Annotated in this window: 50 protein-coding genes and 7 tRNA genes (1 of these 57 running past the window's edge); 16 read left to right on the forward strand and 41 right to left on the reverse strand. The window is 48.1% G+C overall.

Going from position 1 to position 57671, the window contains the following annotated elements; translation table 11 throughout:
• The 7 genes from CSD97_RS15090 to CSD97_RS15120 all read right to left on the reverse strand — a co-directional run.
• On the reverse strand, positions 1–139 hold a 139-nt coding region (locus CSD97_RS15090), incomplete at its 3' end, for a helix-turn-helix domain-containing protein (protein WP_143272433.1).
• 215 nt (positions 140–354) lie between these two features.
• The gene (locus tag CSD97_RS15095) at positions 355–1464 is read right to left on the reverse strand and encodes a PspC domain-containing protein (RefSeq protein WP_005825340.1); all 1110 of its coding nucleotides are present in this window, start codon (positions 1462–1464) and stop codon (positions 355–357) included.
• Positions 1465–1546: 82 nt separating this feature from the next.
• The gene (locus CSD97_RS15100) at positions 1547–1873 is read right to left on the reverse strand and encodes a PadR family transcriptional regulator (protein WP_005825341.1); all 327 of its coding nucleotides are present in this window, start codon (positions 1871–1873) and stop codon (positions 1547–1549) included.
• Between the two features lie 222 nt (positions 1874–2095).
• Complete coding sequence (gene hydF, locus CSD97_RS15105) at positions 2096–3286, reverse strand: [FeFe] hydrogenase H-cluster maturation GTPase HydF (protein WP_098032635.1); 1191 nt, start codon at positions 3284–3286, stop codon at positions 2096–2098.
• An 11-nt stretch (positions 3287–3297) separates the two neighbouring features.
• Positions 3298–4716, reverse strand: a complete 1419-nt coding sequence (gene hydG, locus CSD97_RS15110) for a [FeFe] hydrogenase H-cluster radical SAM maturase HydG (protein WP_098032659.1) — start codon at positions 4714–4716, stop codon at positions 3298–3300.
• A 52-nt stretch (positions 4717–4768) separates the two neighbouring features.
• Complete coding sequence (hydE, locus tag CSD97_RS15115) at positions 4769–5827, reverse strand: [FeFe] hydrogenase H-cluster radical SAM maturase HydE (RefSeq protein ID WP_057255988.1); 1059 nt, start codon at positions 5825–5827, stop codon at positions 4769–4771.
• 16 nt (positions 5828–5843) lie between these two features.
• Positions 5844–7304, reverse strand: a complete 1461-nt coding sequence (locus CSD97_RS15120) for a monomeric [FeFe] hydrogenase (RefSeq protein WP_098032636.1) — start codon at positions 7302–7304, stop codon at positions 5844–5846.
• A 107-nt stretch (positions 7305–7411) separates the two neighbouring features.
• On the opposite strand from CSD97_RS15120, the gene CSD97_RS15125 reads away from it, so the two are divergent.
• Positions 7412–7909: a GNAT family N-acetyltransferase gene (locus CSD97_RS15125; RefSeq protein ID WP_057255989.1), complete on the forward strand. Its 498-nt coding sequence runs from the start codon at positions 7412–7414 to the stop codon at positions 7907–7909.
• An 89-nt stretch (positions 7910–7998) separates the two neighbouring features.
• Here CSD97_RS15125 and CSD97_RS15130 read toward each other — a convergent pair whose 3' ends face one another.
• The 3 genes from CSD97_RS15130 to uvrA all read right to left on the reverse strand — a co-directional run bounded on the left by CSD97_RS15130 (position 7999) and on the right by uvrA (position 12968).
• A complete protein-coding gene (locus tag CSD97_RS15130; protein ID WP_061411889.1) occupies positions 7999–9519 on the reverse strand; it encodes a peptide MFS transporter in 1521 nt (506 codons plus the stop codon).
• Between the two features lie 117 nt (positions 9520–9636).
• Positions 9637–10116 carry a Cys-tRNA(Pro) deacylase gene (gene ybaK, locus CSD97_RS15135; RefSeq protein WP_061411918.1) on the reverse strand — a complete coding sequence of 160 codons (480 nt, stop codon included), beginning with the start codon at positions 10114–10116 and terminating at the stop codon, positions 9637–9639.
• Positions 10117–10133: 17 nt separating this feature from the next.
• Positions 10134–12968, reverse strand: a complete 2835-nt coding sequence (gene uvrA, locus CSD97_RS15140; protein WP_098032637.1) for an excinuclease ABC subunit UvrA — start codon at positions 12966–12968, stop codon at positions 10134–10136.
• 189 nt (positions 12969–13157) lie between these two features.
• Between uvrA and CSD97_RS15150 the strand changes: the two genes are divergently transcribed.
• Positions 13158–14951 carry a LysM peptidoglycan-binding domain-containing protein gene (locus CSD97_RS15150; RefSeq protein ID WP_098032638.1) on the forward strand — a complete coding sequence of 598 codons (1794 nt, stop codon included), beginning with the start codon at positions 13158–13160 and terminating at the stop codon, positions 14949–14951.
• An 87-nt stretch (positions 14952–15038) separates the two neighbouring features.
• Positions 15039–15740, forward strand: a complete 702-nt coding sequence (locus CSD97_RS15155) for a porin family protein (protein WP_016273570.1) — start codon at positions 15039–15041, stop codon at positions 15738–15740.
• 169 nt (positions 15741–15909) lie between these two features.
• On the opposite strand, the gene CSD97_RS15160 is transcribed toward CSD97_RS15155, so the two are convergent.
• Together CSD97_RS15160 and CSD97_RS15165 are read right to left on the reverse strand one after the other, a co-directional pair.
• Entirely contained in the window at positions 15910–16371 is a 462-nt protein-coding gene (locus CSD97_RS15160; protein WP_005836580.1) for a DUF4293 domain-containing protein, read from the reverse strand.
• A complete protein-coding gene (locus CSD97_RS15165; RefSeq protein WP_005825356.1) occupies positions 16371–16706 on the reverse strand; it encodes a DNA-directed RNA polymerase subunit omega in 336 nt (111 codons plus the stop codon). Before CSD97_RS15165 ends, CSD97_RS15160 begins: the two co-directional genes overlap by 1 nt.
• Positions 16707–16825: 119 nt before the next feature.
• On the opposite strand from CSD97_RS15165, the gene CSD97_RS15170 reads away from it, so the two are divergent.
• Complete coding sequence (locus tag CSD97_RS15170; protein ID WP_244284041.1) at positions 16826–17617, forward strand: IS5 family transposase; 792 nt, start codon at positions 16826–16828, stop codon at positions 17615–17617.
• 42 nt (positions 17618–17659) lie between these two features.
• On the opposite strand, the gene bamD is transcribed toward CSD97_RS15170, so the two are convergent.
• The 3 genes from bamD to CSD97_RS15185 form a co-directional block, all read right to left on the reverse strand.
• Positions 17660–18481 carry an outer membrane protein assembly factor BamD gene (gene bamD, locus CSD97_RS15175; RefSeq protein ID WP_005836575.1) on the reverse strand — a complete coding sequence of 274 codons (822 nt, stop codon included), beginning with the start codon at positions 18479–18481 and terminating at the stop codon, positions 17660–17662.
• 189 nt (positions 18482–18670) lie between these two features.
• Positions 18671–19096 (reverse strand): amino acid-binding protein, encoded by a 426-nt coding sequence (locus CSD97_RS15180; RefSeq protein ID WP_061411883.1) that lies wholly within the window; start codon positions 19094–19096, stop codon positions 18671–18673.
• A gap of 52 nt (positions 19097–19148) precedes the next feature.
• Positions 19149–20447 (reverse strand): phenylacetate--CoA ligase, encoded by a 1299-nt coding sequence (locus tag CSD97_RS15185; protein WP_005825361.1) that lies wholly within the window; start codon positions 20445–20447, stop codon positions 19149–19151.
• A gap of 116 nt (positions 20448–20563) precedes the next feature.
• Here CSD97_RS15185 and uvrB point away from each other — a divergent pair, with 116 nt between their 5' ends.
• From uvrB to CSD97_RS15210, 4 genes are all read left to right on the forward strand, one after another.
• Positions 20564–22624: an excinuclease ABC subunit UvrB gene (gene uvrB / locus CSD97_RS15195; RefSeq protein ID WP_009038616.1), complete on the forward strand. Its 2061-nt coding sequence runs from the start codon at positions 20564–20566 to the stop codon at positions 22622–22624.
• An 87-nt stretch (positions 22625–22711) separates the two neighbouring features.
• Positions 22712–23767 carry a linear amide C-N hydrolase gene (locus CSD97_RS15200; RefSeq protein WP_044467629.1) on the forward strand — a complete coding sequence of 352 codons (1056 nt, stop codon included), beginning with the start codon at positions 22712–22714 and terminating at the stop codon, positions 23765–23767.
• Between the two features lie 93 nt (positions 23768–23860).
• On the forward strand, positions 23861–27199 hold the full coding sequence (locus CSD97_RS15205) for a UvrD-helicase domain-containing protein (protein WP_334312402.1): 3339 nt from the start codon (positions 23861–23863) through the stop codon (positions 27197–27199).
• A gap of 43 nt (positions 27200–27242) precedes the next feature.
• Positions 27243–30134 carry a PD-(D/E)XK nuclease family protein gene (locus tag CSD97_RS15210; RefSeq protein ID WP_098032640.1) on the forward strand — a complete coding sequence of 964 codons (2892 nt, stop codon included), beginning with the start codon at positions 27243–27245 and terminating at the stop codon, positions 30132–30134.
• Positions 30135–30255: 121 nt separating this feature from the next.
• Here CSD97_RS15210 and CSD97_RS15215 read toward each other — a convergent pair whose 3' ends face one another.
• The 5 genes from CSD97_RS15215 to CSD97_RS15235 all read right to left on the reverse strand — a co-directional run bounded on the left by CSD97_RS15215 (position 30256) and on the right by CSD97_RS15235 (position 34743).
• Positions 30256–31383 carry a response regulator gene (locus CSD97_RS15215; protein ID WP_005836562.1) on the reverse strand — a complete coding sequence of 376 codons (1128 nt, stop codon included), beginning with the start codon at positions 31381–31383 and terminating at the stop codon, positions 30256–30258.
• Positions 31384–31424: 41 nt separating this feature from the next.
• Positions 31425–32360, reverse strand: coding sequence for a UDP-glucuronic acid decarboxylase family protein (locus CSD97_RS15220; RefSeq protein WP_005825375.1), 936 nt, complete (start codon positions 32358–32360; stop codon positions 31425–31427).
• Between the two features lie 165 nt (positions 32361–32525).
• A complete protein-coding gene (locus CSD97_RS15225) occupies positions 32526–33059 on the reverse strand; it encodes a ParB/RepB/Spo0J family partition protein (protein ID WP_005825377.1) in 534 nt (177 codons plus the stop codon).
• Positions 33056–34345, reverse strand: a complete 1290-nt coding sequence (locus tag CSD97_RS15230; RefSeq protein WP_005836560.1) for a DUF3440 domain-containing protein — start codon at positions 34343–34345, stop codon at positions 33056–33058. Before CSD97_RS15230 ends, CSD97_RS15225 begins: the two co-directional genes overlap by 4 nt.
• A 2-nt stretch (positions 34346–34347) precedes the next feature.
• Positions 34348–34743 (reverse strand): hypothetical protein, encoded by a 396-nt coding sequence (locus CSD97_RS15235; RefSeq protein WP_005825381.1) that lies wholly within the window; start codon positions 34741–34743, stop codon positions 34348–34350.
• A 192-nt stretch (positions 34744–34935) separates the two neighbouring features.
• On the opposite strand from CSD97_RS15235, the gene CSD97_RS15240 reads away from it, so the two are divergent.
• Together CSD97_RS15240 and CSD97_RS15245 are read left to right on the forward strand one after the other, a co-directional pair.
• Complete coding sequence (locus CSD97_RS15240; protein WP_005825383.1) at positions 34936–35487, forward strand: chromate transporter; 552 nt, start codon at positions 34936–34938, stop codon at positions 35485–35487.
• The gene (locus CSD97_RS15245; protein ID WP_005825387.1) at positions 35484–36008 is read left to right on the forward strand and encodes a chromate transporter; all 525 of its coding nucleotides are present in this window, start codon (positions 35484–35486) and stop codon (positions 36006–36008) included. The genes CSD97_RS15240 and CSD97_RS15245 overlap by 4 nt, the downstream gene beginning before the upstream one ends.
• On the opposite strand, the gene CSD97_RS15250 is transcribed toward CSD97_RS15245, so the two are convergent.
• On the reverse strand, positions 36000–37217 hold the full coding sequence (locus tag CSD97_RS15250) for a sugar MFS transporter (RefSeq protein ID WP_005825389.1): 1218 nt from the start codon (positions 37215–37217) through the stop codon (positions 36000–36002). The two genes, CSD97_RS15245 and CSD97_RS15250, sit on opposite strands and share 9 nt — an antisense overlap.
• A 153-nt stretch (positions 37218–37370) precedes the next feature.
• Between CSD97_RS15250 and CSD97_RS15255 the strand changes: the two genes are divergently transcribed.
• Positions 37371–38255 (forward strand): AraC family transcriptional regulator, encoded by an 885-nt coding sequence (locus CSD97_RS15255; protein ID WP_005836553.1) that lies wholly within the window; start codon positions 37371–37373, stop codon positions 38253–38255.
• 94 nt (positions 38256–38349) lie between these two features.
• Complete coding sequence (locus CSD97_RS15260; RefSeq protein WP_008663307.1) at positions 38350–38769, forward strand: pyridoxamine 5'-phosphate oxidase family protein; 420 nt, start codon at positions 38350–38352, stop codon at positions 38767–38769.
• Here the strand turns inward: CSD97_RS15260 and CSD97_RS15265 are convergent.
• The 8 genes from CSD97_RS15265 to CSD97_RS15300 form a co-directional block, all read right to left on the reverse strand.
• Positions 38746–39915 carry a MalY/PatB family protein gene (locus CSD97_RS15265; RefSeq protein ID WP_098032641.1) on the reverse strand — a complete coding sequence of 390 codons (1170 nt, stop codon included), beginning with the start codon at positions 39913–39915 and terminating at the stop codon, positions 38746–38748. The genes CSD97_RS15260 and CSD97_RS15265 overlap by 24 nt on opposite strands.
• 3 nt (positions 39916–39918) lie before the next feature.
• Entirely contained in the window at positions 39919–41352 is a 1434-nt protein-coding gene (locus tag CSD97_RS15270; RefSeq protein WP_005825399.1) for an MATE family efflux transporter, read from the reverse strand.
• Between the two features lie 19 nt (positions 41353–41371).
• Positions 41372–42238 (reverse strand): DUF3737 family protein, encoded by an 867-nt coding sequence (locus tag CSD97_RS15275; RefSeq protein ID WP_008663303.1) that lies wholly within the window; start codon positions 42236–42238, stop codon positions 41372–41374.
• A gap of 22 nt (positions 42239–42260) precedes the next feature.
• On the reverse strand, positions 42261–42824 hold the full coding sequence (locus tag CSD97_RS15280; RefSeq protein WP_005825403.1) for a sugar O-acetyltransferase: 564 nt from the start codon (positions 42822–42824) through the stop codon (positions 42261–42263).
• Between the two features lie 21 nt (positions 42825–42845).
• Positions 42846–43436 (reverse strand): cyclophilin-like fold protein, encoded by a 591-nt coding sequence (locus CSD97_RS15285; RefSeq protein WP_008663300.1) that lies wholly within the window; start codon positions 43434–43436, stop codon positions 42846–42848.
• Between the two features lie 129 nt (positions 43437–43565).
• A complete protein-coding gene (locus CSD97_RS15290) occupies positions 43566–44381 on the reverse strand; it encodes a carboxymuconolactone decarboxylase family protein (RefSeq protein ID WP_080707057.1) in 816 nt (271 codons plus the stop codon).
• Between the two features lie 11 nt (positions 44382–44392).
• Entirely contained in the window at positions 44393–45388 is a 996-nt protein-coding gene (locus CSD97_RS15295) for a flavin reductase (protein WP_005825407.1), read from the reverse strand.
• A 283-nt stretch (positions 45389–45671) separates the two neighbouring features.
• Positions 45672–45745 (reverse strand) — tRNA-Asp (locus tag CSD97_RS15300).
• 165 nt (positions 45746–45910) lie between these two features.
• Here CSD97_RS15300 and CSD97_RS15305 point away from each other — a divergent pair.
• Positions 45911–47227 (forward strand): pyridoxal phosphate-dependent aminotransferase, encoded by a 1317-nt coding sequence (locus tag CSD97_RS15305; protein WP_098032642.1) that lies wholly within the window; start codon positions 45911–45913, stop codon positions 47225–47227.
• A gap of 28 nt (positions 47228–47255) precedes the next feature.
• Here CSD97_RS15305 and CSD97_RS15310 read toward each other — a convergent pair whose 3' ends face one another.
• Positions 47256–48836 (reverse strand): SusD/RagB family nutrient-binding outer membrane lipoprotein, encoded by a 1581-nt coding sequence (locus CSD97_RS15310; protein WP_005836538.1) that lies wholly within the window; start codon positions 48834–48836, stop codon positions 47256–47258.
• A 20-nt stretch (positions 48837–48856) separates the two neighbouring features.
• Positions 48857–51964, reverse strand: a complete 3108-nt coding sequence (locus CSD97_RS15315; RefSeq protein ID WP_057098074.1) for a SusC/RagA family TonB-linked outer membrane protein — start codon at positions 51962–51964, stop codon at positions 48857–48859.
• Between the two features lie 140 nt (positions 51965–52104).
• On the opposite strand from CSD97_RS15315, the gene CSD97_RS15320 reads away from it, so the two are divergent.
• Positions 52105–52698: a YqgE/AlgH family protein gene (locus CSD97_RS15320; protein WP_057098102.1), complete on the forward strand. Its 594-nt coding sequence runs from the start codon at positions 52105–52107 to the stop codon at positions 52696–52698.
• Here CSD97_RS15320 and CSD97_RS15325 read toward each other — a convergent pair.
• The 3 genes from CSD97_RS15325 to recR are packed head-to-tail and all read right to left on the reverse strand — an operon-like array spanning position 52691 to position 54366.
• Positions 52691–53227, reverse strand: a complete 537-nt coding sequence (locus tag CSD97_RS15325) for a GNAT family N-acetyltransferase (RefSeq protein WP_057098075.1) — start codon at positions 53225–53227, stop codon at positions 52691–52693. The genes CSD97_RS15320 and CSD97_RS15325 overlap by 8 nt on opposite strands.
• Before the next feature lie 13 nt (positions 53228–53240).
• The gene (locus CSD97_RS15330; RefSeq protein WP_057098076.1) at positions 53241–53699 is read right to left on the reverse strand and encodes a hypothetical protein; all 459 of its coding nucleotides are present in this window, start codon (positions 53697–53699) and stop codon (positions 53241–53243) included.
• 49 nt (positions 53700–53748) lie between these two features.
• Complete coding sequence (gene recR / locus CSD97_RS15335; RefSeq protein WP_005824669.1) at positions 53749–54366, reverse strand: recombination mediator RecR; 618 nt, start codon at positions 54364–54366, stop codon at positions 53749–53751.
• 175 nt (positions 54367–54541) lie between these two features.
• Between recR and yihA the strand changes: the two genes are divergently transcribed.
• Positions 54542–55150, forward strand: a complete 609-nt coding sequence (gene yihA / locus CSD97_RS15340; protein WP_005836522.1) for a ribosome biogenesis GTP-binding protein YihA/YsxC — start codon at positions 54542–54544, stop codon at positions 55148–55150.
• Positions 55151–55161: 11 nt separating this feature from the next.
• Positions 55162–55758 carry a DUF4923 family protein gene (locus CSD97_RS15345; protein ID WP_057098077.1) on the forward strand — a complete coding sequence of 199 codons (597 nt, stop codon included), beginning with the start codon at positions 55162–55164 and terminating at the stop codon, positions 55756–55758.
• Positions 55759–55830: 72 nt separating this feature from the next.
• On the opposite strand, the gene CSD97_RS15350 is transcribed toward CSD97_RS15345, so the two are convergent.
• From CSD97_RS15350 to nspC, 7 genes are all read right to left on the reverse strand, one after another.
• Positions 55831–55903 (reverse strand) — tRNA-Gly (locus CSD97_RS15350).
• 32 nt (positions 55904–55935) lie between these two features.
• Positions 55936–56017 (reverse strand) — tRNA-Leu (locus CSD97_RS15355).
• A 27-nt stretch (positions 56018–56044) separates the two neighbouring features.
• A tRNA-Gly gene (locus tag CSD97_RS15360) sits at positions 56045–56117 on the reverse strand.
• 14 nt (positions 56118–56131) lie between these two features.
• A tRNA-Leu gene (locus CSD97_RS15365) sits at positions 56132–56215 on the reverse strand.
• A 40-nt stretch (positions 56216–56255) separates the two neighbouring features.
• Positions 56256–56340 (reverse strand) — tRNA-Leu (locus tag CSD97_RS15370).
• Positions 56341–56368: 28 nt separating this feature from the next.
• Positions 56369–56441, reverse strand: a tRNA-Gly gene (locus CSD97_RS15375).
• 111 nt (positions 56442–56552) lie between these two features.
• Positions 56553–57671 carry the 3' portion of a carboxynorspermidine decarboxylase gene (gene nspC, locus CSD97_RS15380; RefSeq protein ID WP_005836519.1) on the reverse strand. 27 nt of this gene lie beyond the right edge of the window, so 1119 of the gene's 1146 nt are visible here — the last part of the coding sequence; its start codon lies beyond the right edge, outside the window; its stop codon occupies positions 56553–56555.

Below are 57671 nucleotides of genomic sequence, written 5' to 3' on the forward strand. Positions count from 1 at the left end.
TTATCGGTATACCACACTCTTGAAACAGGCGCACATATCTGCGCACCGTGTTGCGGGAAAGCTCAAAGCTCCTGCTTATCTGCTTTATCCCCATCCCCAATGCGTAACATTGGAGGATGTTTGCTATCTTTGTTGTCATAGTAGAAATGATTTTATCCCACCGGTCAAGACGGGAATCAAATCTACGAAAAATCCCCTGCCGGGCATTGCCAAGCAGGGGTATTTTTATATTGGAATCAAGGGGGTAGGATTATTTTAGCACAAGGGGGCAGAATCGCTTGGTTTTAGGGGGCAGCTTACACTGGATTTTCCATCCTACAAACACGATATCAATTAAAAAAGAAATTACTATTCTCAGAAGTTAAAGATACCCAATTCCGGGAAAGTAGCCCCTTGCACTGCAAAACAGATTCCGAAGCAAGCCGCACTTACAATCCAAAGAATAACCAGCGTCCACTTCAAACCGGAATTCATCGGCTGCCATTTGAATATCTGACTGAAGATGGCCCATACAAGACTGACCAAAGGAATTCCTACCAGCAAGATTCCTGCAATGTACATCACAATGGCAGACAACGGAGAAGTAGGCAGTACCACATCAGCCATCGGGAAAAAGGAAATGAGAGCCGCACCGCCACCAACAGCCACCGCTATCGCAGCAAACAACAACGCCACAAATACCACTCCAAATACAAACAGTACCGGACTGCAGATAATGGCAAATATCACCAGACAGATTTTCAAGAACCAGCCGACAATCATCACCAATGCATCTCCCAACTTCTGCAAGAAAGTACGGGGTTTGTCCGACCTCATATAATCATTCACCCCATTGGCAACCTTCTCAAAACCGTCCGTCACCGTCTTTCCGATATTCTCTACCGTAACGGCCTCGCCACGCATACTCAACTTCTCGGCTGCTGTGCGGGCTTCCGGTATAACCAGCCAACACACGATATAGACCGGTATCAATGTCCCTACCCCACAAATCAAGATGACAAGCAGTAACAGTCGAAGTAAAGTTACATCCCATCCCAGGTAGGCAGCCATTCCACTGATGACACCACCCAGCATTTTGTCATCCGGATTGCGGTATAGACGACGGCGTGTAGTGCCATAAGCGGTATTGCTGTTCCAAGCACCGGCACCATAGCCGCCCCCGGCACTCGTGCTGCCGGAATCGGCACTAGCACTCTCTCCTTCTGCCTCCATATCTTCCGGCTTTCCCATGCGAGCAATCACCTCTTCCACGTCGGCTATCGTGATTACTTGTGAACCGGCCGACAATTTCTCGGCAAAGAGTTCGGAAATACGACGTTCAATATCATCTACAATCTCGTCGGCACCGGCCTCCTTGCGGAAGTGCATCTTGAGATTACTCAGATAATTATCCAAAAGACGGTATGCGTCATCATCAATATTGAAAACGGTTCCACCTAAATTTACAGTTAATGTCTTTTTCATAACACACTCTTTATTTACAATTTGACTATTTACGATTTACTATTTACCATTCGGCGAATGCGGCATATTCTCTGTGGTCATTTCAAGAATTGCTGATGTGATTCACCGTCTCGTTCAACTCTTTCCAGGATGTTTCCAGTTCACCGAGAAAGACTTCTCCTTTTTCCGTCAACCGGTAATATTTACGGGGAGGACCTTGCGTAGACTCAATCCATTCATACCCCAAAAGGTCGTCGTTCTTCAAGCGGGTGAGCAACGGATAAAGTGTACCTTCCACCACAATCAGTCTGGCTTCTTTCAACTTCTGAATGATATCCGAAGCATAAGCCGGCTCTTTGTGAAGCAGCAGCATGATGCAATATTCAAGCATGCCCTTGCGCATTTGCGACTTTACATTGTTTACATCCATAATGGTATTTACTATTTGACAATTTACGATTTACTATTTGGCTGCGCAATAGAGTAATGAGTGTCCTCATTCATTCTATTATTGTTCCTTGTATGGCACAAATATATGTATTATATTAGTACCTTGTATTACAAGGTACATTATATTAAGCATTGTTAACAAGAAAAGTAGTTCACACTACTCTATAACATCAGTAACGTGAACAGAGAGGGAAAGGGATATTTACCGATAGATAACAATTTTATCCAATATACCGGTCAGACTCGCAATTGCTACTCCGTAGTTGGTTATGGGGATGTGCTGTGCGCGGGCATGGGCTATACGATTGAGAACGTACTTCCGGTTGAACATGCAAGCGCCGCAATGGATAATTAAATCATATCGGGACAAGTCTTTGGGAAAGTCATTTCCAGAGACAAAGTCTATCTGCAATTCCTCGCCGATGCGCTTTCGTAACAGGCGGGGAATTTTGACGGTGCCGATGTCCTCGGTCAGCGGGGCGTGGGTGCAGGCTTCGGCTATCAGTACACGCGATTGGGGTGTCAGACTATGAATAGCGGCAGCTCCCTCTACAAAGGCATTGATGTCTCCTTTGTAACCGGCAAAAAGAACCGAGAAGGAAGTAAGACTACTTTCGGCAGGCTTTTGTTGATAGACGATGGGGAATACTTGTGAATCGGTGATTATCAGCTTAGGCGGACGGACAAGGGCTTGCAGGGAGGCTTGCAGCTTGTCGGTGGTGCAGCTCATCACTAAGCACTTTTTATCCAACAGTTCGCGGATGGTCTGCACTTGCGGAAGAATGAGACGACCTTTGGGGGCTTGTATATCCTGGGGCATCACCAGCAGGACGACATCTCCTTCACTTACCAAGTTTCCCGTGATGGTCTGCTCACCAAAATTCTCGGGAAGCTTTTCGAGAATAGCATCGAAAATGCCTTGAATGCCGGTACCCTCTTTGGCACTGACCACAACGGGAGCCTGCCCGCACTCCTTTTCAATCCGAAGAACCACGGAAGCGGTGTCTTGACGGGAATCGGCTTTATTCAGTATCAGTATCACGGGGATTTCGCGCGCAGCCAGCAGCTTTAGCCATTGCTGTTCCAGCGTTCCGTCAGCTTCATAAAGCAAGAGGGCGATGTCCGCTTTCTCCACCGTCTTTAAGGTACGCTCCACGCGCATACCGCCCAGTTCGCCTTCGTCATCATCAAAACCGGGGGTATCGATAAAGAGGCACGGGCCCAAAGGATATACTTCCATGGCTTTGGTCACGGGATCGGTAGTAGTGCCGGGCGTTGCGGATACCAATGCCGTGTCTTGCCCGGTCAAGGCATTGACAAGGCTGGACTTTCCGCTGTTCCGTCGTCCAAAGACGGCAATGTGCAGGCGGTTGGAACGAGGTGTATTATTCATAAATCCGAAATCTAAAATCTAAAGTCTCTTTTCCCCTCCCCTATCTCCTGAAGATTACGTTCGGCTATCGCCCGTATCTTGGGGTTCGGGATATGCTCCATCTCCTCACGAATCAGCCGCATGCCCTTCTCCTTGGTTTCGGAGGAGGCATAGTCCTCCAGATATTCTTTTAATGTCATCAGTGCATTGGGCTGGCAGCAGTTTGCTATCTGTCCGCGCTTGACGAGCGACATGAAGCGGTCTCCGGTACGTCCCTCGCGATAGCAGGCGGTGCAGAAGCTGGGGATATGCCCCAGATCGAGCAGCCAGCTCACCACTTCATCCAGCGTGCGCCGGTCGCTCACATCGAATTGGGAGGAATCTTCCTCTTTGGCTTCCGGCACGGCATAGCCTCCCACGCTGGTGCGTGAACCGCCGCTTATCTGCGAAACACCCAGTTCGAGCACCCGACGGCGTACGGCTTCCGACTCACGGGTGGAAATAATCATTCCCGTATAAGGCACCGCAATGCGGGTAACCGCCACAATACGGCAGAACATCTCATCCGAGATGGCATCAGGAAAATCCTCGGTCGAAATATCATCTGCCGGACAGATACGCGGCACGCTGATGGTATGCGGACCCACGCCAAAGGTAGCTTCCAGATGTTCGGCATGCATCAGCAATCCTACGAAGTCGTAGCGATAGGTATTCAGACCGAACAATACACCGATACCTACATCGTCGATGCCACCCTCCATAGCGCGGTCCATCGCTTCGGTGTGGTAGGCATAATTACTTTTCGGTCCCGTGGGATGCAAGGCTTCGTAATGCTCTTTGCTGTAAGTCTCCTGAAAAAGGATATAAGTGCCGATGCCTGCCTCTTTCAGCAACCGATAGTTTTCCACTGTAGTGGCGGCTATGTTGACATTCACCCGGCGGATGGCCCCGTTCTTGTGGTGGATGCTGTAGATGGTGCGGATAGACTCTAAGATATAGTCGATAGGGTTGTTTCGAGGGTCTTCTCCGGCTTCCAGCGCCAGGCGTTTATGTCCCATGTCCTGCAAGGCGATAACCTCGCGGCGTATCTCCTCTTGCGAGAGTTTCTTGCGGGGGATGGTACGGTTCTTGGCATGATACGGGCAATAGACGCAACCGTTCACGCAATAGTTGGAAAGGTAAAGCGGGGCAAACATCACAATGCGGTTGCCATAGAATTTCCGTTTGATTTCACGTGCCAGACGATAGATGCGCTGCACCAGTTCCGGCTCGTCACATTCCAGCAGCAGGGCCGCCTCCCGATGGGAAAGCCCCTGGCACAAAGCAGCCTTGTCAATCAAACTTTCAATGAGCGGACGGTTGTTGCGGTTTGCCTGCGCATACTCCAATGTATCCAATATCTCCTGGTGATTGATGAATTCTTCTGCTTGTCTTGACTTTATGTTATACACTTCGTAAATTGATAATTGGTAATTAAAATAAAGAATGAAGATTTGAAAATTATCAATTATCAACGGTCAATTCTCCATTCTCATAATCTCCTCTCTCTCTTGATACCTCGTAGCCTATCCCTTTCAGTTGTTCCTCCAATTTTAGCAAACCTTCTGCCGCTTCGGCACCCGCAGAAGCTTTGTTATCATAGAGGGAGTACTTCGCCCGCTGATGAGAAGGCGAAAGATTAGGCATCACGACATTGGCGCCAGCCAATATTCCCCGTTCCCGTCCGTCCGGAGCAAGTGTGGCCAGGGCAGTGGTAGCAGGTATCAGTGCCGCGGGATGCATCAACCGGAAGATAGAAAGCAACTTCAACGTCAACTCCATATCTCCCGGCGGAAAAGAGGAAAACGGAGTATCGTGATGCGGAAGAAAAGGTCCCATGCCTATCATCTCCGGCTGAAACCGTTCGATGAAGAGAATGTCTTCTACCAAATGGTCCACCGTCTGGTAAGGACTGCCCACCATGATTCCGGTTCCCACTTGATAGCCTATCTCTTTCAGCCAGTCCAAGCATTGCAACCGATGGGAAAGGGACATCTCCGCAGGATGAAGCCGGTGATAATGCCCTTCGTTGCAGGTTTCGTGCCGCAACAGATAGCGGTTGGCACCTGCCAGGAAGAAACGTTCGTAGGCTTCCCGCGATTTCTCGCCCAAGGATAAGGTAATGGCACAATCCGGGAAGGATTGCCGGATGGCGGCAACTGTCTCCACCATCCCCTCATCCTTCACCGCCGGCGCTTCGCCCCCTTGCAGCACAAAGGTACGGAAACCCAACCGATAGCCTTCATGGCAACACGAAAGAATCTCCTCCTGCGCCAGCTCATAACGGACTATGTTCCGGTTCTCCTTCCGTATGCCGCAATAGTAGCAGTTATTGCGGCAACGGTTGGTTATCTCAATCAGTCCGCGAATGAAGATTTTATTGCCAAAGCAGGCAAGCGCTTCTTCCCGGGCAAGCTCCTGCAGGTAGGCTGCAAGTTCTGTGTCCCGACAAAGAAGCAAGGCTTTATACTCTTCGGCATCCAGCCTGCGATTGCTCCGCAATTTGTCAATCAAATGCTTCATATAAACGGACAAAGGGCTAATACGTCTCTTTTCTCTTTGCCAACTCCTGCGTCAGCTGGCGCTTTCCGGCAGTTATTTCATTATGCGAACATGGCCCGGTAATACAACCACCCTCGCAAGCCATCACTTCAATAAATTGCCCCGGAGCCTTGCCCGACTTGGCGTAAGCACGCAACGCACCGATAGCCTTCTTATCCAGATTAGCCACTTGTACGGCATTGATTTTATCTGCCTCTTCCTTCAGATAGGCTTTCACGGCACCCATCACGCCTCCTGCCTGCGCAAAACCATGCGCCTCGCGCACGGAAGTGAAACTCATGGAATAGGGCTTTGCCTGCTCCATCTGAATATCCAGCCCGGCAAGCACGGAAGCCACCTCCTCGAAAGTCATGATAAAGTCCACCGCCTCGTCGCGCTGCGCCTCTTTGCGCTTGGCAACGCAAGGACCTATGAAGACCACCTTCGCATCCGGATACTTCTCTTTAGCAATGCGGGCAGCATAATACATCGGCGAACCGGTGCCCGACACGTAAGGCTTCATGGCAGGAATATGCTTGTTCACCAACTCTATATAAGACGGACAGCAGGAAGTCGTCATAAACTTCTGACCCTCCTCCAGCTTCTCAATCAGCTCGTGCGCCTCGTTGCTGACGGTATCCATCGCTCCCTGAGCCACCTCGATGACATCCGTAAAACCGACCTGTTTCAATGCGCTATATACTTGTTCAATAGTCGTCTTGAACTGCCCCAGGATGGACGGAGCCACGATAGCCACCACCTGCTCACCCTTGCGGATTCTGTGCAACACGTCGAACACCTGCGATATTTCGAAAATTGCTCCGAATGGACATGCATTGAGACACTTTCCGCAATAGATACATTTGCTTTCGTCAATATGCTCTATCCCCTTCTCATCCTTACTGATGGCTTTCACGGGACAAGCTTCCTCACAAGGTACGGGAATATAAACAATGGCATGGTAGGGACAACTCTTATGGCAGATGCCGCAACTGATACACGCATCATGGTCAATCCATGCCTGCCCGCTCTCCTTGACGTGCACTGCCTTCTTGGGACAATTTACCTGGCAACTGCGTGCCGTACATCCGCGGCAGAGGTTCGTAATCTCGTAGTTAATCTGCACACATGCCGAACAAGCTTCGTCAATCACACACATGATATTGTCTTTCGGCCTGCCATTTTCCGCTCTGTCCAGTGCACGGGCAGCGTACTCCGACAAGGGGGTCAGCTCATCCGTCTCGTCCTCCATATCGAGTCCCAGAAGCGGCAATGACTTGTACTTCCACACCGCGCGCTCTTTGTGCACACAGCAGCGTCCCGCGTGCTTGGACCTCTTCGGACTCAGCTCGATGGGCAGCCGGTCTATTTTATCCACAAGTTCGTTGTTATTCCACAGCTTTACCAGTTCCTTCAGTAATCTGTGGCGGACAATCATAATGTTGCTCGTAAATGCCATAATTTTTAAAATCAAAATTAGTTAGTTCGGTAACGGTCTGCAAAGATAACGATTGTTTCACAAAAAAGGCTTAACTTTACACCCCAAACAGTATAAATACAACCGATATGTTTACCATAAGAAAAGCAACGACAGCAGACTGCGCACTGATTCAGAAACTTGCGCAGCAGATATTCCCTGTCACGTATAAGGATATCCTTACTCCCGAACAGACCGACTACATGATGGAATGGATGTATTCATTGGACAATATCCGCAAGCAAATGGAAGAGGAAGGTCACGTCTACTTCCTGGCCTACGAAGAATGTGAAGCGGCGGGCTATGTGTCCGTACAGCAGCAAGGAGAAAATTTATTCCACCTGCAAAAGATTTATGTGCTCCCCTATTACCAGGGTGCACATTGCGGCAGTTTCCTCTTTCGCGAAGCCATCAAGTACATCAAGGAAGTGCATCCCGGCCCTTGTCTGATGGAATTGAATGTGAACCGTAACAACAAGGCACTGCAGTTTTACGAACATATGGGAATGCGGAAACTCCGTGAAGGGGATTTCCCGATAGGAAACGGATATTACATGAATGACTACATCATGGGACTGGAAATCTGAGCCCCGGCATTAAAAGCCCTCCAAAAACTAAAGGCTGCGCAGTTCATTACGAACATTGCGCAGCCTTTAGTTTTATCTTTCGTTTCCGATTACTTCGCCACCTTTTCAAGCCATTTCAGCATGAACAGCATGGTGAACATCGAAATGCAGCACGCTACTACAAATACCGTCCACGTCATCCAGATAGGAATACTTTCGTAAAGGATAGCACCGATAACGAGCAACTGATTACCAATGGCAGTAGCGCCGAGCCAACCGCCCTGCATGATACCCTGATATTTGGGAGGAGCCACCTTGGACACGAATGAAATGCCCAACGGAGAAATGTACAATTCGGCAACAGTCAATATCAGATAGGTAACCATCAGCAACAGCGGAGTCACCTTCACCGGAGAGGTACCCAAAGCGATTATATCCTTGTGCATCGGCAAGTTGCTTACATAAGAACCGATAGCCATTATAAGGAAGCCGGTGGCAGCAATACCCATACCGATGGCAATCTTCCGCGGAGTGGAAGGCTCTTTACCCTTGGCACGCTGTGCTGCAAAGACAGCCATGATGACCGGTGTCAGAGATACAACGAAAATCGGGTTCAAAGACTGGAACAGCTCAGCTGAAATAGCCATGCCGAATAAATTCAAATCTGTATATTCCTTGGCAAAATACGTCAGTGTCAACCCATTCTGATGGAACGAGAACCAGAAGAAAATTACCACACCGAATACGGCAAACAATGCATACATGCGCTGTCTTACCTCTTGTGCGCTCATCTCCACTGCAGTGGCATCGCCCGCTTTTGCAGCCACCTTCTTGCTGGGATCGGGGAATTTCTTTCTGTTAATGACGAAAATTACCAAAGAAAGAACCATAGCCAAGATAGCTACACCGAATGCATAATGGAAACCGGTGGTAAACACGTTCAGATATTCATTGGCAAATACCGTCATATCCGTTACGGGTGTTCCGGAAATAGTGGCTTTCGTTGCCAGTGCACTATAAGTGTCCACAGCTTCGGGAGTCAGCGTTCCTGCCAGATGTCCGTGGCAAAGGGCAGGCAGGTCGGCATCATAATTGTAGCCGAATGTGGACAGCCACCAGTTACGTACGCCTACTGCGGCAAACGGAGCAAAGATGGCACCTACATTGATGAACATATAGAATAAGGAGAAACCAGAATCACGCATGCTGGAATATTGGGGATTGTCGTACATCTGCCCTACCAGCGCTTGAAGATTTCCCTTGAAAAGACCATTTCCGAAAGCAATGACAAACAAGGCTGCACAAGTAATCACCAGAAACAAGGTCTTATTGGCAACCGGTGTAGGAGACGGGATGGCCAGCATCAAGTAACCTACCGCCATCAAAACAATACCGGCAAAGATGGTACCTTTGTAATTACGGGTTCTGTCGGCAATAATACCACCTATCAATGCTAGAATGTAAATAGAAAAATAAAATGTTGAGTAGATCAAACCTGCCTCTTTTCCATCCAGTCCGAACTTGGCTTGCAGAAAAAGTACAAGAATGGCCATCATGGTATAAAAGCCGAAACGCTCGCCCAAATTAGCAAAGGATGCGGCAATCAGACCTTTAGGGTGTTTGTTGAACATAAAAATTAGTTTTTAGAATTAGTAATTGGATTGATTTCTTGAATAATTCCTGCAAATATATAAATTCTATTGAAGATTTCCTTATAAAATTAAAATATCTCGGCAGAAATAGAAGATTTATTCATTAAAAAGAACACAAACCTCTGCATGCACTTCCCTTACCAAATCCTTCGGATCCAACTTAAGCTGCAAACCGCGTTGTCCGGCACTGATATAGATATACGGAAACCGCAGGCACGTTTCATGGATATAGGTAGGGAAAGGTTTCTTCATGCCGATGGGCGAACAGCCTCCGCGGATGTAGCCAGTCAGAGGTAAAAGTTCCTTAACCGGAATGAGGTCACACTTCTTGTTGCCCGATGCCTTTGCCGCCAGTTTCAAATCCACTTCGTGCTCACCCGGGATGACGCAGACAAAGTAGCCGGATTTATCGCCGTGAAGAATAAGTGTCTTGAACACGCAGTTGATGTCCTCGCCCAAACTGGCGGCTACATGTACGGCGCTCAAATCGTTCTCATCCACCTCGTAGGGAATGAGTTCATAGGCTATCTTGGCTTTGTCGAGCAACCGCGCTGCATTCGTCTTATTAATTTTCACCATAACAAGTTACAAAATTAGTAATTATCCCCCAGCTCTTCACGCAGGAATTTCGGAGTATAGCCTTTCTCGCTCTTCGCCACCTCTTCGGGTGTTCCGCAGGAGAGGAGTTCCCCTCCCCCCTTGCCACCTTCGGGACCCATATCAATGATGTAGTCCGCCATCTTGATGACATCGAGATTATGCTCTATGACGATGACGGTGTTTCCTTTGTCAACAAGTTTGTTCAGTACATTCATCAGTACACGGATATCTTCAAAATGAAGTCCGGTGGTAGGTTCGTCGAGGATATAGAGTGTCTTGCCCGTATCACGCTTGGAGAGTTCCGTAGCCAACTTTACGCGCTGGCTCTCACCTCCGGAGAGCGTGGTGGAGGACTGTCCCAGCTTGATATAGCCCAATCCCACTTCCTGGATAACCTTAATCTTATTCAATATCTGGGGCACATTCTCGAAGAACTCCACCGCACGGTTGATGGTCATATCCAGCACATCGGCAATGGACTTGCCTTTAAAGCGCACTTCCAGCGTCTCGCGGTTATAGCGTTTGCCGTGGCACACCTCGCAAGGCACATACACATCCGGCAGGAAATTCATCTCAATGCATTTGTAGCCGTTGCCCTGGCAAGCCTCGCAGCGTCCGCCACTGACGTTGAAGGAGAAGCGTCCCGCCTTATATCCACGTATCTTCGCTTCGGGCAAGCCGACAAACAGATTGCGGATATCGGAAAACACACCGGTATAAGTGGCAGGATTGGAACGCGGCGTTCGTCCCAAAGGAGACTGGTCCACATTCACCACCTTGTCTATATATTCCAGCCCTTCAATACTGTCATAGTCCAAAGGATCCTGCAGTGAACGATAGAACTTCTGCGAAAGAATAGGCTGCAACGTCTCGTTGATAAGCGTGGACTTGCCACTGCCGGAAACACCGGTAACGCAAATCAGCTTGCCCAGCGGGAACTCTACATCCACATTCTTCAGATTATTACCCTTGGCGCCACGCAGCCACAGACTGTGTCCATTGCCCTCGCGACGCTTGGCAGGCACCTCAATGGCACACTCACCATTCAAGTATTGGGAAGTCAGCGTATGCGTCCGTAGCATTTCACGGGGAGTACCGGCAAAGACAACATCCCCTCCCAGCCTACCGGCTTTCGGCCCCATATCAATGACATAATCGGCGGCGAGCATCATATCCTTGTCATGCTCCACCACAATGACGGAGTTGCCAATGTCACGCAGTTCCTTCAAAGAGTGTATCAAGCGCTGGTTGTCGCGTTGGTGCAGGCCGATACTCGGCTCATCCAATATATACAGCACATTCACCAGCTGTGAACCTATCTGCGTAGCCAGGCGGATACGCTGGCTTTCACCACCGGAAAGGCTGACGGAACTACGGTTCAGCGAAAGATAATCCAGACCGACATCGAGCAAAAACTTGAGCCGCGTACGGATTTCCTTCAGGATTTCACCGGCAATCTGCTGTTGCTTGCTACTGAGATACGGGTCTACGTTTACCAGCCAGTCATACAGCTCATTGATGTCCATCGTAGACAATTCGTAGATGTTCTTGTCGTGAATGCGGAATGAAAGCGCTTCCTTATTCAACTTGGCGCCATGACATTCCGGGCAAACGGCAGTCTTGGCAAACTGGTCCGCCCACTTCTGTGCCGTGGCAGAAGCATCCTTCTCCTGCAGCATCTGGATATACTTTACAACCCCCTCAAACGTCACAAAATAATCGGAAGAGGTGCCTATCAGTGAACTCTTTATCTTGATACGCTCGTCCGAGCCGTAGAGAATCTCGTCGATGGCATCCTCCGGCAAGTCTTTGACCGGTGTTTTCAGCGTCGCTTCATATTTCTCCAGCAAGGCGGTAATCTGCCAGAAAATCATGCTGTTCTTGGCTTTCCCCAACGGTGCGATGGCACCTCCGGCAATGGAGAGCTCACGGTCGGGAATCACCTTGTCAATATCAATCTGGCTGACCACCCCCAACCCTTTGCACTTAGGACATGCCCCTTGCGGCGAATTGAAGGAAAAGTTGTGCGGCGCCGGTTCCCGATAGGACAACCCCGTCACGGGACACATCAGCCGTTTGCTGTAATGGCGCACGCTATCCGTCTGCGCATCGAGTATCATCAGCAATCCGTCACCTTGACGCATGGCAGTGGCCACGCTGTTCTTCAGGCGTGTGTCATCCTTGTCCATCACCACCAGCTTGTCTATCACCACCTCCACATCGTGGTTCTTATAGCGGTCCAGCTTCATGCCGGGCAAGACTTCGCGTACCTCACCGTCCACACGTACGTAGAGATAGCCTTTCTTGCGCACCTGCTCGAAGAGCTCCTTGTAATGCCCCTTACGGCTGCGCACCAGCGGAGCAAGGATATAAATGCGTTTTCCTTTGTAATCCTTCAGGATAAGGTCGAGTATCTGTTCCTCGGTATACTTCACCATCTTCTCGCCGGAGAGATAAGAATAAGCTTCTCCTGCACGGGCATACAACAAACGAAGGTAATCATAAACCTCTGTCGTTGTACCCACCGTGGAACGTGGATTCTTATTCGTGGTTTTCTGCTCGATGGAGATAACCGGGCTCAGTCCCGTTATCTTATCCACGTCCGGACGTTCCAGATTTCCCAGGAAATTACGGGCATAGGCTGAAAAGGTCTCGATATAGCGGCGCTGCCCTTCGGCAAAAATAGTATCGAATGCCAAAGAGGACTTGCCGCTTCCGCTCAGGCCTGTAATCACAGTCAGGCTGTTACGGGGAATCTCGGCATCGATATTCTTGAGGTTGTGCACGCGCGCACCATATACATTGATATATTCTGTTTCTTCTTGCATGTTGATTTATCCTATCGTTTTAACTGCAAAAATAACTGTTTCCCCCCGAATATCAGCCGAAAAGCGCTATTTTTCAGTTTTGAAATGCACAATATTATTTCTTAACGCAATCCTTTGGTTTGAATGCCACAATATTCGTACCTTTGCAGCTACTTTGGGAAATTGTAAACATAAACCAACGATTACTGAATGAAAACGATTAACCGCATTATCTGTTCCCTGCTGCTTGCCGGCGCATGCACGCTGGGTGCAGTGGCACAAGAGAACCAATCTTATTTCCTGCATACCATCGAAAAAGGACAAAGTCTCTACTCCATCGCCAGCATGTACGGCGTCAGCCAGGCAGACATCATCAAACTGAATCCCGGCAGTGACGAGAGAATATTCATCGGACGCACGCTGCGTATCCCCCGCAGTGCCGCCAACGCACAAAAAGAAACATACCACACCATCGCATCCGGCGAGACCCTCTACCGGCTGACTGTGAAATACAACGTATCTGCCAAAGCCATCTGTGACGCCAACCCTGGACTGAGCGCCGAGAATTTCCGTATCGGACAAGTCATCCTCATTCCTTCCACAACCGAGGCCGAAACCATGGCCCCGACCGAGACACTGAGCAACAACACAGTGGTTGCCAACAACAATATTCCCGGTCCCATAGAGTCGCGCTGCCGCGACATGCACAAGGTGAAACGAAAAGAAACCGTATTCAGCATCAGCCGCGAATACGGCATCAGCGAAGCCGAGCTGATTGCCGCCAATCCGGAGCTGAAAGGCGAGAACAAAATAAAGAAGGGAACCTTCCTCTGCATCCCCTACCCCAAGGCACAGACGGAGCAGAGCGCGCAGTTGCAGGCCACGCCTACCAACAGCGAGCTGTTCCGCGAAAACAGAAAAGAGACAGAGCGTTTCAGCACCATCAAGGCTGCCGTCATCCTCCCCTTTTTGGACGGGGTATCGAAGAGTGAGTCCTCCCGTATGGTGGAATACTACGAAGGCCTGCTGATGGCCGTAGACAGCCTGAAACGTACCGGCACTTCCATTGACTTGTACACTTACAATTCGGGCCCCGAAAGTGCCTCGCTGAACTCCATTCTGGGCAAAAGCGAGATGAAGGACATGGACATCATATTCGGGCCTCTGTACCAACAGCACATCGAGCCGCTGGCCGAATTTGCCAAGAAACAAGACACACGTCTGGTGATACCATTCACATCGAAAGACAACACGGTATTCCAGAATCCGGCGGTCTATCAGATAAATACTCCCCAATCCTATCTGTACTCCGAGGTGTACGACCACTTTGTGCGCCAGTTCCCCAACGCCAACGTCATCTTCATTGAAGCCAGCCAGGGCGCCAAGGACAAGGCAGAATTCATCAAGGGACTGAAAGACGAACTGCGCAACCGTTCCATCCCGATGAAGAGCCTGAAAGAGGATGTCACTGTAGAATCCCTGAAAACAGTATTACGCACGGACCGTGAGAATATCTTCATCCCCACATCCGGCAGCAACCTGACATTGATTAAGATACTTCCCCAACTGACGCTGTTGGTACGCGAGCAACCTGAAAGCCGTGTCCATCTGTTCGGCTATCCGGAGTGGCAGACCTACACCAAAGACCACCTGGAAGCCTTCTTCGAACTGGACACCTATTTCTATTCCTCTTTCTATACCAACAACCTGCTTCCTGCCGCCATCAACTTCACCAAGAGCTACCGCAGATGGTATGGCAAGGAGATGGACGAACGCTATCCCAAATTCGGCATGTTGGGCTTCGATACCGGTTATTTCTTCCTGAAAGGACTTGCACGCTATGGCTCTTCCTTCGAGAAGAACATGCAGGGGCTGGACCTGGTGCCCATCCAGACCGGCTTCAAGTTCCAACGGGTAAACAACTGGGGGGGCTTCATCAACAAGAAAGTGTTTTTTGTGCACTTCACCAAGAATTTTGAGCTGGTGAAGCTGGACTTTGATTAATGATTAGGGATTAATGATTAATCATCTGATAATCCACTATATAACTATTAACTTGTAGCTTGTAGCTTGTAACTTATAACTTATAGCATGAACCTGAGAACAATCATCATATTCGCCCTGCTGATGTGTGCATGTATATTGCCCCTGCATGCGCAGGTGGGCGAGCAACGCCACAACTTCGCTGTGGGCGTCAATGGAGGCATCAATCTGAATAGCGTAAGCTTCTCTCCCTCTATCAAGCAGAAGAATCTGATGGGCATCAACGGTGGTGTGACAGCCCGATATATCTCCGAGAAATATTTCAGCATGATTTGCGGTGCACAAATCGAGCTGAACTTCTCGCAGCACGGTTGGGACGAGTACTATGAGGACTATCCCACACTGAGCTACACACGCACCATGAACTATGTGGAAATACCCTTCCTGGCACATCTGGCCTTCGGCAAGGACCGCGGTCTGCAATTCTTCATCCATGCCGGTCCGCAGATAGGCTTCCTGCTTGGCGACAGCGAAAAGATAGACGGCGACTGGGACGGCACTGTAGCAGACTCCTACACCAACATCACCGTGGAACAGCACGGCAAAGCCATAGACAACAAATTCGACTACGGCATTGCAGGTGGAGCAGGCATAGAACTACGCACCAAGGCAGGCAATTTCATTGTAGAAGGAAGATACTACTATGCTTTGTCCGATTTCTATGGCAGCACCAAGAAGGACTTTTTCTCGCGCTCCGCACACGGAGTCATTACGGCCAAGGTAACTTATCTCTTTGACTTGAAGAAGTAATGCTTGTAGGGAAACACCCGTTTCACTCGTAGGAACGACTATCTCCTCTAATGGGAACAGTATAATGGGAACGGCTGAACCCCAAGCAGAAACGATAAAAAAGGCAGACCACGTATCCCGAATGAAATACGTGGTCTGCCTTTTGTTATTATCAAGTAGATAAACCTTCTTATCTTCTTAAACGGTCTGCAGCCTTCACCATCACCTCATCTTTGTAGATGGCACGGAAGGCCAGATAGTTGAGGATGATGGCTACCACCGGAAGGCAAAGCGCCCATCCAAGCTGGAAAGCCGTGGCATCCAAATCGCCCTTCAAAATAAACATAAATACGCAGAAGGCTATGTAGTAACCTATCAGCAGGATGCTGCTGAAAATCGTCATGCGTATTTGTAACATACGGTTACGGAAAAGGAATATCGTACAGAAGGCAACCAGTGCACTGAGCAGCAATATTCCGAACAAGCCCCAAGTAGACTGAAATCCTCCGTCGGCCAAAGCCACTCCCAGAGGCTTGAAAACATGCGCCGTCACTCCGTCCGCTCCGATGAACTGTCCTACGGGCATGCAGATGGCCACAACCAGCAGGACGGTTACCAACAACAAATAAACAGATTGAATACGCTGTATCATTACTGCAATTTTTCTTTTTCCTTAGCCGGATTGCGATAATAAATCTTACCTTCCACATACTCTTGTGTTGCAATCAATGTCGGCTTCGGCAGTTTTTCGTAATAGCGGGAAATCTCAATCTGTTCCCGGTTTTCGAACACTTCTTCCAGATTGTCATTGTAAGAGGCAAACTCAGCAAGCTTTTTGGAAAGGTCGTTCTTGATTTCCACACTAATCTGGTTGGCACGTTTTCCGATAATCGCTACGCTTTCGTATACATTACCGGTATCCTCACACAACTCCATCATATCACGGGTCACCGTAGTAGTAGGAGCATTTGTCTTTCTGTAATCCATAAATTTATCTATAGTATTAATTACAAATTATTAATTATTAAGAAGCTGTTTTGAAATGATTAAATTATTTATATTTATCTGTTAATCAGTTGGTTAATTGAAATAATTTTCGTAACTTTATGGTTGCAAAACAAATAGTTATGAGCAATTATTCAACTAACCTAACTGAAAAACAGTGGCAAGTTATCAAAAATATTGTAGAACCACAAGAAAGAACTAGAAAAAAGTGTCTCAGAGAAATTCTGAACGCCATATTCTATATCAGCAAAAGTGGCTGTCAATGGCGAATGTTGCCTTCCGACTTCGCCCCTTGGCAAACTGTTTACTACTATTTCCGCAAGTGGAAACTCGAAGGGGTTTGGGAGGAACTTATGGACGTTCTTCACAGTATGGCTAGAAAATCCGTCGGTAAACAGGAGAGTCCCAGCCTCGGGATTATTGATTCCAGAAGTGTCAAGACTTCCCATCATGTTGATACGGACAGGGGGATAGATGGAAACAAAAAAATCAAAGGACGAAAGGAACATATTGTAGTTGACACCTTGGGACTTCCGATGGCAATCAATATACATGAAGCAAACATTCATGATAGTAAAGGGGCTGTGCCCACAATGGAAAAGCTTGCCTTCAAATTCCCAAGACTCTGCAAGATACTTGCTGACGGAGGTTATCAAGGGGATTTGGCTATGTGGACAAAACAAAAGTTCGGATGGGACTTGGAGGTTGTACTCAGACCCAAAGAAAACCCCAGAAAATTCAATGTAGTACCTAAACGATGGATTGTTGAAAGGACTTTCTCATGGTTGGAAAACTATAGAAGGCTCACTATTGATTACGAATTCCTGACGGAAACGGCAGAAGCAATGGTAACGGTGGCATTTATACAAATACTCCTTAAGAGATTTTTCTAAGCATTTCAAAACAAATTCTAATTACAAATTATTAATTACTAATTACTCTTGTTCTTCGCCTCCCTCGCCCAGCATTTTCTGTGACTCCTTGAAGATTCGGTCGGCTTCCTTCGTATACTTGCTTTCAGGGAATTCGTTTTTAAAGGCATAACATTCATCCACCGCTTCACGGTAACGTTCGGCTCTTCTATCTTCCACACTATACACAGCCAACTCATACTTGGCACGCAAGATAAGAATGGATAAATCTTCACGTAGGTTGGTATAGGGATAATCCTTCAAAGCATTCTGCGCAGTGATAACGCAAGCCTGATAGTTGTTGCCCAGATAATTACCCATATTATAATAAAGTTTTGCAGACAGATACTCCTTCATCACCAGCTTGTCCTGCAAGGCAAATATCATGTTCTGCGCTTCTTCTTTCTTGGAGCTTTGCGGGAAGTATTCCATAAACATCTGCAACTGCTGGATGGCGCTATACGTACCGGATTGGTCTAAACGCGGCTCCGGAGTATCCAAATATAGAGCTTTACCGGCATGGAAACGTGCCAATTCAGTGAATGTGCCGCGGGGATAAACGTTGTAGTATTGAATGAAAGTCTGCGCAGCAGTCTGATAATCCTTTTGGTTATAGTAACTCATGCCCAGCATATAGAGGGATTCCTCCGCCTTATCAGTACCTTTGAGAATGGCAATCAATTCATTGAGCAAAGTAGCAGCACGGTTGTACTGGCCTTTTGCGAAGTAATTTTTTGCCGCTTCGTACTTGTATTCGTAATCTGTGCTTTTCAGCAATTTGTTGTATTCTCCACACGAGGAGAGCAGCAATGCTGCAAGCAGAGTTATTAGGATGTTCTTCTTCATTACTTTTGTTCAAATAATGCGCAAAGATAGAGGTTCGCATCGAATAAAGCAACGATACGAGCCTTAATTTTTCAAAAACCAGACGAACGGGCAGGAATTAGGGATGAATGGTGAAGGATTAGGGATTAGTGACTGTGCTATCAACTGCATAGTCCTCATCCCTAATCCTTCCTCCCTAATCCTTCGTTTTCACAGTTTATAGAGTTCGCTTGCCGCCAGCAAATCGACCTTTTTTTCTGTCAATACACGGATACAGTTATCCATGTCGTTGGGACGGATGATGACATTGGCCGTTTCACCATTGGCAAAGGAATACATGTACTCGATGAACACGCCTTCATCGGAGAGGAAACGGAGCACTTTCGCCAATGAGCCGGGGATATTGGGACAACTGATGCCTACTACATCCGTTACGTTCACTGCGAAGTGATTATTTTTCAAAGCCTTATATGCTTTATCCGGTTCGGAAACAATGCCACGAAGGATACCGAAATCGGCATTCTCTGCAATACATAGAGCAGAAAGGTTGACACCTTCTTTTGCAAGAACTTCAGTCACCTCTGTGAGGCGACCGGACTTGTTCTCCAGAAAAATGGAAAGTTGTTTTGCTACCATAGGTTTATTTACTATTTGACGATTTACGATTTACCATGTACAATTTGGCGATTTACAATTTGCGGTTGTCGATGACGCGCTTGGCTTTGCCTACGCTGCGCTCAATACTGCGCGGTTCTACCAAACGGACATCTACGCCGAGACCGAGTACGCTCTGCAGGCGGGCCACAAGCTTCTTCTTCAGAGCCAGCATCTTGTTGATTTCATCGGAATAGTATTCGGGACGAACCTCAACCTGCAACTCCATGGTGTCGGTATTGTTCTTGCGGTCTACCAGCAAGAGGTAGTGAGGCTCGAACTCCGGCATTTCGAGGATAACGGACTCTATCTGCGTGGGGAACACGTTGACACCACGGATAATCAGCATGTCATCACTACGTCCCAAGATGCGGTCCATACGAACCAGTGTACGTCCGCAGGAGCACTTATCGTAGTGCAGGGCGGTGAGGTCCTTGGTACGGTAGCGCAACAGCGGCATCCCCTCTTTGGTAAGGTGAGTGAACACCAATTCGCCGGTTTCTCCAGGGGCAACCGGTTCGAGGGTCTTCGGGTCTACAATCTCGGGGAAGTAATGGTCTTCATTGAGGTGGGTACCGTGCTGGCACTCGCATTCGTAACCTACACCGGGACCGGCAATCTCACTAAGCCCATAAATATCAAATGCCTTGATACCCAGCTTGGTTTCAATATCCCGACGCATACTTTCGGTCCACGGCTCGGCGCCGAAGGCTCCCACTTTCAACTTAAACTCTTCACGGGGAAGACCGGAGTCTTTGATGGCATCTGCCAGATAGAGGGCGTATGAGGGCGTGCAGCAAAGTACGGTAGAACCGAAATCATGCATCAGTGTAATCTGCTTCTCCGTATTGCCGCTGGACATCGGGATGACGGAAGCGCCGATATTCTCGGCACCGGCATGCGCACCCAGTCCGCCGGTAAAAAGTCCGTAACCGTAGGACACCTGGAAAATATCCGAGCTACCGGCACCATAGGCGGTAAAGGCCCGTGAAAGGCATTCGGACCATGCTGAAAGGTCTTTTCGGGTATAGCCTACCACAGTGGGTTTTCCGGTTGTGCCGGAAGAGGCATGAATACGCACAATCTGGCTCATAGGTACGGCACAGAGGCCGAAGGGATAATTGTCCCGCAAGTCGTACTTGGTAGTAAAAGGCAGTTTTACAATATCATCTATACTGTTTATGTCATCGGGAGTAACTCCCAGTTCCTGCATTTTCTTACGATAAAAAGGAGTGTCATGATACACACGCTCCACAGTCTTTTTGAGACGAATGCTCTGGATTTTACGAAGGCTTTCGCGATCCATGCATTCGATGCTTTCATTCCAAATCATGTTCTTCGTTGTATTACAATTATTAATGGTTGTTATCAATATAGCTGCAAAGTAAACAAAAAAATTTTGTTTATCTCAAAGATTTTACCGAATATTGCCGCTTCTAAGAAGAGAAAATGAACAAATTCGAACTGACATCCGCCTACCAACCTACCGGTGACCAGCCGGAAGCCATCGCACAGCTGACCGAGGGCGTGCATGAGGGACTTCCTGCACAAACATTACTCGGTGTCACCGGGTCCGGAAAGACATTCACCATAGCCAACGTCATTGCCAACATCAACAAGCCAACGCTGATATTGAGCCACAACAAGACGCTGGCTGCCCAGTTGTACAGCGAGTTCAAGGGATTCTTCCCGAACAATGCCGTAGAATACTATGTGTCCTACTACGACTACTATCAGCCCGAAGCCTACCTGCCATCATCGGACACCTATATAGAAAAAGACCTCGCCATCAACGACGAGATAGACAAGTTGCGCCTTGCCGCCACCTCTGCCCTGCTTTCGGGCAGGAAAGATGTAGTGGTGGTATCCTCCGTTTCGTGCATATACGGCATGGGGAATCCGGCAGACTTCTACAACAACGTCATCGAAGTACAGCAAGGCAAGAATTTCAGTCGCAATGTCTTCCTGCGACGCTTGGTGGACAGTCTTTATGTACGCAACGACATTGACCTGAACCGCGGCAATTTCCGCGTGAAAGGCGATACGGTGGACATTTATCTGGCTTACGCCGACAACTTGCTGCGCGTCACCTTTTGGGGAGACGAGGTAGACAGTATTGAGGAAGTGGACCCTATGAGCGGCGTTACCGTCGCCAAGTTCGATGCCTACAAGATTTATCCCGCCAACCTCTTCATGACCACCAAGGAAGCCACGTTGCGTGCCATACACGAAATAGAGGATGACCTTCACAAGCAGGTGCAATGGTTTGAAAACGAAGGCCGCCCATTCGAGGCCAAACGCTTGCAGGAACGGGTGACCTATGATATGGAAATGATACGCGAATTGGGACATTGCTCCGGCATTGAGAATTATTCTCGCTACTTTGACGGGCGTGCTGCCGGTACCCGCCCCTACTGCCTGCTGGACTTCTTCCCCGAAGATTTCCTGATAGTCATTGACGAAAGCCACGTCAGCGTCCCGCAGATACGTGCCATGTACGGAGGTGACCGCGCCCGCAAGATAAACCTGGTGGAGTACGGATTCCGCCTACCGGCTGCCATGGACAACCGCCCGCTGAAATTCGATGAATTCGAAGAGATGGCCAAACAAGTGATTTACGTCAGCGCCACACCGGCAGACTATGAGCTGATGAAATCCGAAGGCATCGTAGTAGAACAAGTCATCCGCCCGACGGGACTGTTAGACCCCATTATTGAGGTGCGTCCCAGCCACAACCAAATAGACGACCTGATGGAAGAAATCCAAGTACGCATCGAGAAGAACGAGCGTACCCTCGTCACCACCCTCACCAAACGAATGGCTGAAGAACTGACGGAATATCTGCTGAACAACAACGTGAAGTGTAATTATATCCACAGCGACGTAGACACTTTGGAACGTGTGAAGATTATGGGTGACTTGCGCGAGGGCGTTTACGATGTACTTGTTGGTGTCAACCTGCTGCGTGAAGGACTCGACCTGCCTGAAGTCTCTCTCGTTGCCATTCTCGATGCAGACAAGGAAGGTTTCCTTCGTTCCCACCGCTCACTGACACAGACTGCCGGACGTGCCGCTCGTAACGTGAACGGTATGGTCATCATGTATGCCGACAAAATAACGGACAGCATGCAACTGACCATCGACGAGACCAACCGCCGTCGCGAGAAGCAGTTGAAGTACAACGAAGAGCACGGCATCACACCACAGCAAATCAAGAAAGCCAAGAACCTCAATGTGTTTGCCACCAACGAGGCTTCCGGCGAAGCCGTCCTCAGCAGCGAGAAGTTCACTTCCAGCACTCCCCGCCCCTATGTGGAACAAGAAAGTACATCTACGATGGCTGCCGACCCTATAGTACAGTACATGAGCCGCAAGCAACTGGAAAAGAGTATCGAACGTACCAAGAAGCTTATGCAGGAGGCTGCCAAGAAACTCGATTTTATCGAAGCCGCACAGTATCGGGACGAGGTGCTGAAGATGGAGGAATTGCTGAAAGAAAAAGACGAGTAAGGGATTTCACCTCTTTTTCTCAAACTATACTCCCCTCCTTTTGTTATTCTATGAAACAGAGTATTAATTCATAAAGACAAAAGCGAGATGAATAAACCAATAAAGACAATAGCTGTTGCACTGGCTGCCATAGCCTCCATGAGTGTGCAACAAACAGAAGCGTGTACCCGAGCCACCTACATCGGTCCTGACAATACAGTCATTACAGGACGTACGATGGACTGGAAAGAAGACCTTATGAGTAACATCTATGTATTCCCACGAGGCATGCAAAGGGCAGGCTACAACAAAGGGAATACAGTGAACTGGACTTCCAAGTACGGTAGCGTCATTGCCGCCGGTTATGACATAGGTACCTGCGACGGTATGAACGAGAAAGGTCTGGTTGCCAGCCTGCTCTTCCTTCCGGAGTCCGTTTACCACCGCCCGGGAGACAACCGCCCGATTATGGGCATCAGTATCTGGACGCAATACGTACTCGACAATTTTGCAACCGTACGCGAAGCTGTGGATGAACTGAAAAAAGAATCCTTCCGCATTGATGCACCAGACCTGCCCAACGGAGCCGCTTCCACCCTGCATCTGGCCATCACAGATGAAACCGGAAACACGGCTATCCTGGAATACATAGACGGAAACCTTGAGATACATGAAGGCAAGCAGTATCAAGTAATGACCAACTCTCCCAAATATGAACTCCAGCTGGCTATCAACGACTATTGGAAAGAGGTAGGCGGACTGAATATGTTGCCGGGAACCAACCGCTCCAGTGACCGCTTTGTACGCGCATCGTTCTACATCAATGCCATTCCGCAAACAGCGGATGCAAAGATTGCTGTACCCAGTGTATTGAGCGTAATGCGCAATGTTTCTGTACCGTTCGGTATCACCACACCGGACAAGCCCCATATCTCCTCCACCCGTTGGCGTTCTGTATCCGACCAGAAGAACAAAGTATATTATTTTGAGTCCACACTGACCCCTAACTTGTTCTGGCTCGACCTGAAGAAAATCGATTTTAGCCCGAATGCAGGAATCAAGAAACTCTCACTGACAAACGGAGAAATCTATGCCGGAGATGCCATAAAGGATTTGAAAGACAGCAAAGGATTTGTATTTCTTTTCCAGACGCCGGTAATGTAGCACAGCCCCTACACATAGCCCCTCAATAATGGATGCTTCCCACTTCTTTCTATAAGAGAAAGCAGGGAAGCATTTATTTTTCTCATTATTTTTGTGTACGTTTGCAGATACATACTCAATGCAGCAATTTACATGGAATTATTAGTATACAAAGCCTCTGCCGGCTCAGGCAAGACCTTTACGCTGGCTGTGGAATACATCAAGCATTTGATAATCAATCCACGCGCCTACCGGCAGATACTTGCCGTAACCTTCACCAACAAGGCTACGGCAGAGATGAAGGAGCGCATACTGACACAGCTTTACGGTATCTGGAAGGGAGCACCTTCTTCCGAAGCATACTTGGAGAGAATTAAAAATTATAAATTAAAAATTAAAGAAGAAGGCGGGGACGGATTGACGGACGGGGAGATTCGTCAACGGGCCGGCATGGCACTGCAATACATGCTGCATGACTACAGCCGTTTCCGCGTGGAAACCATCGACTCCTTTTTTCAATCTGTGATGCGCAACCTTGCCCGCGAACTGGAACTGAGTCCTAACCTGAACATAGAGCTGAACAACAGTGAAGTGCTGAGTGATGCCGTAGACAGCCTCATCGAGAAGCTTACCCCCACTTCTCCCGTGCTGGCATGGCTGCTGGACTACATCGACGAGCGCATCCGCGACGACAAACGCTGGAACGTATCGAATGAGGTGAAAAGTTTCGGACGAAACATCTTCGATGAAAGCTACATAGAACGCGGCGAAAAACTACGGCAATGCCTTCGTACTCCGAACACGTTGAAACTCTACCGGGATGTGCTGCGCGATATGGAAACCGAGGCTCTGGAACAGATGAAAAGTTTCTACGACCAGTTTGAAGGCGAACTGGAAGGGCATGCCCTCACTCCCGAAGACTTGAAAGGAGGTGCCCGAGGCATCGGCAGTTACTTCCGCAAACTGCGCGACGGCAGACTGTCTGACAAAGATGTGCTGAACGCCACCCTGCAAAACAGCCTGGCAGATGCAAAAAACTGGGCAACGAAAACATCCTCACGAAAGGACGACATCATCTGTCTGGCAAAAACCAGCCTGATACCTCTACTGCAGGAAGCCGAAAGAATGCGTCCGCAACGCAACCGCACCCTGAACAGTTGCCGTCTCTCGCTCCAGCATCTCAACAAACTACAACTCCTCAACCATATTGACGAAGAGGTACGTACACTGAACCGAGAACATAACCGCTTTCTACTTTCGGACACCAACGCCCTGCTGCACAAATTGGTGCGCGAGGGTGACTCTTCGTTCGTCTTCGAGAAAATCGGCGCCAACATACGCAACGTCATGATTGACGAATTCCAGGACACCAGCCGCATGCAATGGGACAACTTCCGTCTGCTGTTGCTCGAAGGACTTTCGCAAGGAGCCGACAGTCTGATTGTGGGAGATGTGAAGCAGTCCATCTACCGCTGGCGGAACGGGGACTGGGGAATACTGAACAGCTTGGGAAATAAAGAATTAAACTTAAACTCCTTCCCCGTCCGTGTGGAAACCCTAAAAACAAACCGGCGTAGCGAAACCAACATTATCCGTTTCAACAACCAGGTATTTACCGCTGCCATAGACTACCTCAATGCATTACACCTAAACGAACTGAAAGAGGATTGCCTACCCCTGAAACGCGCTTATGCCGACGTAGTGCAGGAATCGCCCAAGAGCACGGAGTACGGCTACGTAAAAGCCACCTTCCTGGAACCGGACGATGAACACAACTATACAGAGCAGACCCTTCTCGCTTTAGGAGAAGAGGTGCAACGGCTGCTGGAAGAGGGCGTAACACTGAATGATATCACCATCCTTGTCCGCAAGAACAAGAATATCCCGCCGATAGCCGACTATTTTGACAAAGAACTGCATCTTTCTGTCGTGTCCGACGAAGCTTTCCGTCTGGATGCCTCCCTTGCCATCTGCATGCTGATGGATGCCCTGCGCTGCCTATCGAATCCGGAGAACAAGATTGCGGAGGCTGCGCTGATGGAGAATTACAAATTACAAATGACAAATGACGAGCAGTCGGGATTCATCATAGCCACTCCCCTGCCCGAAACCTTTACCTCCCGACGGGAAACGCTGCGCTTGATGCCTTTGTATGAGTTACTGGAAGAACTGTTCAGCATCTTCGGCATGAGCCGCATTGAAAAGCAGGATGCCTACCTCTTCTCCTTCTTCGATGCTGTGACGGAGTATCTGCAAAGCAATTCTTCCGAACTGGCCAGCTTCATCCGCTACTGGGACGAAACCCTTTGCAGCAAAACCATCCCCAGCGGTGAGATGGACGGCATACGCATCCTCTCCATCCACAAGTCCAAAGGACTGGAATTCCATACCGTACTGATTCCCTTCTGCGACTGGAAGCTGGAGAACGAAACCAACAACCAGCTGGTGTGGTGCGCCCCACCGGAAGAGCCTTATAATGCCATCAGCTTAGTACCGGTGAACTATTCCACCACCATGGCGGAATCCATATACCGGCAGGACTATCTGCACGAACGTCTTCAGCTGTGGGTAGACAATTTGAATCTGCTGTACGTGGCCTTTACCCGTGCCGGCAAGAACCTCATCCTCTGGAGCCGGAAGGAACAGAAAGGAACCATATCCGAACTCCTTGCCAACACCCTGCCCCACATAGCCAAAGACGGAGCAGGCAGTTGGGACGAAGAGGCTTCCATATATGAGAACGGCAAGATTTGCCCTTCCCCCGTCCCCGTCTCACAGCATGACGCAGACAACCCTGCTAACGACGAAGCTAAACCTCTATACTACGAACAGAAACCTCTATACTGCGAACGTAAACCTGAGGTTTACGAACAGCAACCAGTCAACAGACTTTCGCAAAAGCCGGTCAAACTGCCCGTCCACATGGAGAGCATGCTCCACGACATCGAGTTCCGGCAATCCAACCGTTCGGCAGACTTCATAGCAGGAGTGGACGAAGCAGAGTCCAGCCAGCGCTTCATCAACCGGGGACGTTTGCTGCATACCCTATTCTCTGCCATCGAAACGGAAAAAGACATTGACAATGCCATCAGCCAGCTCGTCTTTGAAGGTGTGATTGGACGGAGTGAGACGGAAGAAGAAATACGCAATCTCACCCAACGCGCTTTCTCCCTGCCTCAAGTCAAGGACTGGTATTCAGGAACGTGGCAGCTATTCAATGAATGCGACATCATCTGGCAGGAAAACGGTGAACTGCGGACACGCCGCCCGGACCGCGTGATGATGCGTGGCGAAGAAATCGTAGTGGTGGACTTCAAGTTCGGAAAGCCAAACAAGAAGTACAACAAGCAGGTGCAGGGATACATGCAACTGCTGGTCCGCATGGGGTATGTCGCAGAAAATATACGGGGTTACTTGTGGTATGTAGAGGAGAACAACATAGAACCGGTATAACTCACTCCCCATCCACTATTAATTATCAATTATCAACTAAATCATGGAAACATTCCTCCAACTGGTCGCCCGCGACCTTTACGCCAAAATAGGAAACGACCTCTCGCGCACCGCCATCGTTTTCCCCAACAAACGTGCCAGTCTGTTCTTCAACGAATATCTGGCAACTGAAACGGACCGCCCTTTGTGGTCGCCTGCCTACGTCAGCATCAGCGAACTGTTCCGGCAACTCTCTCCATTGAAGTCCGGCGACCCTATCCGCCTGGTATGCGAACTGTATAAGGTGTTCTGCGAAGAGACCCGCAGCGAAGAAACTCTGGATGACTTCTACTTCTGGGGAGAACTGCTCATCAGCGATTTCGATGACGTAGACAAAAACCTTGTAGATGCCGACAAACTCTTCAGCAACCTGCAAGAACTGAAGAACATTATGGACGATTACGACTTCCTCGACCAAGAACAAGAAGAAGCCATCCGCCAGTTCTTCCAGAACTTTTCCATAGAAAAGCGCACGGAGCTGAAAGCCAAATTCATCTCCCTCTGGGATAAACTGGGCGACATCTACCGCCACTACCGCCGCAATCTTACAGAACTGGGCATCGCCTACGAAGGCATGATGTACCGCAATGTCATGGAGCAACTCGACACCGACCGACTGCGCTACGACCGCTATGTATTTGTCGGCTTCAACGTGCTGAATAGAGTAGAAACCCGTTTCTTCCAGCTCTTGCAGGATGCCGGGAAAGCAATGTTCTATTGGGATTACGACGTGTTCTACACCCGTCTTCCCCTTGAGCAAAAGCCGCCCTATACCCACGAAGCAGGCGAATTCATCCTCCGCAACCTAAAGCTGTTTCCCAACCAACTGCCCGAAACTTCTTTTGATGTACTGCGGAAACCCAAGAACGTACGCTTTATCTCCGCTTCTACCGAAAATGCACAAGCCCGCTACTTGCCGCAATGGATTAGGGGGAATGAAGAATTAAGAACCCCTTCTTCATTCAAAGACACTGCCGTTGTCCTTTGCAACGAATCCCTACTGCTTCCCGTCCTCCACTCCATTCCGGCAGAGGTAAAGAACGTCAACATCACAATGGGATTTCCCCTTGCCCAAACTCCGGTGTACAGTTTTATCAACGCCCTTGTAGAGCTACAGACTACCGGCTACCATGCAGGTACCGGACGATACATCTACGAAACCGTAATCACGCTGCTGAAACACCCTTACACCCGGCAACTTTCCCCCAATGCCGAAACACTGGAAAAACAGCTTACCCGGGACAACCGCTTCTATCCCCTTCCCTCGGAGCTGAAGCAGGACGCATTCCTTGAACAAGTCTTTACACCACAGAACGGCATCGCCGCCCTATGCAGCTACCTCACCGAACTGCTTCGCGAAGTGGCCGTCCTCTACCGCCAGGAAAAAGACGTGGAAGACATCTTCAACCAGCTGTACCGCGAGTCTCTGTTCAAAAGCTACACCCTCGTCAACCGCCTGCTCAGCCTGATAGAGACCGGCGAATTGAGTAGTGTGCGCACAGACACGCTGAAGCGACTGCTGAACCGCTTGCTTACCTCTGCCAACATTCCCTTCCACGGAGAACCCGCCATCGGCATGCAAGTAATGGGGGTGCTGGAAACGCGTAACCTCGATTTCCGCAACCTCATCATGCTCTCCCTCAACGAAGGGCAATTGCCCAAAGCCGGAGGCGACTCCTCCTTCATTCCCTACAACCTGAGGAAGGCCTTCGGCATGACCACCATAGAACACAAGAATGCCGTCTATGCCTACTACTTCTACCGCCTCATCCAACGGGCAGAAAACGTCACCTTATTATATAACATCTCTTCGGACGGACTGAACCGCGGGGAGATGTCCCGCTTCATGCTGCAATTCCTGGTAGAGTCGCCGCACAACATCTCCCTTGAGTACCTTGAAGCCGGACAATCTCCACAACAAGCCCTGGAAATTGAGATTCACAAGACACCGGAGATGTTGCAACAGATGTTCGACGCCTACAACATCCACCGACGTCCCAAAGCGTTCTTCTCCCCCTCCGCCCTCAATGCCTATCTGGACTGCCGGCTGAAATTCTACTACCGATACGTAGCCGGCCTGAAGGCTCTCGATGAAGTAAGCGCCGAAATAGACTCCGCCCTCTTCGGCACCATCTTCCACCGTTCTGCCGAACTGGTGTACAACGAACTGACAACCAACGGACGGGAAATACGTAAAGAAGACCTGGAACAGTTACTGAAAGACGATGTCCGCCTGCAAGCCTATGTGGACAATGCTTTTAAAGAAAAGTTCTTCCATGTGCCCCTTACGGAGCAACCGGAATATAACGGTACGCAGCTTATCCATTCCAAAGTCATTGCCTCTTACCTGCGCCAGCTTCTGCGCAATGACCTGCAATATGCCCCGTTCCGTATGGAGGGTATGGAACAGGACGTCAGAGAAATGATGGAAATAGATACTCCGCAAGGAAAGCTTGCCTTACAGATAGGCGGTACCATCGACCGCCTGGACAGCAAAGGAGACACGCTACGTATCGTGGACTACAAGACAGGCGGTACTCCCAAGACTCCTGAAAATATAGAACAACTGTTTACTCCCGCCGACAACCGTCCCAACTATATTTTCCAGACGTTTCTGTACGCCGCCATCCTCTGCCGCAAGCAATCGCTGAAGGTAGCCCCTTCCCTGCTCTACATCCACCGGGCAGCTTCCGAAAGCTACTCCCCGGTCATCGAAATGGGAGCGCCGCGACAACCCAAGGTACCGGTCAACAACTTCGCTTTCTTCGAAGACGAGTTTCGCGAACGGCTGCACGGACTCCTGCAGGAGATATTCAGCCAAGAAGAAACATTCAGCCAAACAGAGGATACCCGGAAATGTGAATATTGCGATTTCCGCAGTCTGTGTAAGAGATAAAAAAACAGACCATCCGTTCATAAGAAACAGATGGTCTGCACGACCGTAACAGACGGTCTATTTGAGTCTGACGGATGGTCTGTTTTACTTCAACGGACCATCCGTTCTATTTTCTTCGTTATCACTTCTTCACCGGAATAGAGAAGCTGAATATGGAGCCTTCGCCTTCCTTGGAAGTAAACCACAGTTTACCGCCATTCTTCACGACAAAATCCTTGCATAGCAACAAGCCCAGTCCCGAGCCTTCTTCGTTGTTCGTGCCGAACGTGCTGAAATGCGTATCAGTATGCAACAACTTCTTCTGCCCCTCCTCGCTGATGCCACAGCCATAATCCTGGACGCTGACAACTGCCATACCATCTACTTCCTCCATCTTCACCAGTACCTCTGAGTTCTCCTTACTGAACTTAATGGCATTACTCAACAAGTTACGGACCACTGTCTTCAGCATGTCAATATCAGCGTTGACCATCATTTTTTCCGGTTTCATCTCGCGGATTCTTATCTTCTTCAGGCTTGCCACCATACTGAAAATCTCAATGACACCGTCTGTCACTTCGACGAGGTCCACATCCTGATAAACCACGTTCAACTTACCGATTTGACTCTTTGTCCATTTCAGCAGGTTATCCAGCAATGAAAACACATCCTCCGTAGTCTGATTAGCCATCGTCAGAAGCTCGTACATTTCGGCGCCAATTTTCTCAGATGGCAAGTTCAATATCAGCATATTCAGCACCATTTTGATGGATCCCATCGGAGAACGTAAGTCATGGGCAATCACCGAATAAAGCTTGTCACGCCCGGCAATAGTACGTTGCAGTTCTTCCGTCTTACTCAAAATCAACCGTTTGGCAGCTACCAAAGATATTTGGTGGGTAACACGGATAATCAATTCCTCCTTATTGAAAGGCTTAGAGATGAAGTCATTCGCGCCAACCTGAAACCCCTTCACAATATCTGCCGTACTATTCAGTGCGGTCAGAAAGATGATTGGAATATCAGCTGTATTCGGATTTGACTTTAAATGTTGAGCTACTTCAAAACCACTCATGTCCGGCATCATTACGTCAAGCAAAACCAAATCAGGATTTTCCTTTTCCACCTGTTCCAACGCTTGCCGCCCGTTACTTGCAGTAGCAATCGCGAATTTCTCATTTGTCAAAAGCACTTTCAACAATAAAACGTTTGACATCACATCGTCAACGATGAGAATCTTGTATTCGGAAGGATTTATTTCCATGTTCATCTTTCTATATTGTTTTTCCCGTTATCAAAATTACTATTTAGTTAGGAACGATATTCCTTAAAATACTCTATTATATACTGTAAACCCTCTTCCAGCTCTATAGTCGGTTCCCAGCCCAACTTTTCCTTTGCCAGAGTGATGTCCGGCTGACGCTGTTTGGGATCATCATGAGGCAGTGGCTTGAAAATCAGTTTCGACTTGGAATTCGTCAGCCTAATGACCTTTTCCGCCAGTTCCAATATGGAGAATTCATTCGGATTTCCCAAGTTTACCGGACCGATAAAATCGTCCTCCGTGTTCATCATCCGCACCATACCTTCTATACAGTCATCTACATATTGGAAACTTCGCGTCTGATTACCCGAACCGTATATTGTAATATCCTGGTTCTGCAATGCTTGAACCACGAAATTGGAAACCACCCGTCCGTCATTCGGCAACATCCGAGGACCGTACGTATTGAATATACGGATAATCTTGATCCGCACTCCATTCTGGCGGTGATAGTCCATAAACAATGTCTCGGCACAACGCTTCCCTTCATCATAACAAGAACGGAGGCCAATTGGATTTACATTTCCCCAATAACTTTCCACTTGGGGATGAATAACGGGGTCACCGTACACTTCGCTGGTAGAAGCCTGCAATATCTTGGCATTCGTCTTTTTGGCCAGTCCCAGCATATTGATGGCGCCCAATACAGAAGTCTTGATGGTTTTAATGGCATCATATTGGTAGTGGATGGGAGAAGCAGGACAAGCCAGATTATAGATTTCGTCCACATCTGCCTCATAAGGGGTTTCCACATCATGCAGTACAAATTCAAAGCGGGGATTGCTCTTCAGATGAGTGATATTTCCTTCCGAACCGGTGAAAAGATTATCCAGACAAATCACCTGATGCCCGTCGTTTATCAATCGGGTACAAAGATGAGAACCTATAAAACCAGCACCGCCACTAACCAAAATTTTCTTCATGTAATGTTTTTTATAGTGCCTTAAAGCACATAGGACCTATTCTGTTTGTTTTGATGCTGACAAATGTAGGCGATTTGACTAAATTATGCAAGTTTGCAACGAAATATTTCACTTGTTAATGAATATAAAGAGGCAGATTAAAAAATCCACCCCTGAAATATTCATTTATTTATCCGCCACATACTCTTCTTTCTTATCCGGAATGCTGAAGTTCTTGTTCGCAAACAAGTCTGCCAGACCCGAAATTTGCTTTAAACGCAACACTTCGTCGCGATCCATTCCGATATTCTTCATTATCCATTCATCAGACATACCGGCTCTGTCCAATTCCGCAACAATATGGCACATCAACTCGATATTATGCGTACCACGGGCACGATTATGACGGATAGTGGACGCCATACGGTTGGAAAGTTCCTTGTCAATCACGACCACGGGAAGCAACCCGTTTTCGCGCTGATAAATTCTTTTGGATGTCTTCAACACCTGATAACGGTGGTAACCGTCCACCAGGATGTAGTTATCCTCTTCCTCATCATAGTAACAGACACAAGGCATGGTGAAACCATCTTCCCAGATGGAAAGCTCCAGAAGCTTCATTTCGGGCGGTGCCACTACATTCGGATTGTAATCGTTTGCTTGTATTTTCTCTATTGGAATTGCCCTTACGTTATATACCGGACTTTTATCTACGCTCATAACATCATATTTTTGAATTGTTCCATTATCTTGTCTCTTTTGTATGCCTCTTCCTTGTTCAAGGCAAAACCCATGTACTTGCAGGCATGGTCATTCTTCAGGATGCATATGCACATCCGCTTATAAGTGGGAATTTCCCGGAATTCCGCGATGTCAATATCATCCAGATAATCCATGCGCACCGGCTTCTTGTTTGTCTTGTAATTCGTGATATTTATCACTTCAATGGACACTCCTGCATCCCTCAGCTTCTGGATGGTCTCGTCAGCCAGACACCCCCCTTTTGTACGCCAGAATTCAATGCTGACGGTAAGCTTTTTCAAGTAGTTCCTCCGGGTCTCTTCCGGCAAGGTGGAAAGCAGGAACTGCATAAAGCCTTTCCACGTATACCCTTCGGGCAGTCGGACCGTCTGCCACCCCATAGCACGCGTCCCTCCGTAAATACCGGTAAAGTTCACCCCGTTGACCCGCCCTATCATTCTTCCCCAAGTATTCGGGTCGATGACACGATACAGCTTCAGGCTCTCTTGTGCCTCACAAAGAAAAGGGCTTGCCACACGCTGGCGTTCGATATTGACTCCGGCTTTATAATATAGGTCATACAAATGGTTATAGTCAAAGCCGAATTTGCCATTGGCTGTCCAGATATCCGTCGTCTTCCAATCATAAATGGGATAAGCATTGAAAATGTCATTGCCTATCTTCGAGGTCCAGCGGTAATTGTGGTACATCTGATACTTCCGGTTCAGATGGATGCTGCGCCAGCGGTTAAAACTCTCTTGCGTACGGATGCCTATGAGAAAGCAGGCACGCACTCCATCCTTCTTCTCATGCAGCCATTTGGCAAAGTGCATCTGGAACTCATAATCCCACATTTCGGGAGTGTAGAAAGGAAACGTCTCTTTAGTGAGGCAGCCTTTCGGCATCTTCCTTACCCAAATGTCCTCCAAATCCTCCTGCCACGGACGCCAGTAACTCTGGTACATCGACGTACAAGTCGTTACACGGAAAGGCACACAAACACGATACACCTCCAATATATCCTTATTCGCCTCCAATACCCGGTCCACATAATCAATGGTCATGCTGTACTGTATCTCATAGTCCATATGGAATACACACAGTTTACGGTTCAGCCGGTTCCGGCGGATATAGTCTATGCACAAATTCAGCAACACTCCACTATCTTTTCCTCCCGAAAAAGAGACGCATATCGTGTCAAATTCCCTAAAAATCACATCAAGACGTTCTTGCGCCAGTTCATACACATTTTTGGGTGTAGCCATAATTATCTGTTTTTCTTCATTTTCACATAACGGGTCCATACCTTGTCTTCCAAAAAGCCCAGCTCGCTGAAGACATCCCTATCTTCAACAAAGCTAACAGCCGTCAGACTACTCTCCTCGCCCTGCTTCTCAAGTACCTTTTCCAGAAGCAATTTTAGCGTGTCAACATTCCTTTCCTTAATATAATAGTTGTTGATGACACATTCATACTTCTTGTGCTCCACCGGCACAAAACCTACAACATGTTTATTATCCAGAGCAACAAACCACTCGTACTCTTCCGATGTCCGGAAAGGGTAATTGTAGTTCTGTTTCAGCACTTCCGGGCTCATAACCAAAGGGGCTACAAGCTCGTACAGCTTTTTATCCGTACCATGTAATTGCACTATCTGTATCATATCTACATTTATATTATTTGTAATTACGTGTTAAAGATAAAGCTTATTTACGACGGAATATTCTCCTTTTAAATAGATTTAAGAATATAGCCCTGTAATATAAAATATTAATAAATAAATATTATCCCCCTAATTTGTATATGTTGATTAATTTGGGTTTCTTTGCAAAAGAAAGTCACCCGAAGAGAAATAATGAAATATTTACTGCTTTTTATGACCTTTGCCAAGATAGGAATGTTCACTATCGGTGGCGGATACGCTATGATACCTCTCATTGAACGGGAAATCGTAAAAAAGAGATGGATGAGTAAAGAAGATTTCATGGAAATGTTTGCGTTGACCCAGTCACTTCCCGGTGTTTTTGCTGTCAATATATCCATATTCGTCGGCTACAAGCTGCATAAAGTAAAAGGTAGCCTGGTGTGTGCACTTGCCACAATCCTCCCCTCTTTTGTCATCATGATGCTGATAGCCATGTTCTTCGCTCATTTTCAGGACAACCAGGTGATGATACGCATCTTTAACGGTATCCGTCCGGCAGTAGTCGCACTGATTGTGATACCCTGCATTTCGGCTGCACGGGCACTGAAGCTGAAGTATTGGCAACTGGTGCTTCCAGCCATCGCCACCATACTCATCTGGCAATTCGGGCTATCCCCCGTATACATTGTCCTTGCAGGAATTGCAGGAGGAATGCTCTATACATTATGGTTAAAAGATAAACTGAGAAAATTACAGATATGATTTATTGGCAGCTGATATTGGTATATCTAAAAATCGGAATGTTCGGTTTCGGAGGCGGTTACGCCATGTTGTCCCTCATCCAATATGAGGTGGTGGACCACCATCACTGGCTCACCCTGCAACAATTCACGGACGTAGTGGCCATCTCGCAGATGACGCCTGGTCCGATAGGCATCAACAGTGCCACCTATGTGGGCTATGCAGTTACTCAAAGCGTGTGGGGAGCTGTCGTGACCACCATTGCAGTATGTCTTCCCTCGTTCATCCTGGTATTGCTCATCTCTTACTTCTTCGTGAAATGCAAGGACAACAAATACATCAAGGCGGCAATGTCGGGACTGCTGCCCATGTCCGTATCATTGATAGCTGCTGCTGCCCTATTGCTGATGAACAAGGAAAATTTCATAGATTACAAAAGCATACTTATCTTTGCAGCCGCTTTCGGCGTGACGTGGAAGTGGAACCTCCACCCTATCTTACTGATAATCCTTGCCGGAGTCGCAGGCTTCCTTCTATATTGAAGAAGCGGTAGAGACGGACACCATCTTGCGGGCATATGCCCACACCACGCAATAGGCAACCAGCGGTACGATGAACGCCCACACCATCGTCGTATGGTCTGCCACCAGTCCCATCAACAGCGGACCTACCACGCCTCCCACGGGAGACATCATCAGGAAAGAGGAAGCCCTCTTGGTATGGTTGCCCAGCCCGCGCAAGGAAAGTGCAAAAATCGTGGGAAACATAATAGCCTCAAATGCATATCCGCACAACAGAGCTGCAAGCGACACCATTCCTACATCCAGCAACACCAACAAGGTAGTCATCACAGTGCCCGTAGCACAAACCAGCAACATCTTCTCGGCACGCACACGTCCCATAATCCAGCTACCGGCAAAACGTCCTAACATAAATAATCCCAGTCCACCGAAAGAAAGCACTACGGAAGCTTCGCGGGCATTCATCCAATTCTGCTCCACCACGTAGTTGATGAAGAAGCTGTTGATGGAAATCTCGCCGACCTCATAGGCAAACAAGGCTATCAGCCCGAAAATGAAAAGCCGGTGTGACCACAATCCGACCTTATTACCAGCTTCGTCCACCTCCACACTATGTTCAATCTCGGGCAACTTGATTCTTGAAAAGACCAACGCTACCAGCAACACAATTACCCCCATGCAGATATAGGGCAATGCGACATTACCCGAGCCCGTCTGCCCATCCTTCGAGAAGAGCAGCAGTCCAGCCAGTACCGGTGCACAGATACATCCCAGACCGTTGAAGGATTGCGCGAAATTCAGCCGGCTGGCAGCAGTTTCCTTTGCGCCCAATTCTGTGGCATAAGGATTGGCGGCAGTTTCAAGAAACGTCAGTCCACAGCCTATCACGAACAATGCAAACAAGAAAAGATTAAAAGACAGATAATGCTGCCCGGGGATAAAGAGCAGCGAACCGACGCCGTAAAGCAACAGACCGAATACCACACCCCGGCGGTATCCGAAGCGACTGATGAAAAATCCTGCAGGAATGGCCATAATGAAGTATCCCATATACATCGTCATCTGTATAAAGGCCGAATGTGTCTTCGTGATATCCAGTATCTCTTGAAAGTGCTTGTTCAGTACATTCAGAATGGCATGGGCAAATCCCCACAAAAAGAAAAGAGAGGTAATCAAAATGAAGGGCACAAGGTATTGTCTGCCCACCAATGGTATTCGTTTCTGTTTCATAATATGATAATTCCAGACAATCGTTGCAAGGCGATTGATAATTGCGGGTGCAAAGATAAACAAAACTCCCGGTCTTTACCCAACATTTTCCTATTCGCTATTGTACGGAGCAGCTTTTTCTCTAACTTTACTGCCATCATACAATGTTAAGCCATGAAAAATGCCATCCCACGATACAATTTCTACAAAACTAAGTACGGAAGCGAACTTCTGATAGATGTCGTTGATTTGCAGTATACCCGGAAATTCTTGACCCAGGGAAAAGTACATATTCTGACCTACTATGACATCACCTTCATCACAGAAGGAGAAGGAGAATTCACTATCGGTAACCGGACACACTTGGCAGCTCCCGGTGATGTATTCTTCTCCAAACCAGGTGAGGTGCGCAGTTGGGACACAGACCGTATCGGCAACGGTCATGCTCTAATTTTTGAGGATACCTTTTTGACCTCTTTCTTCAAAGACCCACTATTCGTGCAGCACCTCCCGTTCTTCCGAATGGGAAAAATGGTAGACAAACTCCAACTGCCGAACGGGCTCTATGCACGAATACTCCAACTTCTGCACGACATAAAGGTCGAAATCGACTCTTTCCACCCACACGATACGGGCATATTACGCGCCTTACTTTACGAAGTCCTCATGCTACTCAACCGTGCCTACCGCACCTCTATCCCTCCGGAGACGGGTAAGGAGCCACATAAAGATATCAGCAGCTTCCACCTCAGCCGATTCTTCGAATTGGTTGGGGAGCACTTCCGGGAGCAGCATTCTGTACAATTCTATGCCGATAAACTATGCATCACTCCCAACTATCTGAACGAAATCCTCTCTTCGGCCATAAACATCAACGCCAAGCAGTACATACTCAACAAGGTTACAGACGAAGCCCAGCGTCTGCTCACCTACACCGACCTCCCCATTTCAGAAATAGCCTCCGAACTCCATTTCTCAACCGTCTCCTACTTTGTACGTAGTTTCCGACAATGTATAGGGTATACTCCCCTCGCCTACCGGAAAATGGAGAAACCGTGAAAAGTGACATATCCTCCTTCTTTTTTATTGTACAAAAGTTCCACTTACCGGCTATCTTTGCCCTTGAAACAATAACCCATAAAAAAAACAAACAATGAGAGATGCAGAAAAAACAGTAGGAAACATGATTGACAAGGAAAAAACCATCTTTGTCGGTTCGGTGGATGCCGAAGGCTTTCCCAACATCAAGGCCATGTTGCAAACCCGCAAAAGGGAAGGGCTCAAACACATTTACCTATCAACGAACACCTCGTCGATGCGCGTTTCGCAATTTCTCAAAAATAACCGGGCATGCCTTTACGTCTGCAACACACGCTTCTTCAAGGGCGTAATGCTGCGCGGCACGATGGAGATACTGACGGACAGCACCAGTAAGGAAATGATATGGCAGGAAGGCGACACTATGTACTATCCCGAAGGAGTGACTGATCCCGATTATTGTGTCCTGAAGTTCACCGCCTTCTCCGGTAGGTATTACAGCGGATTTAAATCAGAAGACTTCACGATAGAATAAACGGGCCATCCGTTCCAGTCCATCAGCAAGCAGAGCCCGGGGACAAGCGATATTCAGCCGGATAAAGCCCTCTCCACCGGGACCGTACATCGTACCGGAATTGACCATCAGATGCTGTTGTTCTTGCAAACGCAAGGCGACAACATCTGAGCTGATACCGGAAGCACGGCAGTCTATCCAAACCAAATAAGTTCCTTCGAGTGGCAGCACGGGATATTGTGGTAACCGTTCCTTGAAAAAGCAGCAGAGGTATTCGTAATTCCCCCGCAGATATTTCCGCAAGGCATCGAGCCATTCCCCACCTTCGTTGTAAGCTGCCATTGTGGCGATTACGCCGAACGGATTGACGTCGCATACCTCGTTGATGTTAATGGTTCTGTCAATACGGCGGCGCACCTCTTCATCGGCTGCGATGATATTGGCGATTTGCAACCCGGCAAGGTTGAACGCCTTACTCGGCGAAACGCAAGTGACGGAATTTTGCAAAAAGCGTTCGGACAAGGAGGCAAAGGGTGTGTAGTCATATCCTTCGTAAGTCAGTTCACAATGAATCTCATCCGCCACGACAAACACCTCATTCCGTAAACAAATATCACCTATATGCTGCAGTTCTTCCGGAGTCCAGACCCGTCCGACCGGATTGTGAGGATTGCACAGCAGCAGGATTTTTGCTTTCGGATCGGAAGCTTTCCTTTCAAGATCGGCAAAGTCGATTACGTAGCGGCCATCCTGATAAACGAGATTATTGGCAAACAACTCGCATCCGTCATTACGGATAGATGAGTAGAAACAATTATAGGCAGGAGTCTGAACGATGACTTTATCACCCGGCATGGCCAAGGCTTTGATAATGGCTGACAGAGCCGGCACGACACCACTCGTATAGATAATCCACCGGGAATCAACCTGCCAGCGATGCCGGTCATCGAACCACCGGACGACCGCATCATAATAGGCTTCGGGTACTTTTGTATAACCGAAAATACCGTGCGCCACCCGCTTTTGTAAGGCATCGATAATAGCGGGTGCTGTACGGAAATCCATATCTGCCACCCACATGGGCAGTACATTCTCCTCTTCGGGAGTATCCCATTTATAAGAATTCGTCCCGCGACGCGGGATGATTGTATCGAAATCGTATTTCATAATTTATCTTTTTATTCGCAACTTATAAATCCAGTTACCACTCCAAAGCCTGACAAGAAAAATCGCTCCCCGGAAACAAAGCTCAATACACATGGCAAGCCATACGCCCCGTAGCCCCATCGTAGGGGCAAGCCATGCTGCCAGTGTCAGCCGGACACCCCAGATACTGCCAAAATTCATCAGACTGGGAACAAATGTATTGCCCGCACCCACAAATACACCGTAGGCGACGATAGATGCCGCAAACATCGGCTCCGCAAAAGCTTCTATCCGCAGAATCCCGATTCCCAACATGCGGATTTCCTCCACAGGCGTCATCACTCCGATGATCTGAGGGGCCGCCACATACATCAGCACTCCCATGACTCCCATAATCAGCATCCCTGACCAAACGGTAATGTTGGCAAAACGCTTGAGTAACCGGATACGGTTTGCTCCAAGACTCTGGCCTACCAACGTCGTGGCAGCCTCCGATATACCGTAGCCGGGCATATAACAAAGGCTTTCAGCGATGATGGCAAATGAGTTGGCGGCAATGGCGACGATGCCGAGCGGTGCGACGATAACCGTCGTCATAATCTGCGCTCCGCAAATGGCAATATGCTCGAATCCCATTGGCAGGGAGATGCGGACAGCCTGGCGCAGCGTCTCTTTCCGGGGAAGAAAACTGCCCTGCCCCCCGGATAGTCTCAACATGGACGAGCGACGGCAAAGATACCACATCATCCCACCGGCAGTGATAAGTTCGGCCAACACGGTTCCCAATACCGCACCTTCCACACCTAAACCTACGCCGGGAACGATGAACTCCCATCCCCACCAGTCTACCTGCCGTGTCGGGAAAATAAGGAAGAAGTTGAACACGACATCCCAAAAACACATCAGTACATTTAGCATACTGGGTACACGCATATTCCCACTACACCGCAACATGCCGCCCGCAAGGAAATTCAACTGCAAGGCGGGTAAGAAAAGTGAAAATATCCGGAAATAGAAGGATGAATCGCTCCGTATCATTTCATCACCACCCAGCCAGCCGGGAAGCACACCACTGATAGAAATGCCGACAACCGCCAACAAAGAACTGAAAACAAGTGTAGCCGTAACCGATTGGCGGAGTATTTTTTTCGCTCCTGCAAAATCTCCGGCCCCAATCCGGTGTGCCACTTGGACAGAAAATCCCGTTGCAGCGGCGGCACACAATCCCCAGAACAGCCATGTCGTGGTTGAAACCAATCCGATGGAAGCCGCTGCATTCGCACCCAGGCTACCAACCATCGAAGCATCGATATACTGCATGGCGATGGAGGACACCTGCGCCATAATAGCAGGGACACTGAGGTATGCAGTCAGGCGTAACTGCTGCCCCAGCGTCATACTCTTCCCTTCGCGGATAAGCGACAACAAGTAATCGGTCTTTCCCTTTTTTATTCCCATCAGGCTATTTGCAAAGGCATCAGTCGGTGAAACAAGTTTTCTCGTCCCAAAGCTTCAACTCACAGTCGGCAGGTGCCTTTATATTTTCATCGAGAATGATTTCCCCATAGCTTTCGGCAGTGATACTGCCTGTCCGTGGATTCTTCACCCCACCTATCGCCCCCTTGATGGTTGCCTGCACCGAACTGTATTCGAAAGCCCGGTCGCAGTCGGGACCAAAGGTACAATTCTCCAATACGAGGTCGTGGGCATAGCAGAGCGGTTGCTCACCGGTTATATGGCAGTTCACCAACCGGAGATTGTGCGAATGCCAGCCGAGATATTCGCCATTGAGTTCGGAATCGTAGATTGTCACATTCTCCACCTCCCAGAAAGCATCCTTTGTAGTGACTTTGGCATTGCGCAACTCTACATTCTTCACATACTGGAAAACGTATTTGCTGTCGCTCTCCAATCCGTCTATGCGGATGTCGCTACTGAACATGAACGGATAAGTTCCTCCATGCAACTTCAGATTTCTGATGTTCAGATTCTGGCAACGCCAGAATACTTCATCGGCATCGTTCATCTCTACATTCTCAATTTCGATGTCGTGCATCTCGCGGAACATTTTGGGTGCGTCGATACGCGTATCGGTCATTTTCAGATGGTCGGAATACCACAGTGCCGAACGCCCGCCGACATCGAAAAAACAACGGTCGATTACAAACCCGTGAACATGCCAGAAGGGGTAATTCCCTTCGAATCGACAATTGACAGCTTCGATGTTGCTGCATTCCTTGATGGCTGATTCTCCGGCATGGATAATTACATTCTCCAAACGTAAGTCATGTGATTCAAACAAAGGTCTTTCTCCACCGAATGCTGTATTTGATATTATTCTCATCTTGTTTTCAATGTTATAATTATTACTCTATTCTCTTTATCAATTTCGCGGGGACACCGCCTACTATTGTATTCGCTTCCACATCTTTCGTCACAACCGCTCCAGCTCCCACCACAGCATTGTCACCGATTGTCATTCCTGGAAGAATCGTCGCATTAGAACCTACCCAGACATTCCTACCCAATACAATCGGTGCCGGATAGGTAGTTTGGCGTTCTTCCGGAGGCAAACCATGATTGAGCGTTGCAAAGACTACATTATGCCCGATTTGGCATCCGTCACCGATTATCACACCACCATGGTCCTGAAAATGACAGCAGGCATTAATAAATACGCCTTCGCCCACTGTAATATTCTTCCCGAAATCGGTATAGAACGGTGGGAATACCCGGAACGATGACGGGACTTGATAACCGAACAATTCGGAGAGTAACCCACGTACCTCGTCCGGTGTATGATATGCCGTGTTCAGCCGGAAAGTGATGCGTCTGGCTTCATTGCTCATTTTGTCCATAAAGCGATGTATCTCCTCCGTATCAAGCGCTTGACGCGTCTTTACATATTCCTTGAATTCGTTCGTAGTCATAGTGCCCTTATTAATCCATTCTTATCTTCTTTCAAATCTCACAAGTATATCTCCGGGCACACTCAACATTTCAATGCCATTGCCATCAACACGACCGATTTTAATCAAAGTATCACTATAAGACCCATTCTTACAAAAAATTGCCACATTTCCCCATGGGGCATAGATGGTTATATCACCGGCAATAGGAGCACAGCCACGCGTAACACCTTCAATTGCCAGAGCCGGAGAGGGATAGAAGATTTTTTCTGTAGTATTATTGTAATCATTCAACGTAACCTCCAATGGCAGACGAGCAAGAAAATCCTGTGTGGCGGCATTGTCCTCCATAGTGGCAGTAATGGTACGATTGCTAACCATGATATTTACCTGCAATGAAGATACATCCGGAACTTCGGATTCATTCTCATCTTCCCCACCCGATGGTCCGGAAAGTTCAGGATGTTCGGGTGTAAACGGTTCATCACCTGAATCTTCGCAGGCTGCCATTGCCAGAACGGTCATCAGCATCATAGAAATTAATAGTAATTTTTTCATATTCATCTTTCTGTTGATTTTATAATTATCTTTAGGATTATTAATGATGATGCAAAAATAGGCAGTATCCGTCATATGCCGTGTAGACAAATCCCCGGTATCTATACCCAAATTACGGATTATGCTTTTCCTCCGGCTACTAAATCATGGTCCTATAAAGCAAAAACTCCCGCAATCGTTTAAATTACAGGAGTTTGGATGGTATTACTTAAGTTTATCGTATTCTTCATCCGTCACCGGTTCCAGCCACTCATTAGAAGTATCCTCACCGGGAACTTCGAAAGCAAGATGGGCAAACCAACCATCAGAAGCGGCACCGTGCCAATGCTTCACATTTGCAGGGATATGGATAACCGTACCGGGTAGAATCTCTACTGCCTGCTTGCCTTCTTCTTGATACCATCCACGACCGGCAACACCGATAAGCATCTGCCCACCGCCTTTAGTAGCGCGGTGTATGTGCCAGTTATTGCGACAACGAGGCTCGAAAGTGACGTTAGAGATGGAAACCTGCTCGCGTGAAACGGGAGCAAGATAACTGTTGCCTATGAAGTACTGTGCATATGCAGTGTTCGGTTCCCCAATGGGGAAAATCATTTCACGCTGGAATGCGGCTTTGGCATCTTCACCGGCAGTGTCCTCTGCCCATACACCTTTGGCCAGATTAAACGCTGCCCACGCTTTGGGCCAACCGGCATAAAAACCGATATGGGTGATGATTTCGGCAATCTCCGTACGGGTAATACCGTTCTTCTTTGCCGACTGAAGGTGGAACACGAGCGAATTATCCGTGATACCCTGACTGATAAGAGAGGTAATGGTTACTAAACTACGGTCACGCAGACCGAGTTTGTCGGTGCGGCTCCAGACCTCGCCAAAGAGGACATCGTCGTTTAGTTCCGCAAATTTAGGAGCAAACTCACCCAACTGGGTGCGTCCTGCTGTCTGTACTATCTTTTCTTGTGCCATAACATTGAGTGTTAAAATGCTGAATACTGAAATTAAAAAAATCTTGTTCATAGTCGTTCTATTTATTGCATGAAGTTATTGAGCTTGTTAGCCGGATTAAGTGGCGTCTGGTCAGACAAGACCAATGATTTGACCATGCGCAACGTTCCTTGCTTGTATTTCTGAAAGTGTTCTGATGCAATATGTTTTACATAAGCCGCATGGCTCGCATAGGTTTCGAGAATAGTCACCTTGCAGGGATTCTCCTTCTCGCCGACCGCATACATAGTCAGCACGCCCGATTCGGTACGCAGAGAGATTTCGCCTACTTCGGTTGCGTATTTCATATACTCGTCGAGATACTGCGGATAAACCTCGATTTTCGACAACCGCACGATACCGTCAGCACTCATCGGCTCTTTGGCGCACATACCCGGCCGCTTATCCAGATTCAGGCATTTGCCGATAATCTCTCCCGTGGCAAGGTAGGAATAGGTCGGAAATTCAAACAATACGGGTTTCAGCTTCGTATAGTCAAGTTTCCCGTTATTATCAAGCACTTCAGGAGCAGCGTATGTATTGACTATCGCACAAATGAAATTGTCGAAACCTTCAGTTTCATAGATGTCTACCACCTCACACTCCATGGTGAGGGGTGATGCGTCTATAACGGGGGTACCGTTTTCGCCAATATGGTAGGCAAACACCTCCGACTTATCGACCGTCGCACCGCTTACACTTCCCACATAGTCAGCTTTCGGCAATATTTCACGACTCACTAGATTGACGGAAAGTCGTTTTGAGTCCTTTATCCCTTGATTAGTGTAATGGCTTTTACTCATGCTGATGAGTATCCGGTCATGTCCAATAACACCCGTATGCCCTACCACTAGCCAGTTTACTTTCCCTTCAACCTCTGCCCCGACAACCGTCATCGGCTTGGGATAGAGCGCCAACAGATTTCCGAGATTTTTCTTGTTCGTTTCCATTATATTGGGTTGAACGGTGTTCTCCTTTACGGGAATACTGCACGACATTATGACAAGCAGTGACAGAACTCCTAAAATTGTTTTTGTCATACGTTATATTACTCTATTTTTCTTGCTAAACTTCTGATGACAAAGGTACCGCGATAGCACAAGCGAAGGTGTATATGATTTACGGATATTTGTACCCGAATTCCCGATTATACCGCAAGAAAGTTCAAGTTCATCAGATGAGTATAGTAAGACTGGCAGAAATCCCACGAATAATCCCACGCATGATTTGTTTTTAATCGTTATTCTTGCCGATACAGAAAACAAAAAAAGCTCTGAAATCCTTGAATTTCAGAGCTTTGCTTTAATTTTCTATTTGCTTTCGCGGTGCGTACGGGACTCGAACCCGTGACCCCATGCGTGACAGGCATGTATTCTAACCAACTGAACTAACGCACCATTATTTCATTCTTTCGTTGCTATCTCTCTCGATTGCGGTTGCAAAGGTAGACAAAATTCTTATATCTGCAATAGCTTGAAAGAAAAAAAATCATCTTTTTTTTAACATAGCTTGATTATAAGAGATTTATGTTACCTTTGCAAAACTAAATTAATATTGAAATCATGAGAAATACTCCTATTGAACGTAAGTTGATAGATGAAACTATCGCAGATTTTCATATCACAGACTTTGCCAAAGCAACCATCCGTGAAGTAAAAGCCATTGCAGCCAATGCCGAAGCGGCATCGGGTGTGGAATTCATAAAAATGGAAATGGGTGTACCCGGACTCCCCCCCTCAGCCGTCGGCGTAAAGGCCGAGGTGGAGGCATTGCAGAATGGTATTGCCAGCCTCTACCCGGACATTAACGGACTTCCCGCCTTGAAAGAGGAAGCATCACGTTTTATCAAAGCCTTTATCAATGTAGATGTAGCCCCCGAAGGTTGTGTACCAGTTACCGGCTCCATGCAAGGAACTTTCGCTTCATTCCTCACATGTAGCCAGTGCGATGAGAAAAAGGATACCATTCTCTTCATCGATCCCGGTTTCCCGGTACAGAAGCAGCAGTTGGTCGTGATGGGACAGAAATATGAAACCTTTGACGTATATGACTACCGTGGCGACAAGTTGAAAGCGAAGCTGGAAAGTTACCTCAGCAAAGGCAATATCTCTGCCATCGTCTATTCCAATCCCAACAACCCCAGCTGGATTTGCCTGAAAGAAGAAGAGTTGCGCATCATCGGCGAACTGGCAACCCAATATGACGTCATTGTGCTGGAAGACCTCGCCTACTTTGCCATGGACTTCCGCCAAGACTTGAGCAAACCGTTCCAAGCGCCTTACCAACCTTCTGTGGCACACTATACGGACTATTACGTGCTGCTCATTTCCGGTTCCAAAGCTTTCAGCTATGCCGGTCAACGTATCGGTGTCAGCTGCATTTCGGACAAACTGTATCACCGGGCCTATCCCGGGTTGACACAACGCTACGGCGGCGGCACCTTCGGCACAGTATTCATCCACCGCGTACTCTATGCGCTCTCCTCCGGCACCAGCCACTCTGCGCAGTATGCTCTTGCCGCCATGCTTAAAGCAGCCAATGAAAGTCAATACAACTTCCTTGATGAAGTGAAAGTATACGGTGAGCGTGCCCGCCGCCTGAAAGAAATCTTCTTGCGCCACGGTTTCCACTTGGTATACGACAATGATTTGGGTGATCCCGTTGCCGACGGTTTCTATTTCACCATCGGTTATCCGGGCATGAGTAGCGGAGAACTTGCGCGGGAACTAATGTACTACGGTGTAAGCGCCATTTCGCTGGTGACCACCGGAAGCCATCAAGAAGGATTGCGTGCCTGCACTTCCTTTATCCAAGACCATCAGTACGACCAGTTGGACGAACGTATGGCGATTTTTGCCGAGAATCACCCCATCCAATAAAAAATATCCCTATATAAATAAGGTATCTCTACCAGTTGATGCCGGTATCCCACCACAATCGGGAACCGGCATTGTCATCCCCACCCAGTGCCTCTACCAAAGCGGCATACTGCTCGGCATTCTCCGTCTTCAGTCCGCCGGGAAAGTTCAGACGGCGAATCATTGTCTCAGTATCTATGCACCCGTCTTTACTGTGATTAAAGCGTACGGGGAATAGCCGGGGATACCCCGTCCGGCGCTGTTCAGCCCAAGCCTCACACCCTTCGGGAAACATGGCAATCCATTTTTGGGTAATAATCTTCTCCAGTTTCGTATCCCTATCCGCTGACTCCAGCCAGCGTGGCGAAACTTGGCAACGGGCGGTAATATCATTCTCCATATCGTAGGTATCCACAAAATCGGCAGGCAACAAGTCGCTCTCCAGATAAGCGTCAGACTGCAAGATGCCATACTGACGGAAAGAAGCCATTACCCCTTCTTCATAGCAGGTTTTCGCCGACTCATCGGTCCATCCCCGTAGGGCAGCCTCGGCACGCAGGAACCAGACTTCTGCTGCCGGCATCAACACTGCATCAGTCTGCTGGGTGACTTTCAATTTTGAGAGTGTATTATAATAGTTATGTGCAAAGCATGTACCCTGACGAATGCCGCGATACTCGCCTGCAAACTGTTCATTCTGGCAAGTGGCAAAATAGATTTCACGACGGGGATCTTCATATCCGTTCAGTATGGACTCCATCGGCGCTCCCATATAAGCTTCATTCCAAACAAGGTTTATCTCGCCCAACGGATTGGTATATCCACTCGCCGTGGAAACCGCCACCGACTCGTCCGCCTCCCGAATGACTCCGTATTCATTATCCATCGCTTTACGGAATTCCGTTTTTGCCTTCTCCGGACTGGCTACCGCAATGCGCATGGCAAGCCGCATCCGCAACGAATTGGCAAACTTTATCCAAGAGTCATAATCACCGTCCAACAACATATCGAAACGCGCAAACTCCGAAGCTCCCGGATGCTCGACAATATAATCGGAAAGTACAGCAACAGCCGTATCGAGTTCACAGAAAAAGGCACTATAGACCTCTTTCTGCGTGTCAGGCATATAACGGGCTTCGGGATCGGCAAAATGACTATACACAATAGGGCCGTAATAGTCCGTGACACGGTGCATCACTTCCACCTTCAGTATCTTGGTAATGCCGAAAAAGGCAGGCATACGGTCACGTGTGGCATTCTCCGACTGATATATCTGCGGGAAAACATACTCATAGGTATGTCCCCACATGGCGCTGTTCCATCCATCCTGCAAGTTGTAGTCCGAATTGTGCGAACCTCCATTCAGAGGCTTGGCATCGTGCATGTAACCGCTGAACATGTCGGCATTCAAATTCTGGGTCAATTGAAAAGGCCAGTTCTTCCCTTTTCCGTAGTCGTAATTGAAATAGATGCCTTGCTGGATGATTCCAAGACGGATGCCATGTTCGTTATAGTCGGCCTGCAAGTCCTCGTCCGTCACGCCGGACTTGTCCGTATTGATTTCCTTAAAGTCTCCCGTACAAGCCAGAAACACGAAAACCATGCCAATCAGTACTATAATCCTCTTCATATCAAGTCTCCCTCCCCCTCTTAAAATTCACACTTCAAAGAAAATCCCCAACTACGCGTGGTAGGCATACCGTAGACTTCAATTCCCTGGTTATCATTGCCCGTAGAGAGTACCAGGTCAGGGTCGAAAGGCGCCTTTTTGTAGAAGAAGAACAAGTTGCGTCCCGAAAAGGACAGTTGTGCCCGCTTGAGGACTTTGGTCTTTTCCATCCAGGCTGCAGGCAGTTGGTAGCCCACGGACAGCTCACGCAGCCTGATGTTCGTGGCATCATACATATAATATTCCGTCACCCCGGCCCGTCCGCCTACAACATTCTTATAAAATCCTTTCACATTATCTATCCGGTTACCTTCAAGCATTACATAACCTTTGTCTCTGGCCCGGGCCGTGACTTCAGAAACGCCATACATATCCATATCCGCCTGCGTCTGGGACAAAATATCGCCTCCAAAGCGACAATCCACCAGAAAATAGAAAGAAAAATTCTTGTAAGACAGCATATGATTCCAGCCCAGCATCAGTTTTGGATTGGCATTGCCCACTTTCACCGTATTGCCATCACCTTCCACCAAAGGCATGCCGGTATTGTCTCCTTCCGTGCCGTAAACGATATTGCCCGCATCGTCACGTACAAAAGCTTTTCCGTAGATGTCACCGATAGAGCCCCCTTTCACCAATTTCATGGCATAACTGGACGAGAAGCTGGTAGGACCGTAAAGAAACTCCTTCAGCGCTTCGTGCAGTGAAATTATCTTGTTGCGGTTGGTAGAGAAGTTTACCTCTGTTTTCCACTTGAAATGGTTTGTCAGCAAAGGAACGGCATCCAATGAAACCTCCCACCCCACATTCTGTATATTACCCGCATTGACATAACGGTAGGCATATTTATCGCCCGACAGAGTGGGAAGCTTGAAGAACTGGTTCCGGGTATTCGTCTTATAGAAAGTGGCATTCAAACCAATGCGGTTCTTTAAAAAACGCGCTTCTATACCCGCCTCAAAGGAATGCGTCATCTCCGGTTCCATATCCTTGAACGGCGCGGCATCACTTGCCAGGAACTCTCCACCCGCCGTGATATGCGAGGAAGGATTTGTGATGAACATGGGAATATCATTGCCCACCATGCTGTATGCCCCCCTTATCTTTGCCAGTGACACCCATCGGGGTAAAGTCATCAGCTTATTGAATATCAGCGAAAATCCCACGGAGGGATAGAAGAACCCGCTTTTCTCATGAGATGTATAAGCCAGCGTGGAGGACCAGTCATTACGGGCCGACAAATCAAGATAGACAAACTCGTTGTAGCCCAGTTGTGCCGTCGCAAACAAGGACTGCAATTGGCGCCGCGCATCAATCTTCTGGTCCAGCCCAGCGGAACCATTCATGATGATATTGGCCAGATTGAACACATTGGCATATTTCAGCGAAGCTGTTTTAGAGTCATAGCGGGTGGAGTTCACTGTCTTGTCATTGATACTGGCACCGAGCGCCGCGTTGAGAGAGAATGCATCCCACTGCTTTTTCATCATCAGTATGGCGTCTCCGTAATATTGGGTTTCCTGATAGTCCATCTCGATATAACGCCCATTGGCTCCCGCTAACGCCGGAGCGGTAGAGGCATAGAACTGCTGGCGCACCTTGTCGTTAATATAGTCTACATTGCCACGGGTCTGCAGGCTTAACCAATCGTTTATCTTCAGATTGGCAGATAAGGAGACTATGACATGCATACGGTTCTCCTTGCTCAATATGCGATTGGTAATCCAGTAGGGATTCTGCTCAAAATCCTCGTAGGAGGTATGCCAATTCTGTATGTTCAGGTTTCTACCCTCATCATAAACCTCGAAGTTCTCCTTATAATAAGAAATATCCTCACCCCGTGGAAAACGGTAGAGCCCCACCAAAGGATTCATGTAGAAACCACCCACGGTAGGCTTGTTCTTCACCACCTGGCGCATCAAGTTCATACTGCCATCTAACTTCAGACGGGAATTCAACAGAACGGAAGTCTCTCTGAAAGTGAGGTTGTGCTTCGAAAGGTTATGTTTCCCAATGATGCCATGCCCCGTAGTATTGGCATAGGAGAAATAGTTCTGCAACTTCTCATTGCCGTGACTCAAGGAGATGGAAGTTATGGAGGTGACACCAGTAGAGAAGAAGTCTCTCAGATTATCATATTCGGGAAGGTTTGCCCGTTCTCCCCAACTGTCCACACCGTCACTTACTCCATAGCGGTTCTGCATCTTGGGTAGTGCAAAAGCATTGTCGAACATCAGGCTCGTCGAGAAAGAAACACTGCGCTGCCCGTGCGACTGCCCCTTCTTTGTAGTAATCAGTATCACCCCATTGGCGGCCTGACTACCATACAAAGCTGCCGCTGGAGCTCCTTTCAGGATACTGATACTCTCTATATCCTCAGGATTCAGATTGGAAATGCCATCTCCTCCGTCACGGTTGCCGGCATTGGCCGTTCCACCTATGGCAGAGTATGCTTGCTCGGAAGTGGAGTTCAGAATGGGAACACCGTCTATCACATACAGCGGTTGGTTGTCACTCGCCACCGAGCGGATTCCACGGATACTGACTTTGGCTGAGGCTCCCAGACCGGAAGAAACCTGATTAACACGCACACCTGCCGACTTGCCGGTCAACGAAGTAATTAAGTTGGGCATTTTTACTCGCGTCAACTCCTCGTTTTTTATTAAATCTGTGGCGTAAGAAAGAGAATTTTCTTTCTTTTCGATACCCAAAGCGGTAACAATAACGTTATCCAGCTCTATCATATCTTCTCTTAGCGTGATATGAAAGGTCGAACGTCCTTCCACCTCAATATCCTGGGAAATGTAGCCGATAAACGAAACACGAAGCACTGCATTATCGGCAACCACCAGAGTGAATTTTCCTTCCGAATCCGCTATCGCACCATTGGCAGTTTCTTTCTCTTGAATAGTGGCACCGGCCAACGGAAACCCGCTTTCATCCAGCACACGGCCACTTATCATCACTTTAGAAAGCTGTATTTCAGAATGTCCCGGACGCTGCATACGCTCCATAAAATCCTCCGGGCAATCCGTCCATCCTATAGAAAACAGCCCTAAAATTAACGTATATAATGTAGTATATTTCATTGCATTAAATTGCCAATTACTTGCAAACTTAAGTATTTTCTCCGAATAAAAAAAGCCATAAAATCTGAGAAAAGAAACTTTTAAAATGAAAAACAGCGAAGAACTTTGGTTTATTGTGGAATATTATGTATATTAGGGGCATGTATAGCAATATAAATCTATTCAAGATAGAAACAAACCATGTGGTTCCTGCCCGGGGAAAGGTCTTGATTTCCGAACCCTTTTTGTGTGACCATATGTTTGGACGATCCGTCATTCTACTGGTGGACCATACACATGACGGCACAATGGGACTGGTTCTGAACAAACCGCTCCCCCTATTCTTGAATGATGTGCTGAAAGACTTCGACTGCCCGGAAAACATACCTATCTATAAAGGAGGACCGCTCAGCACAGATACGTTGTTCTATCTACACACGCTCGAGGGTATTACCGGAGCGCTGTCCATCGGCAAAGGCTTCTACCTGAACGGTGACTTTGAAGCCATTAAAAACTACATCATGCAGGGAAATCCCGTTCAAGGCAGAATCAGATTCTTCTTGGGATACTCCGGCTGGGAGTACGAACAACTGGGCCGGGAAATTGAAGAAAACACCTGGCTGGTAGGCAAAGAAAACATCAGTTCGCTAATGAACGAGGCGGCCAGCGGCACACTCTGGAAGAAGGCATTGTGCAAGCTGGGAGCAAAATATGAAATATGGTCGCGTTTCCCTCAGATTCCAACGCTCAATTAGCGCTTCGGAGAAGTTGCAACAGCACGACATCCTTATAGCATCCTCCTACGCGCCACCACTCCTTCAAAAGCCCGCAACGCACAAAACCGCAGGATTCAAAAAGGCGGATACTTGCCTCATTATCCACCGAGATATGGACTATCAACTGTTTCAGATACAAGAAACTGAAAACATAGTCGCACAGCAAACGCAGCGCTTCCTTGGCATAACCATTGCCCTGATACTCCTTCCGTATGGCAATGCCCACCTCTCCCCGGGCATGCATGGGAGAAAACTCTGTAATATCGATGGTACCTATCAGCGCATCATCCTCTGCACGTACAATCATCATACGCAGCTGGCGGTCGGCAAACATATCGCATTCGGAATTCTCAATATATTGTTTCAAGACAAATCTGGAATAGGGTACGGTGAAGTTCGTCACATCCCAAGTCTGGGAATCATTCTCCATAGCATACATCACTTCCAGGTCTTCCGGCTCCATAGCACGGAGACGCACCCTTTCACTGCAGAAATAAGATTTATTCATATCTTCCAGTCGGTTACATTTCTTCTTCTTTATTGATATGCAGTTCTTTACGCAGGCGTCCCTCACCCGGTAGGCAGAACAGAGAAGCCGTCAGTCCTATCAGTGCACACAGTGCACCCGTACTGCTCAACATGATATAATAGGTGAAAAAGCCTGCAAGCACCGGTATGGCAAGCAATGCCAGCCGCACGCCACTCCACAGCGCATAGAGGCGGAGGGCTTCGGGAAGCGTCACTACATCTATTTTCCGGATTAATACCCATGAAAAGAGTTTCAAGGCTATGGGTACGCAAGAGGCAGCCAGCAGAATGGTTACCGTCTCGGCCATATAGGTGGCACGTACATCTCCGGCATACATACCTACCCATTCGCCTCCGGTTTCTCCAAGCAGGACGAGCAGGATGGGAAGCATCCAGAAATAGGCAAAAGTTGTTCGGACACGCGCTGCGGTCTTCTTTATTTGTTCTTCCATTTAGTAAATTGATAGTGGATAATGAATAATTGATAATGGCCCCAAACAATCAGGCAGTTCCGGAAAATGGAGTGCGGTTCACAATACTGCGTCCCAGAGTCACTTCATCCGTATACTCCAATTCGTCACCGATGGAAATGCCACGGGCTATGACGGAGAGCTTCACGCCCAGTTTTTCCAGCTTGCGGTAGATATAAAAGTTGGTGGTATCTCCCTCCATCGTCGTGCTCAGCGCAAGAATCACTTCATTGATGCCGCCGGCGGCTACCCGCCGCACAAGACTTTCTATCTGCAAGTCTCCGGGGCCAATGCCATCCATCGGCGAGATGACGCCTCCCAGCACGTGATACAAACCACGGAACTGTTGTGTGGCTTCCACAGCCATCACATCGCGGATGTTCTCTACCACACAAACCACAGAGGCGTCCCGTTGCGGACTGGAACAGATACGGCACGTCTCCGTATCTGATATATTATGGCATACCTTGCAATATTTCACTTCATGCTTCAGCGTCACGATGGCATTGCCGAACGCTTCCACCACTGCCGTATCCTGGCGGAGCAGGTGAAGAACCAGCCTCATAGCCGTCTTGCGTCCCACTCCGGGCAACTTGGCAAACTCATTTACCGCCTTCTCCAATAATGTAGAGGGAAACTGTCCATTCATACTTAAAATTCTCCTATTGGCCACAAAGATAGTGCAAACCGAATGCAGAATAAAATGAACTCGTTCATTTTTTATGCTGAGGTGCAGCCTATCTTCGCTTTCTGGGCAAAGATAGTGCAAACTTATGAAATTAGTGCTACCTTTGCCACACGTAAAACCCCAAAAAGGCAATAAAATGGATATTACAAACGCTGAATTCGTCATCAGTAACACAGACGTGCGGAAATGCCCCACCGGTACATTTCCCGAATATGCTTTCATCGGACGCTCCAACGTAGGAAAATCCAGTCTCATCAATATGCTGACCGGGAGAAAAGGGCTCGCCATGACCTCTGCCACACCGGGAAAGACCATGCTCATCAACCATTTCCTCATCAACAAGAGCTGGTACATTGTAGACCTTCCGGGATACGGCTACGCCAAACGGGGACAGAAAGGGCAGGAACAAATCAAACGTATTATAGAAAGTTATATACTGCAACGCGAACAGATGACTTGTCTGTTTGTTCTTATAGATAGCCGGCTGGCTCCCCAAGCCATCGACCTCGAGTTTACGGAATGGCTGGGCGAGAACGGTGTACCCTTTGCCATCGTCTTCACAAAGGCCGACAAACTGAAAGGCGGCAGACTGAACACCCACATCAACGAATACCTGGAACAGTTGAAGGAACAATGGGAAGAGCTGCCCCCCTACTTCATCACCTCTTCTGAAAACCGCATGGGACGGAAAGAACTGCTGGACTATATCGAAAGTATCAACAAAAGCCTGAATAGCAAACAATAGAAATAAGTAAAATGAAAAGATTAGTTTTTTGGCAACTGTTTGTTGCCGCACTACTGCTGACCAGCAATAGTCATGCACAATCCATCAAGGATTTGTTCAACAAAGAAAATATAGAGAAGGCGGTAAATGCCGTGACCGGCAAGTCAACAGCGGATATGACCGGCACTTGGTCGTATACCGGCTCCGCCATTGAATTCGAATCGGACAACCTGCTGCAGAAAGCCGGCGGTGCCGTTGCCGCCACAGCCGCAGAAAAGAAACTGGACGAACAGCTTGCCAAAGTAGGCATCAAAGCCGGGCAAATGTCATTCACATTCAACGCCGACAGCACATTCAGCGCCAAAGTAGGGCAAAAGAGCATGAAGGGAAGCTACTCCTACAATGCATCCACCCAAAAGGTCAACTTGAAATTCGCCAAGCTGATAGGTATGAATGCCAAGGTCAACGCTACCTCCACAACTATGGACCTGCTGTTCGAATCGGACAAGCTACTGAAACTGATAACCTTCCTCTCCAGCAAAAGCAGCAACTCCACTCTGAAGAGTATCGGCTCGCTGGCCAACAGCTACGACGGAATGATGCTCGGATTCTCATTACAGAAACTGTAACAACAACTTCCATACAACAAAAAAATCCCGCAAGCACCGAACAATGCTTGCGGGATTTTTTTATCTGAAAAGAGCGGAAAACGAGACTCGAACTCGCGACCCTAACCTTGGCAAGGTTATGCTCTACCAACTGAGCTATTTCCGCATTGGATGACTCTCCTTTTTTGAGGAGTAAAGTGCCCAGAACAGGACTCGAACCTGCATGCCTCTCGACACACGCACCTGAAACGTGCGCGTCTACCAATTCCGCCACCTGGGCATAAGTCATCTTCAATACATCTGAAAGAGCGGAAAACGAGACTCGAACTCGCGACCCTAACCTTGGCAAGGTTATGCTCTACCAACTGAGCTATTTCCGCAATGTATAAAAGCGTGAAGAGAAGGAGACTCGAACTCCCACGACATAATTGTCACTACCCCCTCAAAGTAGCGCGTCTACCAATTCCGCCACCTCTCCAACTTACTTTCAACAATTCAAAGAACCGACTGCTTTACCTTGGTGCCCAGAACAGGACTCGAACCTGCATGCCTCTCGACACACGCACCTGAAACGTGCGCGTCTACCAATTCCGCCACCTGGGCATAGGTAATTGCAATCTAAACTGCGTTGAGCGGAAAACGAGACTCGAACTCGCGACCCTAACCTTGGCAAGGTTATGCTCTACCAACTGAGCTATTTCCGCGATTGCGGATGCAAAGGTAGATATTTTCCTTAAACCTGCAAACATTCCGCAGACTTTTTTCACACAGAAAAGTGTACATTTTCGCCAGGCATACAAGCAGACTTTTGATTATCAACTCATTCGCCCACGATAATCTTCATAAGAAAATTGCTTGAAAACTTCAGCTTTTCCTTCTTTTGTCCACATTGCAATGGCCGGATGGTGAATTCCATTGAACATATTCGTCTTTACAGTGGTGTAATGTATCATGTCCTCAAAGACGATTCTCTCCCCTATCTGCAGCTCATGGTCGAAACTCCACAGTCCCATATAGTCGCCGCTCAAGCAGGAGTTTCCTCCAAGGCGATAGACGTAAGGGCCCGCATCGCCCATCTCCGCTCCACGCACTGCAGGCTGATAGGGCATCTCCAGACAATCCGGCATGTGGCACGTAAAGCTAACGTTGAGAATGGCGGTACGAATGCCGCGGTTTTCCACGATGTCCACTATCTCCGAGCTCAGCACACCGGTCTGCCAAGTAAAAGCGGAACCGGGCTCAAGAATGATTTGAAGATGTGGATAGCGCCCCTTCAAGCCCTGCAACAGACGGACAAGATGCTCTACATCATAATCCTTACGCGTCATCAGATGCCCGCCTCCTAAATTCAACCACTTAATCTGTGAGAACCAGCGGGAGAATTTTCCTTCCAAGTGCTCCAATGTGTGTTCCAGCTCGTAGGAAGAAGACTCGCAGTGACAATGACAGTGAAAACCTTCAATACCCGCCGGAAGTTCTTCGGGAAGCTGGTCGGCCATTACACCGAAGCGAGTACCGGGTGCGCAGGGATTATAAAGCTCCGTTTCCACCTCAGAGTATTCAGGATTGATACGGATACCGCAGGAAATGCCGCTTCCCTCCGCCACCACTACCGGATAAAAGCGGTGGAACTGCGAAAGCGAATTGAAAGTAATATGGCTGCTGCACCGCATTATCTCCGGAAAATCGACCTCGGTATAGGCAGGCGAGTACGTATGTGCCTTACTTCCGAACTCCTCCAATGCCAGACGGGCTTCGTAGACGGAACTTGCCGTAGAGTGGTCTATATACTCCCTGAAAATGGGAAAGGAACGCCACATGGCAAATGATTTGAAAGCGAGGATTATCTCCACACCTGCGCGGTCGGCCACACTTTTTATCAGTGCGAGGTTCTTTCTCAGCAATCCTTCTTCCATAATATAGCAGGGAGAAGG

It is taken from the genome of Bacteroides sp. AR29, assembly GCF_900217715.1.
Taxonomy (GTDB): domain Bacteria; phylum Bacteroidota; class Bacteroidia; order Bacteroidales; family Bacteroidaceae; genus Bacteroides; species Bacteroides uniformis.

Coding starts and splice junctions, on each gene's coding strand:
- CSD97_RS15265 (WP_098032641.1), bottom strand. CDS start 39,915: ATGAAATACGATTTCGATACAATCATCCCGCGTCGCGGGACGAATTCT.
- CSD97_RS15320 (WP_057098102.1), top strand. CDS start 52,105: ATGTATAGCAATATAAATCTATTCAAGATAGAAACAAACCATGTGGTT.
- CSD97_RS15275 (WP_008663303.1), bottom strand. CDS start 42,238: ATGAGAATAATATCAAATACAGCATTCGGTGGAGAAAGACCTTTGTTT.
- CSD97_RS15315 (WP_057098074.1), bottom strand. CDS start 51,964: ATGAAATATACTACATTATATACGTTAATTTTAGGGCTGTTTTCTATA.
- CSD97_RS15225 (WP_005825377.1), bottom strand. CDS start 33,059: ATGAGCGTAGATAAAAGTCCGGTATATAACGTAAGGGCAATTCCAATA.
- hydF (WP_098032635.1), bottom strand. CDS start 3,286: ATGAATAATACACCTCGTTCCAACCGCCTGCACATTGCCGTCTTTGGA.
- uvrA (WP_098032637.1), bottom strand. CDS start 12,968: ATGCAAGAAGAAACAGAATATATCAATGTATATGGTGCGCGCGTGCAC.
- CSD97_RS15125 (WP_057255989.1), top strand. CDS start 7,412: ATGTTTACCATAAGAAAAGCAACGACAGCAGACTGCGCACTGATTCAG.
- uvrB (WP_009038616.1), top strand. CDS start 20,564: ATGAACAAATTCGAACTGACATCCGCCTACCAACCTACCGGTGACCAG.
- CSD97_RS15120 (WP_098032636.1), bottom strand. CDS start 7,304: ATGGCATTTACGAGCAACATTATGATTGTCCGCCACAGATTACTGAAG.
- hydE (WP_057255988.1), bottom strand. CDS start 5,827: ATGAAGCATTTGATTGACAAATTGCGGAGCAATCGCAGGCTGGATGCC.
- CSD97_RS15255 (WP_005836553.1), top strand. CDS start 37,371: ATGAAAAATGCCATCCCACGATACAATTTCTACAAAACTAAGTACGGA.
- CSD97_RS15305 (WP_098032642.1), top strand. CDS start 45,911: ATGAGAAATACTCCTATTGAACGTAAGTTGATAGATGAAACTATCGCA.
- CSD97_RS15260 (WP_008663307.1), top strand. CDS start 38,350: ATGAGAGATGCAGAAAAAACAGTAGGAAACATGATTGACAAGGAAAAA.
- yihA (WP_005836522.1), top strand. CDS start 54,542: ATGGATATTACAAACGCTGAATTCGTCATCAGTAACACAGACGTGCGG.
- CSD97_RS15130 (WP_061411889.1), bottom strand. CDS start 9,519: ATGTTCAACAAACACCCTAAAGGTCTGATTGCCGCATCCTTTGCTAAT.
- CSD97_RS15210 (WP_098032640.1), top strand. CDS start 27,243: ATGGAAACATTCCTCCAACTGGTCGCCCGCGACCTTTACGCCAAAATA.
- CSD97_RS15235 (WP_005825381.1), bottom strand. CDS start 34,743: ATGATACAGATAGTGCAATTACATGGTACGGATAAAAAGCTGTACGAG.
- CSD97_RS15270 (WP_005825399.1), bottom strand. CDS start 41,352: ATGGGAATAAAAAAGGGAAAGACCGATTACTTGTTGTCGCTTATCCGC.
- CSD97_RS15165 (WP_005825356.1), bottom strand. CDS start 16,706: ATGGATTACAGAAAGACAAATGCTCCTACTACTACGGTGACCCGTGAT.
- CSD97_RS15325 (WP_057098075.1), bottom strand. CDS start 53,227: ATGAATAAATCTTATTTCTGCAGTGAAAGGGTGCGTCTCCGTGCTATG.
- CSD97_RS15295 (WP_005825407.1), bottom strand. CDS start 45,388: ATGACAAAAACAATTTTAGGAGTTCTGTCACTGCTTGTCATAATGTCG.
- CSD97_RS15150 (WP_098032638.1), top strand. CDS start 13,158: ATGAAAACGATTAACCGCATTATCTGTTCCCTGCTGCTTGCCGGCGCA.
- CSD97_RS15100 (WP_005825341.1), bottom strand. CDS start 1,873: ATGGATGTAAACAATGTAAAGTCGCAAATGCGCAAGGGCATGCTTGAA.
- bamD (WP_005836575.1), bottom strand. CDS start 18,481: ATGAAGAAGAACATCCTAATAACTCTGCTTGCAGCATTGCTGCTCTCC.
- CSD97_RS15095 (WP_005825340.1), bottom strand. CDS start 1,464: ATGAAAAAGACATTAACTGTAAATTTAGGTGGAACCGTTTTCAATATT.
- CSD97_RS15180 (WP_061411883.1), bottom strand. CDS start 19,096: ATGGTAGCAAAACAACTTTCCATTTTTCTGGAGAACAAGTCCGGTCGC.
- CSD97_RS15230 (WP_005836560.1), bottom strand. CDS start 34,345: ATGGCTACACCCAAAAATGTGTATGAACTGGCGCAAGAACGTCTTGAT.
- CSD97_RS15220 (WP_005825375.1), bottom strand. CDS start 32,360: ATGAAGAAAATTTTGGTTAGTGGCGGTGCTGGTTTTATAGGTTCTCAT.
- CSD97_RS15285 (WP_008663300.1), bottom strand. CDS start 43,436: ATGACGGATACTGCCTATTTTTGCATCATCATTAATAATCCTAAAGAT.
- CSD97_RS15250 (WP_005825389.1), bottom strand. CDS start 37,217: ATGAAACAGAAACGAATACCATTGGTGGGCAGACAATACCTTGTGCCC.
- CSD97_RS15280 (WP_005825403.1), bottom strand. CDS start 42,824: ATGACTACGAACGAATTCAAGGAATATGTAAAGACGCGTCAAGCGCTT.
- CSD97_RS15345 (WP_057098077.1), top strand. CDS start 55,162: ATGAAAAGATTAGTTTTTTGGCAACTGTTTGTTGCCGCACTACTGCTG.
- CSD97_RS15240 (WP_005825383.1), top strand. CDS start 34,936: ATGAAATATTTACTGCTTTTTATGACCTTTGCCAAGATAGGAATGTTC.
- recR (WP_005824669.1), bottom strand. CDS start 54,366: ATGAATGGACAGTTTCCCTCTACATTATTGGAGAAGGCGGTAAATGAG.
- CSD97_RS15290 (WP_080707057.1), bottom strand. CDS start 44,381: ATGAACAAGATTTTTTTAATTTCAGTATTCAGCATTTTAACACTCAAT.
- CSD97_RS15160 (WP_005836580.1), bottom strand. CDS start 16,371: ATGATACAGCGTATTCAATCTGTTTATTTGTTGTTGGTAACCGTCCTG.
- CSD97_RS15330 (WP_057098076.1), bottom strand. CDS start 53,699: ATGGAAGAACAAATAAAGAAGACCGCAGCGCGTGTCCGAACAACTTTT.
- CSD97_RS15215 (WP_005836562.1), bottom strand. CDS start 31,383: ATGAACATGGAAATAAATCCTTCCGAATACAAGATTCTCATCGTTGAC.
- CSD97_RS15200 (WP_044467629.1), top strand. CDS start 22,712: ATGAATAAACCAATAAAGACAATAGCTGTTGCACTGGCTGCCATAGCC.
- CSD97_RS15170 (WP_244284041.1), top strand. CDS start 16,826: ATGGTTGCAAAACAAATAGTTATGAGCAATTATTCAACTAACCTAACT.
- CSD97_RS15155 (WP_016273570.1), top strand. CDS start 15,039: ATGAACCTGAGAACAATCATCATATTCGCCCTGCTGATGTGTGCATGT.
- CSD97_RS15310 (WP_005836538.1), bottom strand. CDS start 48,836: ATGAAGAGGATTATAGTACTGATTGGCATGGTTTTCGTGTTTCTGGCT.
- CSD97_RS15185 (WP_005825361.1), bottom strand. CDS start 20,447: ATGATTTGGAATGAAAGCATCGAATGCATGGATCGCGAAAGCCTTCGT.
- CSD97_RS15245 (WP_005825387.1), top strand. CDS start 35,484: ATGATTTATTGGCAGCTGATATTGGTATATCTAAAAATCGGAATGTTC.